Origin of the sequence: Rhodanobacter geophilus, from assembly GCF_040812275.1 — a bacterium.
In the GTDB taxonomy this organism is placed as follows: domain Bacteria; phylum Pseudomonadota; class Gammaproteobacteria; order Xanthomonadales; family Rhodanobacteraceae; genus Rhodanobacter_A; species Rhodanobacter_A geophilus.
This window is the reverse complement of sequence record NZ_JBFOHL010000005.1, coordinates 57,672-112,648: the sequence shown is the minus strand read 5'-3', so window position 1 is coordinate 112,648 and position 54,977 is coordinate 57,672. Positions and strand designations below refer to the sequence as shown.

Below are 54,977 nucleotides of genomic sequence, written 5' to 3'. Positions count from 1 at the left end.
CGATTCTCGCACAGCCGCCAGGGGCGGTCGTGAATCGGCATCTCACCCGCGTGGATGGTGCTGCGCATGCAGCCGCTTCAGGCCTTCCTTCGCCACCAGGGTATAGATCTGGGTGGTGCTCAGCGCGCTGTGGCCCAGCAGCATCTGCAGCGCGCGCAGGTCGGCGCCGTGGTTGAGCAGGTGGGTGGCGAAAGAGTGCCGCAGCACGTGCGGCGAGATGCGCGTGGCCTGGATGCCGACCTTGAGCGCATAACGCTTCACCAGGGTCCAGAACATCTGCCGCGTCATGCCCTCGCCGCGCTTGCTGAGGAACAGCGCCGCGGGCTGGCGGCCTTTCGCCAGCGCAGGACGCGCAGCGGCGAGATAGCTCTCGATGCAGCCCAGCGCCAGCTCGCCCACCGGCACCAGCCGGTCCTTGCCGCCCTTGCCGGTGACGCGCAGCACGCCCTGGCGCGGGTTGAGCGCGGCGAGCGGCAGCCCCACCAGCTCGGACACGCGCAGGCCCGACGCATACATCAGTTCCAGCATCGCGCGGTCGCGCAGGCCCAGCGTGCTGTCCGTGTCCGGCGCATTCAGCAGCGCCTCGATCTCGCGCTCGGCCAGCGCCTTGGGCAGGCTGCGCGGCATGCGCGGCCGCTCGATCAGCAGGGTGGGATCCTCGAAACCCGCCTGCTCGCGGGCGCGGAAGCCGTAGTAGCGCCGGAACGCCGACTGCCGCCGCGCCATCGAGCGCACTGCCGCGTGCTGCATGCCGTGGTAGGCGGAGATGTCCTCGCGCCGCGCGTCGCGCAGCGAGCGGCCACGCCCGGCCAGCCAGCGCGCCAGCGCTTCCAGATCGCGGCGATAGGCTTCCAGCGTGCGGTCGGCGAGGCCGTCCTCCGACCACACGCGCTCCAGGAAGGCGTCGATGCTCGCGGCATCCGCTTCGGCGATACTGGCGGGAGTCTCTTCCTTCTTCATGCGCACGATGCTGGACATCGCGCGCCGCGAGTGCAAGCGATGACCGTCACCGCCAACCTGCCCTGCCCGCTGTGGCGCCGCCTGGTCGCGCTGGTCTACGACCTGCTGATCGTGGTGGCGATCGTGATGGTGGTGGGCCTGCTGTGCCAGCTCGCCACCGGCGGACACCTGATCGAGACTGGCACGCACGCCGTGATCCCGCCGTGGTACCAGGTGCTGCAGGGCGTGGTGGTGGCCGCCTACTTCGTGGCCTCGTGGCGGCGTGGCGGGCAGACCGTGGGCATGCGGCCCTGGCGCATCCGGGTGAGCCGCGACGATGGCGGCACGATCAGCCTGCAGCAGGCCGTGATCCGCGTGCTGGTCGCCGCCGCGCCGCTCCTGCTGCTCGCGCTGGAGCCGGCGATCGGCCTGCGCGCCACGCTGTGGACGGTGCCCGGCGCATGGGCGCTGTGGTTTGCCGTGGCGCTGTTCGATCCGCGCCGCCGCGCCTTGCACGACCTCGCCGCGGATACCGAGTTGCGCCGGATGGACTGAGCGCACGAGTCGCGCTCAGCGCGCCTTCCAGTCGGCGACGGCCCAGGTGGTGGAATCGCCCGCCTCGGCGTAGCTGACCGGCGCCAGCCGCGCGGCGCGCCCGACCGATCCCGTGGCCGACGCAGCGGCGCGGCGCGGCCACCGTTCGAGCACCGACAGCACGCCGCCGAGTGCCGTCAGGTACGCCCGCTTGGCGTGGCGCTTGGCTTCCGGCAGGCCGCTTTTGCGCGAACACAACTCGTCGACGTAGCCGCCCCAGTTCGAGCCATCGAGCACGTTCTGGCAGATCGAGACCGACGGCGACAGCGTCCGCGCGCCGTGCCACCAGCGCGAGGGCACGAACACCATGTCGCCCGGGTGCAGCACGGTGTGGTACTGGGTGGCGCGCTCATACAGCGGGAAGCGCGCCAGATCGACCTGTCGCACGTCCGGGATCGCCGACTGGTTCGGCATGTCCGGCCTGGGGTACAGGAAGGCGGCGTCTGCCGGCGGGTACAGGATGAACTCCTTGTCGCCGTGGATCTCGGTGATCGTCGCGTGGGCGTTCTCCAGGTCGTAGTGCAGGAACGGAAAGCGGCCGCCGACGCCGCCGATCAGCAGCTTGAGATAGCCGTCCGGCCGTCGCCACTGCCGCGGCATCAGCGGACTGGCCAGCCGCCGCGGGAACGCATAGGGATTCAGCGGCTCCAGCTCCGGCAGCAGCTCCGGCATGTGCGGACCGATGAACAGGCGGTACATGTAGGGGCCGGGGGCATCCTCGCGCGAGGCCAGCACCGCGTCGATGAAATCGGCGAACGTCATCTGCTCGCTGGGACTGACCTGGATGCGCTTCGCGCCGAAGCGTTCGCGGAAATACTCCGGCGTCCACTGCTGCCGCGCCGGGCAGGCCGGCAATGCGTTCTCCACCACCACCGGACGATTGCGCGCGATGTAGTCGCGCACGAAGTCCGGATACGGCAGGTCCGCGGCAGTCCGGCGTTCCAGGGCGACCCGGCGCTGCGCCCGGACTTCCGGACGTGCCTGCGCATCGATACCCGTTGCGCCCATGCCGACTCGCCCCCTGTGCGAAGCAGCCGCGGGCCACCTGCCGGTGCGCCACGCAGCGAAATCCCGACGCCGGAGCGCGACGCTACGCGCGCCGCAGGGCGGCGTCAACGCGGGCGTGCACGGGACGCTGCGCCAGGGCGCAAGGGCGGCCGACGCCGCACGGCGCAAGCCAAGCCCTTGATCGCCCTGGCGATCGCGCCTGCGGCGTTGCAACACAAGAAACCGCGAACGGCGCTAAGATGGCGCGTTTTCGCCAACGCCGGTCGATCCCATGCTCTACCAGATCCACGAATGGCAACGCGCCTTCCTCGGTCCGCTCAGCCACTTCGCCGACGCCAGCGCGCAGATGCTCAACGATGCGAACAACCCATTCGCCGCGTGGCCCGGCACGCAGCGGCTGGCCGCCGGTTACGAGCTGATACACCGCCTCGGCAAGGACTACGAGAAGCCCGCCTTTGGCATCCATCAGGTCGAGGCGCACGGCCACGAGATCGCGGTGATCGAGCGGGTGGCGCTGGACACGCCGTTCTGCCAGCTCAAGCGCTTCAAGCGTTTCAGCGACGACCAGGCCACCGTCGAGACGATGAAGAACGACCCGGTGGTGCTGGTGGTGGCGCCGCTGTCCGGCCACCACGCCACCCTGCTGCGCGACACCGTGCGCACCCTGCTGCGCGAGCACAAGGTCTACGTCACCGACTGGGTGGACGCGCGCATGGTGCCGGCCGAGGCCGGACCGTTCGGGCTGGACGACTACGTGGCGCTGATCGAGCGCTTCATCCGCCACATCGGCGCGGAATCCTTGCACGTGATCTCGGTATGCCAGCCCACCGTGCCGGTGCTGGCGGCGGTGTCGCTGATGGCCGCGCGCGGCGAGGCCACGCCGCGCAGCCTCACCATGATGGGCGGACCGATCGACCCGCGACGCAGCCCCACCAGCGTCAACAACCTCGCCACCACCCAGCCGCTGGCCTGGTTCAAGGGCAACGTGATCCACACCGTGCCGCCGAACTATCCCGGCCGCGGCCGCGAGGTGTACCCCGGCTTCCTGCAGCACGCCGGCTTCATCGCGATGAACCCCGGCCGCCACCTGCAGTCGCACTGGGACTTCTACGAGAACCTGCTGCGCGGCGACCTCGACGACGCCGAGTCGCACCGCAAGTTCTACGACGAATACAACGCCGTGCTGGACCTGCCGGCGGAGTTCTACCTCGACACCATCGCCACCGTGTTCCAGCAGTTCCTGCTGCCGCGCGGGCTGTGGGACGTGCGCGGCGAGCGGGTGAATCCGTCGGCGATCAGGACCAGCGCCCTGTTCACCGTGGAAGGCGAGCTGGACGACATCTCCGGCCTCGGCCAGACCCAGGCCGCCCACGACCTGTGCAGCAGCATCCCGGCGAAACGCCGTGCGCACAAGGTGATCGACGGCGCCGGCCACTACGGCATCTTCAGCGGCCGGCGCTGGCGCGAGATTGTCTATCCGCAGGTGCGCGACTTCATCCGGCGCTTCGACCGCGCGGAGAAGTGAGCGGCGCGGTCGCGCCCAATAGCGCTGGAGCAAGCGATCCATGCGATTCCGCCCATCCGTAGATGGGTGACCACGCCTTTGATTTGATCATTTGCGCTTGCGCAAGTAAAAATTGGACAAGCGAAATGTCTTCGGCGAGAAGCGCCAAGCGACCCGGGGCGCCCCTCACTCCCCCTACATCCCCCACAACGCCCGATCAAGGTTCGCATCCAGCCCGAACGCAGACAGCGCCACCCGTCCGTTCTTCACCTCCACTCCCTCGGCACGCAGCCGCCGCACCTGTTCGCGGAAGTCGCGACTCCCCCTGGGCAGGGCGATCTCGCCCGAGGCGCGCAGCACGCGGAACCAGGGCAGTTCCATGCCGTCGGGCACTTCGCCCAGCAGCCTGCCGACCAGCCGCGCCCGTCCCGGCAAGCCCGCGCGGGCGGCAATGGCACCGTAGCTCGCCACGCGACCGGGCGGGATCGCGGCGATCGCGGCGTAGACGCGGGCGTGGCTGTCTTGCATCGCGATAACGAGGTATTGACCAAGGCCGATGATGGACGTGTCAGAGTAGCAGTGCCATCGGCCAGTCACGGGGACGTCCCATGCACCACTTCGAAGCCGTGCGTTCCCATCTGGGCAGCCTGCACGGGCTGCGCCAGAACGATCCCTACCTGATCAGCTTCGACCTGAGCTTGCCGCATGGCCGCCACCAGGGCATCTACCTGGCCGAGCTGGAGACGGAGTCCGGCCGCCGCTACCTGCGCATCTCCACCCCGATCGGCCCGCTCGCCGGCACCGATCCGCAGCGTTGCCTGCGCTTCAACTGGGCGCAGCGCTGCGGCTTCCTCGCCGTGGCCGACCTGGACGGCGCGCCCTACCTGCACCTGTGCGAGAACCGGCCCTACGAGCTGCTCGACGAGGGTGAACTCCATCGGGTGATCGTCGAACTTGGCACCCTCGGCGACCAGCTCGAACAGCTGGTCGCCAATGGCAGCGACGCGTTCTAGCCAGCAGGCAACGCGGAAAAGGCATCGCGCCCGCGCAAGCGGTGACATCGCCGGTTTGCTGCGGTCTGGCTCAGCCCCACAGCCGCGCCACCTCGACGAAGCACCAGGCGATCAACGCGGTGACCGGCAGGGTAAGGATCCACGCCCACACCATGCGTTCCACCACCGACCACTTGATGGCATTGGAGCGCTTGGCCGAGCCCACGCCCATGATCGCCGAGGACACCACGTGGGTGGTGGACACCGGCAGGCCGAACGCCGAGGCGACGAGGATCACGATGGCCGAGCTGCCCTCGGCGGCGAAGCCGTTGATCGGATGCAGCTTCACCATCTTGTGGCCCAGCGTCTTGATGATGCGCCAGCCGCCGCCGGCGGTGCCGCCGGCCATGGTCAGCGCGCACACCACCGCCACCCAGGCCGGCACCACGAAGCCGCCGTGCTCCGAACCGTTGATGCGCAGGAAGTGCAGCCATGCCGGCAGGTGGTCGAACTGCCCCGCCGCGGTGGCGCTGGCCAGCGCCAGCGCGATGATGCCCATGCTCTTCTGCGCGTCGTTCATGCCGTGCGCCAGGCCCATCGCGCTGGCCGAGGCGATCTGCGCCTTGCCGAAGAAGCTGTTGACGAAGGGCGTGCGGCCGAGCAGGCGCAGCCAGTTCCGGCGGCGCGAAAACCACGCCAGCAGCGCATACAGCCCGCCCATCAGCAGGAAGCCGAGCACCAGGCCCGCGAACGGCGACAGCACCATCGGCACCACCACCTTGGGGATCACGCCCTTGCCCAGCCACCAGTGCATACCGCCCTGCGCCCAGATCACCGCGTCGAAGTGGCCACCCGCGGCGGCGATCGCCGCGCCCACCAGTGCGCCCACCAGGGCATGGCTGGAACTGGATGGCAGGCCCAGCCACCAGGTGATGAGGTTCCACACGATCGCCGCCAGCAGCGCGCAGATCAGCAGCTGCGGTCCGGCCTCGACCACGCCGGTGTTGACGATGCCGGCGGCGATGGTGGCCGCCACCGCGGTGCCCCACAGCGCGCCGATCAGGTTGGTCACCGCGGCCAGCAACACCGCCTGGCCAGGCGTCAGCACCTTGGTCGCCACCACGGTGGCGATCGAGTTGGCGGTGTCGTGAAATCCGTTGATGTAGGTGAAGGCGAGCGCGATCGCCACCACCACCACGACCAGTCCGAGGCTCATGAGTTCTTCAGCACGATCGAGTAGACGATGTTGCCGACGTCGCGGCACTTGTCGATCGCCTTCTCGATCAGCTCGAACAGATCCTTCGCCAGCATCGCCTTCATCGCGTCGTTGCCTTCCACATAGAGCGTGCGGTACGGCGCCAGCAGCATGCGGTCGCCCTCCGACTCCAGCGCCTGCAGGCGATCCTGCAGCTTCTTCACCGGGTCGATGCGCAGGCCGCGGCGCAGCTCGCCGATCATCTCGGCCACCACTTCGGTGGAGCGCTCCAGCACCAGCGCGCGCTGGCCGAAGTCCACGCCCGCCAGGCGCACCGCCACGATCTCGTAGCGCTCGGCGAACTTCTCCACCGATTTCGGAATCTTGTACAGCGCCGAGTTCAGCGCCTCGATGTCCTCACGGTCCAGCGCGGTGACGAAGGTGTTGACCAGCTCCTCGCTGATCTGCGCAGCCAGCGACTTCTCGCGCGCACGGGTGGCGGCGAACGCGGCCATCACCGGCGCGTGGTCGGCCTGGGTGACCAGCGCGTGCAGCGCCTTGGCGCTCTCGTGCGCCGCCTCGGCGCTCTGCTCCAGCAGGCCGTAGAACTTGTCGCCTTTGCCGAAGATCGTCTGCAATGAAAACATGCGGGTCGCGCCTGAGGGTCGAATGGCGTGGATGTTACAGGACAGTTACACCGCATCGCAGCACGGGGATGGCTTCGCCCGCGCCATGCGCCAGCCGGAGACGCGCGCATCCTCCAGCGCGATCAGGCACTTGCGTCGCCCGGGCCTCCGCCGGCGTGGAGCGCCGCACGGCGCTGCCGCTACACTCCAGCCATGCGTCCCTCCCCGCAATCCCCGCGATGCTGACCGAAATCGCGCTCGTCCTCGTGCTTGCCCTGTGCAACGGCTTCTTCGCGCTGTCCGAGATGGCCCTGGTCGCCTCGCGCAAGAGCCGCCTGAAGCAGATGGCGCGCAGCAGCCGGCGCGCCGCGGTGGCGCTGCGGCATGCCGAGAAGCCGGAATATTTCCTCTCCACCATCCAGGTCGGCATCACCCTGCTGATGCTGGTCACCGGCGCGGTGGCCGGCGATGCGCTGGGCGCGCACATCGCCGCGCTGCTGCACGGCGGCCACGCCGCGTGGCTGGAGCCCTATGCGCGCATCATCGGCGTGGTGCTGGGCTTCGTGCTGATCTCCTTCATCCAGATCGTGGTGGGCGAACTGGTGCCCAAGCGCCTCGCGTTGTCGGCACCCGAGAAGGTGTCCGCCATCGTCGCCATTCCCATGCTGCTGCTGTCGCGCGCCACCGCGCCGTTCGTGTGGCTGCTCAATGCCGCCAGCAACCTGCTGCTGCGCGCACTCGGCGTGCGCGGCCACAGCCACGCTGCCGCCACCGAAGAGGAAATCCGCCTGCTGGTGGCCGAAAGCGCCGAGCAGGGCGTGCTGGACGCGGACGAGCACAACATGGTCAACCGCGTGCTGCGCCTGGGCGACCGCAGCGTGGACAGCGTGATGACGCCGCGCGTGCGCATCGCCTGGCTGGACATGGCCGCGCCGCGCGAGGAGAACGTGGAAGTGCTGCGGCAGACGCCGTACTCGCGCTATCCGGTATACCGCGGCGACGAGAGCGAGGTGGTGGGCGTGGTCGAGGTGAAGCGCCTGCTGCAATCCTTCGCCGAGGGCCGCCCGCAACTGTTCGACCACCTCGCCAAGCCGCTGTACGTGCCCGCGACCGCGCGTGCGCTGGACCTGCTGGAGGAATTCCGCGACGCGGAAACCCCGCTGGCCCTGGTGGTGGACGAGTACGGCGACATCGAGGGCCTGGTCACCGTCAACGACCTGCTCGCCGCCGTGGTCGGCGCCAGCCAGCTCGGCCACGGCGACGCCGCCGCGGACGCCCCCATCGTGCAGCGCGCCGACGGCAGCTGGCTGGTCGACGGCAGCCTGGCCAACGACGATCTGCGCGAGCTGCTGCAGCTCGACCGCCTGCCCGGCGAGAACGAGCACGACTTCCGCACCGCCGCCGGCATGGTGATGGCCGCGCTCGGCCACATCCCGCAGGTCGGCGAGGTGTTCGCCTGGCAGGGCATCCGCTTCGAGGTGGTGGACCTGGACGGCGCGCGCATCGACAAGCTGCTGGTCACCCGCACGCCGCCGCAGGAAAACGGGGACGAGGCGGAGGGGTAGCGCCTCCGCACCAAAGACCGTAAATCAACAGCCCGTGCTGATGCTCTGGAAAGGGCATCCTGCCCTTTCCAGAGCTCGCCCCATCCGGCCAAGGCCGGATGGGACTCCGTCAATCAGGCCCAGCCTGATTGACGGGCGATCCCGCCGTGGATCGCGGCGATGCTGGCGCGGACCGCGCCAGCATCGCCATCCGCTGCGCGTCGGCGAGGATGCCGTGCAGCACGCGCAGTTCGCGCTGGTCGGGCTGGGCGCGCTGGAACAGCTTGCGCAGGCGCAACATGATCGTCTCGGGCGAGCGGCCCTTGTGGAAGTCGATGTCGTCCAGCGTCTCGGCCAGGTGTGCGTAGAAGCGCTCCATCTGCGCCGCGTCCGCGGGTGGTTCGTCGTGCTCGGGCGGCGCCGCGGGCAACTCGTCGCCCAGCAGCGCCAGGCGCAGTTCGTAGGCCATCACCTGCACCGCCTGCGCCAGGTTCAGCGAGCTGAAATCGTCCACGCTGGGGATGCGCACCATCGCGTGGCAGGTCGCCAGCTCCTCGTTCTCCAGCCCGGTGCGCTCGTTGCCGAACACCAGCGCCACCTGCCCGCCGCGCGCGGCGGCGGCCAGCGCCTGCCGCGCACCCTCGCGCGGCGACAGCTCCGGCAGGTTCACCCCGCGCCGTCGCGCGGACAGGCCCAGCGCGAAGCTCGCCCCGGCCAGGCCATCGACCAGCGTCTCATGCACGCCGGCCTCGGCCAGCACCTGTACCGCGTTCGCCGCCAGCGCATCCGCCTCGCGGTCGGGAAAGCGCTGCGGCGCCACCAGTTCCAGCCGGGTGAAGCCCATGGTGCGGATCGCCCGCGCCGCGCCGCCGATGTTGCCCGGATGCGAGGTGCGCACCAGCACGAAGCGGAACAGGGAGGCAAGGTCGGCGGCAGGGTTCATGGATACGAGGGTGCGAAACAGGGTTGCCAAGGATAGTCGAACCCCCGCTGTCATTCCGGCGAAGGCCGGAGCTGCCTTGCAACAGCGAAGCCGGTCATCCCGCGCAGCACGCAAAGCCTAGAGTGGAGCGCTACGCGCCACTTTTCAGTACTGGATTCCGGCCTTCGCCGGAATGACGGGCCACCAACCCGCCCTGCCGCCGCACCTCTGCTAGAATCGCCGGCCGCAACCCGTTCTTTCGACAGCCGAAGCCATGACCCGACCCGCCATCACCATCGCGGTGCGCGCCGCGCGCGCCGCCGGCAACGTGATCCTGCGCTACATGAACCGCATCGACGGCCTCGCCGTCGTCGAGAAGCAGCGCATGGACTTCGCCTCCGAGGTCGACAAGCTGGCCGAGGCCGAGATCGTCAAGGAACTGCGCCGCGCCTACCCCGACCACGGCATCCTCGCCGAGGAAGGTGGCGCCAGCGGCAAGAAGAGCCCGCTCACCTGGGTGATCGACCCGCTCGACGGCACCCACAACTACCTGCGCGGCATCCCGCATTTCAGCGTGTCCATCGCCCTGCTGGACAAGGGCGTGCCGGTCTACGGCGTGGTGTTCGACCCGCTGCGCGGCGAGCTGTTCACCGCCAGCAAGGGCGACGGCGCGTATCTCGACAAGGGCACCGGCCCCACCCGCATCCGCGTCGGCAAGCGCGAGAACCTCGGCGGCGCGATGATCGCCACCGGATTCCCCTACCGCCAGCGCGCCCACCTCGACGCCCAGCTCGCGATGACCCGCGCCCTGCTCGGCCAGGCCGAGGACATCCGCCGCTCCGGCTCCGCCGCGCTCGACCTCGCCTACACCGCCGCCGGCCGCTACGACGGCTACTTCGAGATCGGCCTCAAGCCCTGGGACATGGCCGCCGGCGTCCTGCTGGTGCACGAGGCAGGCGGCCGCTACGGCGACTTCGCCGGCCGCGACGGCATCCCCGCAAGCGGCAATATCATCGCCGGCAACCTCAACGTGGCGAAGGCGATGACCGATGCGATCGGCGCATGTGCGACGCCGGAGTTGCTGAAGGCTTGACCGCCTGACTGGAACCGCCCGTCAGGGCGACGAGGCGCAGGCGGCGATATCGGGCTCACCCACACGCTCAGCAACCAATTGATCTTGAGCCGCGTGCCCCGCGCCTGCCGTGCCTGGATCAACCCAGGCCGCAGCTTCACCGCGCAGACCTTTCGGCGTCAGTTGCATGCGTACTCCATAGCCACCATCTGGCGAACGCACAAGCTCAAGATCGGCAGCACCATCAAGCAACGCCCACGAGAAGAAACCGCGCCGGTCGTTGCCAAACGGGCCCCCCGTTGCATTCGACCAGACGAAGCAGCCGTTGGCATATTGCGTGTCGAGTTCGGCGCGGAAAAGCCGCCCCTGCGCATTCCGTATCGGGTGCTCGAACAACACCAGCGTTCCCTTGAAATCAGGCGTCGCCGCGGTGCATGGGCCATGGCACACATGGATGACGTAGATTCCCGCATAGGCCGCCGGGTGCGCGGCCGCATAGGGCGGATGGGCAACGCCTGCAGGCAGGAGAAACGCAAAGGCAAGCTGGCTGGCTTGAATCCATGACACGGGAGAGTCTCCGTCGCGGTTCGCGCGATCCATCTTCCCGCTCGCACGGCGAACTCAGCAAGAAAATCCTTGCCGCAAACGTGGCCCCGCCGCCGGCATTCGGTCGGCTGCTCCAACTGGCAGATCGCCTCGCCCAGCTCGTCCATCTTGCTGGAGAGGATGGCCTGAGCGTCATACAGCCGCGGTTGTAGAAGTAACCGCCGATCTCGCCGGCGAAGAAATCCAGCAGGAACTCGGCGTCGAAGCGGCCGATGTCCTGCTTCAGCTCTTCCGTGAAGCAGAGCTTGATCTTGCGCACGAGAATTTCCTTCTCGTCGCTGCCGAACCGGATGTCGGGCAGGGGAAATCCACCATCGTCTTCGCTTGACCTTTCCGGCTATTTCAGCAGCCCGCGCAGAAACGGAATCGTCACCCGCCGCTGCGCCGCGAGCGAGGCCTGATCCAGCTTGTCGAGCAGGTCGAGCAGCGCGCCAAGGTCACGGGTGTGGCGGGCAAACAGCCAGTCCAGCACGCCCTCATCCAGCTCGATGCCGCGCAGACCGGCCTGGGCCTTGAGCACTTCGCGGCGCTCGGCGTCGTCCAGCGGCTTCAGCGCGAATTGCGTGCAGGCGCCCAGGCGAGAGCGCAGGTCGGGCAAGCTGAGAGCCAGTTGCGCAGGCGCCGCCTCGGCGGCGAACAGCAGGGCCGCGCCTTCCGCTTTTGCGCGGTTGTAGAGGTCGAACAGCGCGTGCTCGGCCTCGCGCTCGCCGGCGATGGCGCCCAGGTCGTCGAGTGCCAGCAGCGCGCCGCCGGCCACGCCGCGGATCGCGGTGGCACGGTCGGCGATACTCGCCAGTGGCAGGTATTGCACGCCGCGGCCCGCTTCGCCGGCGGCCTGGCAGGCGGCCATCAGCAGATGGCTCTTGCCGCTGCCGGCAGGACCATGCAGGTACAGCCACGGCGCGCCGGGTTCGCATGCCAGCGCCTCGACCGCGGCCAGCGCGGCGGCATTGGCGCCGGCATGGAAATGTCCGAAGCGCTGGCGGCGCGGCCAGCGCAGGGCGAGCGGCAGTTGCGGGATCATGGCTTAGCGGGCGGCTCGTGCGGCGGCGTTTCGATCACCGTCTCGGTTTCCACCGTGCCGGCGGCGGTGCTCACCGTGACGTCCACCTCGGTCGCCTCGTCGGGGATGGCGGGATCGGCCTCGCCCTCCTCGGTATACAGATCGCTACGCCGGTAGCGCTCCATCAGGTAGCGCAGCAGCACCACCACCACCGAGGCGGCCGGCAGCGCGAGCAGCACGCCGAGGAAGCCGAACAGCTCGCCGCCGGCCAGCACCGCGAAAATCACCGCCACCGGGTGCAGGCCGATCTTCTCGCCCACCAGCTTGGGCACCAGCACGTAGCCTTCCAGCAGCTGGCCGACCACGAACACGCCGCAGACGATCAGCACGTGGCTCCAGTCGCCGTACTGCACCAGCGCGGCGATCAGCGCGGCGCCGAAGCCGGTGATGAAGCCGAGATAGGGCACGAAGCTGAGCAGGCCCGCGATCATGCCGATCAGCGCGCCTACCGACAGTCCCGCCACCAGCGACAACGCGCCGCCGTAGTACACGCCCAGCGCCAGCATCACCAGCAACTGGCCACGCACGAAGGCGCCGAGCACCGCGTCCGACTCGCGCGCGAGGTGGGCGATGGTGGGTTCGATCGAACGCGGCAGCAGGCGGTCGATCGCCGCCACCAGCCGATCCCAGTCGCGCAGCAGGTAGAACGCCACCACCGGGATCAACACCAGGTTGGTAAGCCACAGCACCACGCCCAGGCCCGAGCGCGAGACCTTGCCCAGCACCTGGCCGGCGATGCCGCCGACCGAGCCGATGTGCTCCTTGAGCGTGGCGATCAGCCGGTCGCTGTCGAAGGTGCGCGGATCGAGGTGCAGCTTCGCCTGCAGCCACGGCCAGGCGGTGTGTTCGGCCCAGTCCACGTAGCGCGGCACGTTCTGGATCAGGTTCTCGATCTGGTGCGAGATCAGCGGGATCAGCAGCAGCAGCGCGCCGCCCAGCAGCAGCACCAGCACCAGGAACACGATGCTCACCGCCAGCGTGCGCCCCAGGCCGTAGCGCTCCAGCCGGTCGGCCAGCGGATCGCCGAGATACGCCAGCATCGCCGCCACCACGAACGGCATCAGCATCGGCGACAACCGCCACAGCAGGAAGCCGATGACCGCAAGGATCGCCAGCAGCTGCCAGCGGCGGTGGGTGTCGTGGTTCAAGGCAGGCCCCCGTGGCACACGGCGCTTTCGCTCGTCATCCCCGCGAAAGCGGGAGGCCAGTGTCTCCCGGCCGCTGGACAGGCAGGCCGCCGCGTTCCCGCTCCCGCGGGAATGACGGCGTTGTCGCGTGCGGCGTCGCGCACAGCCATGCCTCAGTGCAGCCAGCGCAGGCTGGCATCCGTGCCCGGGTGCGCGGGCGCGCGGATCAACCGCCCGCTGGCGGCAAGGTTCGCGGCCAGCGCGTCGGCCGGCATCGCCGCCTTCACCTCGAACAGCATGCCGTCGTTCTCCGCGCCCAGGGTGGCGACGCTGCGCACCGAGGGATCGGCGCCCAGCACGTTGAGCAGGCCGGCGTAGTCCATCGCGCTGCCCAGCCCGCTCACCCACAGCTTCTCGTTGCTGACCGTGGCGCCGATCACGTTGAGCTGCCTGCCGATGCGGTCGACCACGCCGTTGCCGGCATGGGTCAGCAGCGCGTCCTCGGCGGCGGCCTTGTCGGTCCAGCGCTGCGCCTTGCCGCCGGACACCAGGGTCCAGTCGGCGCTGCCGTCGTGCAGGCTGCCGAGCAGCACCAGGCCGGTGTGGTACTGCTGGTTGATCGCCACCAGCGTGGCGGGATCGGCGGCATCCACCTTGGCCGGATCAGGCGCGTTCGCGGGATCGACATAGGCTACGCCATACCCGCGCGCGGCGGCCGCGGCGGCAAGGCCAGCCAGCGCCGTCTTGTCCAGCAGCTGGCCATCGCTGCCGCGCACCATCAGCAACACCGGCGGCCTGGCGCCCACGTTGCCTGTCACGCCGAGCGAGCCGACCAGGTGGCGCACCGCGCCCGGCGCGAAGTCCACCTGCAGGCTCATGCCGGTGGCGGCACGCGCGTACTGGAAGTGGAGCACCAGGGCGGCGGCATTCTTCAGCGCGTCGTCGTAACCCGCCTTGTCGCGCAGGTCCTGGCCGCCGGCCACCCGCACCAGCACCTGGCCGAGCGCGGTGGCGAAGGCGTCGTTGCGCTGGGTATCGCTGGTGTCGGGTACCGGCACCGTCACCGAATACGGCGAGGCGCTCTGCGCGTGCAGCGGCGGCAGCGCGGCGAAACCCAGCAGCAGGACGACGGAGAACAGGCGGACCAGACGCATCGGGGACAGGCGCATCGGCGTGACACTTCGCGGGGAATACCGTAGAAGTCTGCCCAATCGCCCTTCCGGCGTCCATGCCGGCGGCCACGGAACCGGGACGCCACCCGGTCCCGGCGACCACCGGGGGCACCCCGCATGCGCTAGAATTGCGCGTTTCCCACCGCCGGTTCCCGCCATGTCCGACGCCCTCACCTACCGCGCCGCCGGCGTCGACATCGACGCCGGCAATGCCCTGGTCGAACGCATCAAGCCGCTGGTCAAGCGCACCAGCCGCCCCGAGGTGATGGGCGGGCTGGGCGGCTTCGGCGGCCTGTTCAACCTCGGCGGCAAGTACAAGGAGCCGGTACTGGTCTCCGGCACCGACGGCGTGGGCACCAAGCTCAAGCTCGCCCAGCAGCTGAATCGCCACGACACCATCGGCATCGACCTGGTGGGCATGTGCGTGAACGACGTGCTGGTGCAGGGCGCCGAGCCGCTGTTCTTCCTCGACTACTTCGCCACCGGCAAGCTGGACGTGGACACCGCCGCCGCCGTGGTGGGCGGCATCGCCAGGGGCTGCGAACTGGCCGGCTGCGCCCTGATCGGCGGCGAGACCGCCGAGATGCCCGACATGTACCCGCCGGGCGAATACGACCTCGCCGGCTTCACCGTGGGCGTGGTGGAGAAGGCCGCGCTGCTCGGCGGCGACGGCATCGTGGCCGGCGACGTGGTGCTGGGCGTGGCTTCCAGCGGTCCGCATTCCAACGGCTATTCGCTGATCCGCAAGATCCTCGAACGCGCCGGCAGCCCGCTGGATCTCGACGTGGGCGGCGTGCGGCTGGTCGACGCGCTGATGGCGCCCACCACGATCTACGTGAAGCCGATGCTGGAGCTGCTCGCCGTGCAGGGTTCGTCTGCGGGTTCCTCGCAAAACCCCGCGCATCCCTGTGCGGACTCCTCAAAAATTCCCGTCCACGGCATGGCCCACATCACCGGCGGCGGCCTCAGGGAAAACATCATCCGCGTGGTGCCCGACGGCCTCGGCCTCGCACTGGACGCCGCCAGCATCGCGCTGCCGCCGGTGTTCGACTGGCTGCAGCGCGAAGGCAAGGTGGCGCGCGAGGAAATGTGGCGCACCTTCAACTGCGGCGTGGGCTTCACCGTGATCCTGCCGCAGGCTGCGGTGGCTGCGGCTTCGGCCCTGCTGGCGAAGCACGGGTTGGCCAGCCGCATGATCGGCGAAGTGGTGAAGGCGGTGGGCGACGAGCGCGTCCATATCGGCTGATGCCTGCCCACTCGGCCACTTCCACCCAACTTGCCACAACGTCATTCCGGCGAAGGCCGGAATCCAGTGAAATACATCGTGCGAAACACACGAAACAGATTTTGTGTGCTTCGCACGCATCCCTTGACTGGATTCCGGCCTTCACCGGAATGACGAGCAAAATCCTTTGCCCATGACCCCTCCCTTGCGCATCGCCGTACTCGCCTCCGGCCGCGGCAGCAATCTCGCCGCGCTGATCGCCGCCCGCGATGCCGGCAAGCTTCCGGTGGAGTTCGTGCTGGTAGGCAGCGACAAGGCTTCCGCCGGCGCGCTGAGGCTGGCTGAGGACGCCGGCATTCCCACCTTGGCGCTGAACCCCAAAAGCTTTCCCGATCGCCCGGCCTTCGACCGCGAACTGTTTGCCCGCCTCGCGGCCAGCGGTGCCGAACTGCTGGTGCTGGCCGGCTTCATGCGCGTGATCGATGCCGCCGTGGTGGCCGAGTGGGAAGGCCGCGCCATCAACATCCACCCCTCGCTGCTGCCGAAGTACCCCGGCCTGCACACGCACCGCCGCTGCCTCGAAGCCGGCGACGCCGAACACGGCGCCAGCGTCCACTACGTCACCGCCGAACTGGACGGCGGCCCGGTGGTGGCGCAGGCACGCATCCCGGTCGGCGCCAGCGATACCGAAGCCACGCTTGCGGAACGCCTGCTGGCGGAAGAACACAGGTTGCTGCCCGCCGTGGTCGGCGCGATCGCCAGCGGTCGCCTGCGCTGGAACGGCAAGGCGGTATTCGACGGCCAGCCGGTCGAATCCCCCCTTTCGCTGGAACAGCTGTCGTAGAAACGCAGGGTCGCGCAGCATTCAGGCGCACACCTTATAGTCGGCGGCATGAAGACCGCCCTTCTCCGCACCGGCCTTGCCATGGCCCTCGCCCTGCCCGCCGCCGCGGCTCTCGCCGCCAGCGTGCCGCAGTCCTTCACCGCCACCTACCGCGTGCTGCAGGGTGGCGAGCCGCTGGGGAATGCCACGCTCACGCTGAAGCCGGCCGGCAACGGCCAGTACGAATACACCGACAAGATCGTCGGCACCTCCGGCCTCGCCGCGGCGCTGGGCGCGAGCACGTCGGAAGTGTCGCGCTTCGCATGGGTCGGCAGGGTGCCGCAGGCCATTTCGTACAAGTACGCGATGGCCTCCGCGTTCAAGCCGAAGAACCGCGAACTCGCCGTGCAGGGCAACACCGTGCAGGTGGACGACAACGGCAGGCACCACAGCTATCCCGCGCAGGCAGGCATGGTGGAGCGCAACACCTTGCCGCTGGCACTGGGTGTGGCGCTGCGCGACGGCGCGAAGGGCGCCACTTTCCCGGTCGGCGGCAGGCAGAACATCGAAACGCAGACTTTCCAGGTCGGCGCCAACGAAAAGGTCAGCGTCCCCGCCGGCTCGTTCGATGCCGTGCGCGTGGATCGCACCGACCAGGACCGCGACTTCAACGCGTGGTACGTGCCGGCGAAATATCCGGTGCCGGTGAAGATCGCCCAGAAGGACGGCGGCAACCTGACGCTGGAGCTGGTGCGCTATTCGCAGCCGTAACCGGCCGGTGAACAGGCATCAGACCGCAGCCAGTTTCTTTTCCCGAGCCATCTGCCTGACGAGGTTCACCCGCAGCCAGCGACGGGCCCGTGGCTGCTCAAGCACGACCTCCAGTACCCAAGAGGTCAATGCAACTGCACAACCGATGGAAGCCCAATGGACCGGGCCGCTGCTATAGCCGTACCAGTCGGCGACCGTGCTCGCGCCGAAAATGACACAAAAGAACACGCCCAGCCTGATCGCCATGTCGCGACCACTGCGGCTCTCCGCAATCGCCTCTCGCCACCATTTGCGCCTGTCTCCCGGCACCAGGTCACACAGCTCCGGGATACTCTCTATCCGCCAGTAGTACGCCATGCCCTGCCCTCCGTTGCACAACGGAGGGCAGTCTGCGGCGAACCGCTCAGTTGGGCAAGCGGCGGATCCGCGCGCCCAGCGTGCCGAGCTTTTCCTCGATGTTCTCGTAGCCGCGGTCGATGTGGTACACGCGGTCCACCGTGGTGTCGCCCTGCGCGACCAGGCCGGCCAGCACCAGGCAGGCCGAGGCGCGCAGGTCGGTGGCCATGATCGGCGCGCCGCTCATCTGCTGCACGCCCTGGATCACCGCGGTATTGCCTTCCAGGTGGATGTCGGCGCCGAGGCGCTGCAGTTCGTGGGCGTGCATGAAGCGGTTCTCGAACACCGTTTCGGTGATGACGCCGGTGCCCTCGGCCACGCAGTTGAGCGCGGTGAACTGGGCCTGCATGTCGGTGGGGAACGCGGGGTACGGCGCGGTGGTGATGTTGACCGCCTTCGGCCGGCGCCCACCCATATCCAGCTCGATCCAGTCGTCGCCGCTGGAGATGTGCGCGCCGGACTCCTCCAGCTTGGCCAGCACCGCATCCATCGTGCTGGCACGGGCGCCGCGGGCGCGCACCTTGCCGCCGGTCATCGCGGCGCCGACCAGGAAGGTGCCGGTCTCGATGCGGTCGGGCAGCACCTGGTAGTCGGTGCCGTGCAGGCGGCCCACGCCGTGGATCACCAGCGTGGAGGTGCCCACGCCCTCGATCTGCGCGCCCATCGCCATCAGGCAATGCGCGAGATCCACCACCTCGGGCTCCTGCGCCGCGTTCTCGATCACCGTGGTGCCCTCGGCCAGCGTGGCGGCCATCATGATGTTCTCGGTGCCGGTGACGGTGACCATGTCCATCACGATGCGCGCACCCTTGAGCCGCTTCGCGCGCGCCTTGATGTAGCCGTTCTCCACGCTGATCTCGGCGCCCAGCGCCTGCAGGCCGCGGATGTGCTGGTCCACCGGGCGCGAACCGATCGCGCAGCCGCCGGGCAGCGACACCTCGGCCTGGCCGAAGCGCGCCACCAGCGGGCCCAGCACCAGGATCGAGGCGCGCATGGTGCGCACCAGGTCGTAAGGCGCGATGCAGGTACTGGTGGTGCGCGGATCGACGTGGATCTTCATGCGGTCGTCCAGCACCAGCTGCACGCCCATCTGGCCGAGCAGTTCGATGAAGGTGGTGACGTCGTGCAGGTGCGGCACGTTGCCGATGCTCACCGGTGCGTCGGCCAGCAGGCAGGCGGCGAGGATCGGCAGCACGGCGTTCTTCGCGCCGGAAATGCCCACCTCGCCCTGGAGCGGCACGCCGCCATTGATCAGGATCTTGGCCATCTTGTGGTCCTAACTGGTGCGCTCCGCCATTGAGCGCAAGTAAAGAGCCGGCATGGGTGCCGGGATGTCATGACATCACCCTTGGCGCGCCGCGGCTTCCTCGGGGGTCAGCGTCTTCAATGCCAGCGCGTGGATCGCGCCGCCCATCAGTTCGCCCAGCGTGGCGTAGACCAGCCGGTGCCGCGCCAGCGGCAGCTTGCCGGCGAACTGGCTGGCGACCACGGTGGCCTCGAAATGCACGCCATCGTCGCCGCTGACCTCGGCCTGCGCTCCGGGCAGTCCGGTTTCGATCAGGGTCTGGATGCGTGCTGGGTCCATCGGGCTTCCACGGAAAGGGGCAGCTGACACGGCCGGAATCGGCACTGCGTCGGCTTGTGACGTTAAAATGCGAATGTGCCATGGTAATGGAAATCCCCTGTCCCAGAAACGACAGCGATCCCGTCACGGCACCCCGACACCCCGCACCGAGCCGACATGAACCCTCGCCCCGCCCCGCACGCCGCCATCGAACCGCAGCCTGACGCCATCGTGCGCAGCGCCCGCGCGGTGATCGCCACCGAGGCGGCGGCGATCGCCGAACTGGAGCCGCGCATCGGCGCCGCGTTCGTCGAGGCGTGCCGGCTGCTCCTGGCCTGCCGCGGCCGCGTGGTGGTCACCGGCATGGGCAAGTCCGGCCACGTGGCGCGCAAGATCGCCGCCACCCTCGCCTCCACCGGCACCCCGGCGTTCTTCGTGCACCCGGGCGAGGCCAGCCACGGCGACCTCGGCATGATCCAGCCCGACGACGTGGTGCTGGCGCTGTCCTATTCCGGCGAGACCGACGAGCTGCTGTTCATCCTGCCGATGATCAAGCGCCAGGGCATCCCGCTGATCGCGCTCACCGGCAAACCCGGCTCCTCGCTGGCCGGCCAGGCCGACGTGCACCTGGACGGCAGCATCAGCAACGAGGCCTGCCCGCTGGGCCTGGCCCCCACCACCAGCACCACCGCGGCACTGGTGCTGGGCGACGCGCTGGCGATCGCCCTGCTGGAGGCGCGCGGCTTCACCTCGGACGACTTCGCCCGCTCGCATCCGGCCGGCAGCCTGGGCCGCCGCCTGCTGCTGCGGATCAGCGACGTGATGCACGCCGGCGACAACGTGCCGCGCGTGCCGCCCGAGGCCAGCCTCACCGCCGCGCTGGTGGAGATGACCCGCAAGCACCTGGGCATGACCGCCGTGGTGGACGCCGAAGACCGCCTGCTCGGCGTGTTCACCGACGGCGACCTGCGCCGCGCGCTGGACGACGAGGACGTGAACCTGCGCGGCGCCACCGTGGCCGAGCTGATGACCCGCGGTCCCAAGACCATCGGCCCGGACAAGCTGGCGGCCGAGGCGGCGCAACTGATGGAAAAACACCAGATCCACGCCCTGCTGGTGGTGGACGAGGAGCGGCGCGTGGTCGGCGCGCTGAACATTCACGATCTGCTCCGTGCGCGTGTCGTCTGATACGGCTTGCCGCATCAGACAAATCAGGCAAGCCGCTCTTGACCTTGGCTCCACCAAAACCACAGCCCGTGCCCACTAACTACCTCTCCAACATCCCCGCCGACCTCCTCGCCCGCGCCGCGAAGATCCGCGTGGCCGCGTTCGACGTGGACGGCACGCTCACCGACGGCCGCCTGTGGTACAGCGAGGCCGGCCACGAGACCAAGGTGTTCCACGTGCACGACGGCCTGGGCCTGAAGCGGCTGCAGGCGAACGGCGTGCAGGTGGCGCTGATCACCGCGCGGATCAGCCATCCGGTGGCGCTGCGCGCCGAGGAGCTGGAGATCGCCCACGTCTACCAGGGCCAGGGCGACAAGCGCGCCTGCCTCGAGGACCTGCTGGAAGCGCTCAACCTCACGCCCGAGCAGGCCGCCTTCGTCGGCGACGACCTGCCCGACCTGCCGGCCATGCGCATCGCCGGCCTCGTCGTGGCGGTGGCCAACGCCCACCCGTGGGTGGCGGAGGCCGCGCACTGGCAGACCCGCCTGCCCGGCGGCATGGGCGCGGCGCGCGAGGCCTGCGACCTGATCCTGCACGCGCAGGGCCGGGATGCGGCGGAACGGGAGCGCTGGAAGTGATCACGCGCCTGCGCCGCTGGCTGCGCGACCGCAAACTGGCCAGCGCGATCGTGCTGGTCGCGCTGGCGGGCGGCTTCGCCCAGCTGCTGCTGTGGTGGATGGGGCCGCCGACGAAACCGAACGACTTCGTGGGTCCGCCGCGCTCGGGCTACGTCCTCTACAACGCCAGGATGTGGTCCTACAACCCCGAAGGCCGGCTGGCCTTCCGCATGCAGGCGCCGCACCTGGACCGCCGCGACGAAGACGAGACGCTGTACATCAATTCGCCGGTATTCGACATCTCCGCCAGGAAGCCCGGCGTACCGGACTGGCATGGCCATTCGCTGTACGGCTGGGTCGACAAGAGCGGCACCCTCATCAAGCTGCAGGGGCCGGTGACCATGCACCGCCCCGGCTACGCCGACAATGCGCCAGTCGACCTGGTCACCTCAGACACCACTGTGTGGCCTAAGGAAAACCGCATGATGACCGACGCGCCGGCGCAGATGACGCAGGGCGACAGTAGAATGAACGGGACCGGCATGCGTGCCAGCCTCAACGACAATCACCTGGAGTTGCTCCATGACGTCCACGGCGTTCTCATCCCGCACAAGCGGAATGCTCCGGCTCAGCCTAGTTCTGCTCGGCCTTCTCGTCTTGCAGCCAGCCTTGGCAAAGAAGGATGACCGCAACCAGCCGATGAATGTCGAACACGCCGACTCATTCAGCGGCTTCAATGCACCCAACAGCATCACCACGTTGAACGGTCACGTGGTGATTACCCAGGGCACCATGAAGGTGACCGGCAACCTGGCCAAGATCCATTTCGATGCCGACCAGCAGGTCAGCCGCGTGGTGGTGACCGGTAATCCGGCGCACATCCAGGAACTCGACGACAGCGGCAACCTGATGACCGGTGACGCGGCCCAGCTCGACTACGACAACATCAACGGCATCGCCGTACTGACCGGCAACGCCGTAGTGCATCAACAAGGCCGCGGCGAGGCGCATGGCGACAAGCTCACCTACAACACGCAGACCGCCTACATAACTGGTGACAGCAACGGCGATGGACGAGTGCACATGACTTTCCTGCCCAAGCCGAAGCCGGAAACCACCAAGTCTGCGCCGGCGAAGGCGCCGGCCGCGGCCGTCAGCGCCCCGTCTCCCGCCCAGAAGCAGCCGTAACCGATGCTCTCGGCCGAAGGTCTGCAGAAGAGTTTCAAGGCGCGGCAGGTGGTGCGCGATTTCGGCTTCTCCATCCGCGAGGGAGAAGTGGTGGGCCTGCTCGGCCCCAACGGCGCCGGCAAGACCACCTGCTTCTACATGGTGGTGGGCCTGATCGAGGCCGACGCCGGCACGATCAAGCTGGACAAGCAGGACATCACCGGCCTGCCGATGCACCTGCGCGCCCGCCTGGGCATCGGCTACCTGCCGCAGGAGGCCTCGGTGTTCCGCCGGCTCAGCGTGGCGGACAACATCATGGCCGTGCTGGAGCTGCGCGAGGGACTCGGCGCGCAGCAACGCGACGCCGAGCTGGAAAGCCTGCTGGACGAGCTGAAGATCGCCCACATCGCCGGCCAGAAGGGCATCAGCCTGTCCGGCGGCGAACGCCGCCGCGTGGAAATCGCCCGCGCGCTGGCCGCCAACCCGCGCTACATGCTGCTGGACGAGCCGTTCGCCGGCGTCGACCCGATCTCGGTGGGCGAGATCCAGCGCATCGTGCGCCACCTCAAGGAACGCGGCATCGGCGTGCTGATCACCGACCACAACGTGCGCGAGACGCTGGGCATCTGCGACCGTGCCTACATCCTCAACGACGGCGAGGTGCTGTCGCGCGGCACGCCCGCCCACATCCTCGCCGACGAGAAGGTGCGCGAGGTCTATCTGGGCCGCGAATTCAGGCTGTGACGGCGGCTGCGCGGGGGGTGCACGGCTATGGCCGCCCCCGCCGGCTGCGGGTAGGATGGGCCCCAGTCCAAGCAGCCGGCCGGCATGAAACCCGCACTCCAGTTCCGCCTCCATCAACAGCTCACCCTGACGCCGCAGCTGCAGCTGGCCATCCGCCTGCTGCAGCTGTCGCAACTGGAGCTGGAGGCCGAACTGCGGCAGCTCGCCGAAGGCAACCCGCTGCTGGAGTTCGCCGACGAGAGCGAGGACGAAACCGCCGCCGACGAAGCCGCGCCGGAAACCGACTACCTGCAGGTGCCCGGCCCCGCCGAGGCCGCCGCCGACCGCAGTGTCGACGGCGACGATGTCGCCGAATGGGCCGACGACGGCGGCGGCAGCGTCGAGACCCCGATCGATTTTTCCAACGGCAGCGGCAACAGCGGCGCCACGCGCGGCGACGAGGACTTCGAGCCGCAGAACGTCGCGCCCGAAACCCTGCAGCAGCACCTGCTGTGGCAGCTCAACCTGGCCGGCTTCAATCCGCGCCAGACCGCGATCGCCACCGTGCTGATCGACGCGCTGAACGCCGACGGCTATCTCGCCGACGGCATCGAGGCGGTGCGTACGGCGTTGCCGGCCAACCTGGCTGCCGACCTGGACGAGATCGAGGCGGTGCGACGCCAGCTGCAGGGCTTCGACCCGCTGGGCGTGGCCAGCCTGGACCTGCGCGACTGCCTGCACAGCCAGCTGGAGCAGTTCGACGCCGCCACCCCGCAGCGCGGGCTGGCGCTCGCCATCGTCGACGGCGAACTGGAACTGCTGGCGCGCAACGACATCGCGAAGCTGGCGCGCAAGCTGCGCGCAAGCGAGGACGAGGTGGCCGCCGCCGCCGCGCTGATCCGCAGCCTCGACCCGCGCCCCGGCGCGGCGCTGGACAGCACCCCGGTGGAATACGTGGCGCCGGACGTCTACGCGGTGCGCGACGGTGGCCGCTGGCAGGTGCGCCTGAATCCGGACGCCCAGCCGCGGCTGGGCCTGAACCAGCACTACTGCAACCTGATCGCCCGCGCCCGTGGCGACGACGCCAGCTGGATGAAGGGCCAGCTGCAGGAGGCACGCTGGCTGCTGAAGAGCCTGGAATCGCGCGCCGAGACCCTGCTCAAGGTGGCCGGCGCCATCGTGCGGCGGCAGAGCGCCTTCCTCGACTACGGCCCCGAGGCGATGCACCCGCTGGTGCTGCGCGAGGTGGCCGAGGAGGTGGGCATGCACGAATCCACCATCTCGCGCGTCACCACGCGCAAGTACCTGCACACGCCGCGCGGCACTTTCGAGCTGAAATATTTCTTCTCCAGCGGCGTCTCCACCGAGGACGGCGGCAGCGCCTCGGCCACCGCGATCCAGGCCATGCTGCGCAAGCTGATCGAGGCGGAAGACCCGCGCAAGCCGCTGTCCGACCAGGCGCTGGCGGAGGAGCTGAAGGGCAGGGGCATCCAGGTCGCCCGCCGCACCGTGGCCAAGTACCGCGAAGGCTTGCGCATCCCCAGTTCCAGCGAACGCCAGCGCATAGTCTGAACGGGGAACTTGCCTGCCGGGAAAACGCTCCCATTACCTGTAGCGAAGGATGATCGACGACGCGCCGCGGGCCTCGGCCCGCAGCGTGTCCATCCCGCCGCGAAACGCGGCACTGCACCACCAGAGGAGGCGTACCATGCAATTCCAACTCAGCGGCCAGCAGATCGAAGTCACCCCCGCGCTGCGCGCGCACGTCGAATCCAGGCTCGACCGCCTCCATCGCCTCGATGACAAGTTGATCAGCCTTGCCGTGGTGCTCTCGGTGGACAAGCTGCAGCATCGTGCGGAAGCCACGCTCGGCGTCACCGGTGCCACCCTGCACGCCGAAGCCGCCGAGGCCGACATGTACGCCTCCATCGACATGCTGTTCGACAAGCTGGTCAACCAGCTGCGCCGCCATCGCGAGAAGATCGCCGACAAGCACCAGCGCGCCGTGCGCGAGGAACGCCAGTACGGCTGACACCTTCGCTGCGGGCCGCCCGGCGCCGGGCGGCCCGCAAGCCCCTCGAAACACGCCCTGCGCCCAAGCGGGCACAATGCTCCCACGCCGCCGCGAGACCCGCGGGCGGCGCACGCAAGGGATCGAAGGCTTGGACCGGCTCACCGCACGACAACTCTACGACGGCGTCAACGAACGCATGGCGCTGCGCTGGCTGGCCGGCATGCGCGGCGAGTCGCGCGCGCTGGAACCCGGTGCGGCCCAGGCGCGCCGGCCTTCGCTGATCGGCTACCTCAACGTCATCTATCCGAACAAGATCCAGATCATCGGCACGGAAGAGCTGAACTTCCTCGATGGACTCGATTCGCGCCAGCGCTGGGAGGCGATCCACAAGATCGCCGCCAGCAAGCCGGTGGCCCTGATCGTCACCAAGGACCAGCCGGTGCCCCCGGACCTGCGCGAGGTGGCCGAGGAAACCGACACCCCGCTGTGGGTAAGCTCCAAGCGCGGCCACGAGCTGCTGACCTTCCTGCAATACCACCTGGCGCGCCAGCTGGCCGCGAAGACCACCCTGCACGGCGTGTTCCTGGAAGTGTTCTCGATCGGCGTGCTGATCACCGGCGAGGCCGGCGCCGGCAAGAGCGAGCTGGCGCTGGAACTGATCAGCCGCGGCCACCGCCTGGTCGCCGACGACGCCACCGAGTTCACCCTGATCGCACCGGACGTGATCGACGGCAGTTGCCCCGAACTGCTGCAGGACCTGCTGGAGGTGCGCGGCCTGGGCGTGCTCAACGTGCGCGAGATGTTCGGCCACATGTCGGTGAAGCCGTCCAAGTACCTGCGCCTGGTGATCCACCTGAAACCGCTGCGCGAGGGCGAGGACATCGACGCGCTGACCCGCCTCACCGGCGACATCGGCCACCGCGAGGTGTTCGACGTCAGGGTGCCGATGATCACGATACCGGTGGCTCCCGGCCGCAACATCGCCGTGCTGGTCGAGGCGGCGGTACGCAGCCACGCGCTGAAGAGCAAGGGCATCGACCCCGCGCAGACCTTCATCGACCGCCAGGCGCACCAGTTGCGCCGACTGCCGCCATGGTGACCCCATGAACGACGAAATCCCGCAGACCAGCCCGTTCACCAACCCGCACGAGACCCATCTGATCGTGCTCACCGGCGTGTCCGGCGGTGGCAAGACGGTGGCGCTGCGCGCGCTGGAAGACCTGGACTTCTATTGCGTCGACAACCTGCCGCCCTCGCTGCTGCCGCAGCTGGTGGACGCGGTGAGCCATGGCGCCGGCCGGCGCCGGCGCATCGCGGTGGGCGTGGACGTGCGCAACCGCGGCGCCGACTTCGAGCACCTGCCCGAGGTGCTCTCCGCGCTGGCCGCCACCGGCGTGCAACTGCACCTGATCTTCCTCGACTGCCGCGACGAGGTGCTGGTCAAGCGCTATTCGGAAACCCGCCGCCGCCACCCGCTGGCCACGCGCGGCATGTCGCTGGCCGACGCGATCGCCGAGGAACGCCACCTGCTGCGCCCGCTGATGGCGATCGCCGAGAAGGTGATCGACTCCAGCGAGCTCAACGTGCACCAGCTGCGCCGGCTGGTCGCCACCGGCTACGCGCAGGCCACCGAAGGCATGACGCTGATGTTCCAGTCCTTCGCGTTCAAGCGCGGCCTGCCGCTGGACTCGGATTTCGTGTTCGACGCGCGCTGCCTGCCCAACCCGCACTGGCAACCGCGGCTGCGCCCGCTCTCCGGCAAAGACGCGCCGGTGCGCGAATACCTGGACAGCGAGCCGCTGGTCGCCGAATACCTGGCCGACACCACGCGCTGGCTCGACGCCTGGCTGCCGCGCTTCGAACAGGACGACCGCAGCTACGTCACCGTCGCGATCGGCTGCACCGGCGGCCGGCATCGCTCGGTCTACCTGGTCGAGCAGCTCGCCGCGCACTACCGCGAAACGCGCGAGAGCGTGCTTACCTTCCACCGCGAGCTGGACTGACGCCATGGCCATTGCATGCAGGCGGGCGGGGACACGGCCATGAGCGTGGGCGTGATGCTGATGACCCACGAGGCGGTCGGCCAGGCGCTGATCTCCGCCGCGCACCACGTGATGCCGAAGCTGCCGCTGCGGGTGGAGGCGGTGGAAGTGCCGCCGCAGGCCGACCCCGACGTGATGCGCACGCTCACCGCCCGCCATGCGCGCGCGCTCGACCAGGGCGAAGGCGTGCTGGTGCTGGCCGACCTCTACGGCGCCACGCCGTGCAACATCGGGCTGTCGCTGGGCTCGCTGGGCGTGCGCCTGCGCTGCGTCTCCGGCCTCAACCTGCCGATGCTGCTGCGCGTGCTCAACTACGCGGAAAAACCGCTGGACGAACTGGCCGAGATCGCGGCAAGCGGCGGCCGCGGGGGAATTTTCATTGATGGGGCGCACTGACCTGTTCAGCATGGGCGTCACCGACTCTGCCTGCCCGCAGATTTGCGCCGAACCGACGAAGGTAGGCTGGCTGCCTATCGAGGAGGTGCGACGCAAAGCTGCGGGCAGGCAGAATCGGCCCTCGCATTCAATGCCAAATGTCAGGGTGAAACCTGGAAGGCCCGCAGGGTGCGGGGCGTGTCGCGGCCAAGGCTGGCCGCCTTGGCAAGGCGCGCATCGCGGCCTGCGGGCCTTCCAGGTTTCATGCCGCCCATGCTGAACAGGTCAGTGCGCCCCAATGCTTGAACAAGAAATCGTCGTTTCCAACAAGTTGGGCCTGCACGCCCGCGCCTCGGCGAAACTGGTGCAGCTGGTGCAGGGTTTCAAATCCACCGTGTGGCTGATCAGCAAGGGTCGCGAGGTGAATGCGCAAAGCATCATGGGCGTGATGATGCTCGCCGCCGGCATCGGCACGCCGCTGACCGTGCGCACCGATGGCCCGGACGAACAGGCGGCGCTGGATGCGGTGGTGGCGCTGTTCGAGCGCAAGTTCGACGAGGGGGCTTGAGATGAAGGCGGGGAACGGGGAACGGGGAACGGGGAACCTGTGCGCATCGGGCATGGCCCGGGTTCGCGCCTGCCCCGCTGGTCCGACCCCGACGCGGCGCCCGGCGTCAGCCGCACATTTCCCGCTCCCGGTTCGCCGCTCCCCGTTCCGGGGCGCCGCCGCATGAGACACCTCCTGCCCGGCACCCAGGCGTCGCGCGGCATGGCATTGGGTCGTGCGCGGCTGGTGCAGCCCAGCCGCTACGCGGTGGATACCCGGCCGCTGGCCGAGGACGAAGTCGAGGGCGAACTCGAACACCTGCACCGGGCGCTGGACACCGCGCGGCAGGAGCTGCGCGAGCTGCGCGGCAAGCTGCACGGCGCGCTGGCGCGCGAGGTCAACGAGTTCATCGACGCGCACAGCCTGCTGCTGGACGACGCCGAGCTGCTGCGCGGCCTCGACGACCTCGTGAAGATCGGCCACTACCGCGCCGGCGCCGCGCTGAAGAAACAGCGCGACAGGCTGGCCGCGGTGTTCGAGGCGATGGACGATCCCTACCTGCGCAGCCGCAGGGAAGACATCGACCAGGTGATCGCCCGCGTGGTCTCCGCGCTGCAGCGCCAGACCAGCGTCGAGGAACGCAAGCTGGCCGCGCGCGTGGGCGAGATCCTGGTCGCCGACACCATCGCACCCGCCGACATGGCCCAGCTCGCCGGCAACGGCCTGCTCGGCGTGGTCACCAGCTCCGGCAGCGCGTACTCGCACAGCGCGATCCTCGCCCGCAGCCTAGGCCTGCCGATGCTGGTCGGTGCGCGCGACGCGCTGTCGCTGCTGCACGACGACGACCTGATCCTGCTCGACGCCGAGCGCGGCGAGGCGATCGTGCATCCCACCGCGCAGGACCTCGCCCGCTACCGCGCGTGGCAGCGCGAGGCAGCCGCCGAGGGACGCCGCCTCGCCACGCTGGCGAACGCCGCCACGCGCACCCGCGACGGCGTGGATATCCGCCTGCTGGCGAACGCGGAGACCCCCGCCGACGTGGCGCTGGCGCGTGCCCGCGGCGCCGACGGCGTGGGCCTGTACCGCACCGAGTTCCTGTTCCTGCGGCACAAGGGCCTGCCGTCCGAAGACGAACAGTTCATCGCCTACCGCGACCTGGTGCTGGGCATGGGCGGCCTGCCCGTCACCATCCGCACGCTCGACCTCGGCGCCGACAAGGCCGACGCCGCCGGCCTGGTGCTGCGCGGCGAGGACAACCCCGCGCTGGGCGTGCGCGGCGTGCGCCTGTCGCTGCGCTATCCGGCGGTGTTCACCACGCAGATCCGCGCGATCCTGCGCGCCGCCTGCTACGGCCCGGTGCGCGTGCTGGTGCCGATGGTGACCCAGCCGGACGAGCTGATCGCGGTGCGCACGCTGTTCAAGCTGGCGCGGCAGGACCTGAAGCGCGAGAGCATCGACCTGCCCGAGAAACTGCCGCTGGGCGCGATGATCGAGGTCCCCGCCGCCGCGATCAATGTGCGCGCCCTGCTCGAACACGCCGACTTCCTCGCGATCGGCACCAACGACCTCGCCCAGTACGTGCTCGCCGCCGACCGCGGCAACGATGCGCTGGACAACATCTACACCCCGCTGCAACCGGCCATGCTGCGCCTGCTCTCGCACGTGATCAGTTCGGGCCGCCGCGCGAAGAAACCGGTGAGCCTGTGCGGCGAGATCGGCGGCGACGTCAACTTCACCGCGATGCTGCTCGCGCTCGGCCTCAATGAATTCAGCATGCACCCCGGCCAGCTGCTGCAGGTGCGCGACCGCCTCGCCACGCTCGACCACGCCGCGTTGCGCGGCCACGCCACCCGCCTGCTGCGCGCGGTCACCCACGAGCAGGTCGCGGCGCTGCTGGCGCAGCTCGGCGAGTGATCGCGATGCGCCGGCGTCCCGCCGGCACGGGCCCCGGGAAGCGACCCGCTCACGCCGCCGCGATCATGTTCCGGTAGTCGCGCGGCGACATGCCCACCGTGGCCTTGAACTGGCGCGCGAACGAGCTCTGGTCGCCGAAGCCGCAGGCCAGCCCGATCGCCGCCACGCTGTCGCCGCCCTGCAGCAGCCGCATCGCCGCCTCGATGCGCAGCTTGGTCAGCACCTGCTGCGGCGTGAGCTGGAATACCCGGCGGAAGTGCCGTTCGAGCTGCGCCACCGAGAGCTCGGCCAGCTGTGCCAGCGTCGCCACGCGGATGCTTTCCGCGTAGTGCTCCTGCAGGTGGGCCAGCACGCGGCGCAGGCGCAGGTAGGTCGGATGGCGGCCGTCCGGCTGCCCCAGGTCGCGCGAGATGCCGACCACCCCGCAGACCTCGTCGCCGTGGCGCAGGGGGCGCTTGCAGGTCAGGCACCAGCCCGGCGCACGGTTCGCGAAGATGTGCACCTCGAGCTGGTTCTCGATCACCTCGCCGTCCAACACGCGCCGGTCCTGCGACGCATACGAGCCGCCCATGGTCGCGGGGAACAGCTCGGTCACGCTGCGGCCGATCACGTCCTTCCGGCGCTTGAGGCCGAGCCTGCGCACCAGGGTGAGGTTGGCGTGCGTGTAGCGACCCGTGGTGTCCTTCACGAAGAACACCACGTCGGGCAGCGCATCGAACAGCGCCTCCAGTTCGTTCGCCGAGATTTTCATTTCCATCGCGCAGCTCCGGCGGATGCCCGGGACGGGTGCGTCGCCGGCTCCGGCGCGCGGTCGGAGTATGCAGATTTCCGCATCCGCGAACCACAAGTGTCCATAGACGTCCGGTGGCGGCGGGGCGAGCATAGGGCATGACTACGATAGATGTGATCGACTCGCATACCGGCGGCGAACCCACCCGTGTCGTCATCGGCGGTTTCCCCGGCCTGGGCAACGGCTCGCTGCTGGAACAGCGCGAACGCTTCCGCCGCGACTTCGACCGCTGGCGCAGCGCGATCGCCTGCGAGCCGCGCGGTTCCAGCACCGTGGTCGGCGCCCTGCTGGTGCCGCCGCAAAGTACGGACGCCTGCACCGGGGTGATCTTCTTCAACAACGTCGGCTACCTCGGCATGTGCGGCCACGGCACCATCGGCGTGGTGCGCACGCTGCAGCACCTGGGCCGCATCGGCCCCGGCCGGCACCGCATCGACACGCCGGTGGGCACCGTGGGCGCGGAGCTGCACGAGGACGGCCGCGTCACCATCGACAACGTGGAAAGCTACCGCCACGCCGCGGGCGTCGGCGTCGACGTGCCGGATTACGGCCGCGTCACCGGCGACGTCGCCTGGGGCGGCAACTGGTTCTTCATCACCCGCGACACGCCGCTGCCGCTGGAGATCCGCCACCAGCGCGCGCTCACCACCTACACCGAGGCGGTGCGCCACGCGCTGGAGGCGAACGGCATCACCGGCGCGGAAGGCGGCGAGATCGACCACATCGAGGTCAACACCGGATCGCCGGTCGAAGGCCTGCACGGCCGGAACTTCGTGCTGTGCCCCGGCCTGGCCTACGACCGCTCGCCCTGCGGCACCGGCACCAGCGCCAAGCTGGCCTGCCTCGCCGCCGACGGCAAGCTGGCGCCGGGCGAGACCTGGAGGCAGGAAGGCATCCTGGGCAGCGTGTTCGAAGGCCGCTACACGCACGGCGGGCACGGCGTGCGTCCGCAGATCACCGGCACCGCCTTCGTGGTGGCGCGCAGCACGCTGCTGTTCGACGAGGCGGACGCCTTCGCCTGGGGCAGCGGCGCGGAATGAATGGCGGCGCCGCCACGTTCGACCTGATCGTCGTCGGTGCCGGCATCGTCGGCGCCAGCTGCGCCGATGCCGCCAGCGCGGAGGGCATGCGCGTGGCCATCGTGGAGCCCGGCCCGATCGGCGGCGGCGCCACGGCGGCGGCCATGGGCCATCTCGTGGCGATGGACGACGATCCGGCCGAACTCGCGCTGGCGCACTACTCGCTGCGCCTGTGGGAAGCGTTCGCCGACCTGAAGGAAGCCGAATTCAGCCGCTGCGGCACGCTGTGGGTGGCGCGCAACGACAACGAGCTTGCCGCCGCCGGCCGGCGCATCGCCCGCCTTGGCGTCGCAGGCATCGACGCCCGGCTGATCGACGCGGCCACGCTGTACGAACTGGAGCCCGCCCTGGTGCCGGGACTGGCGGGCGGCATGCTGGTGCCGCGCGAGGCGGTGGTGTATCCGCCGCGCGTCGCCGGCCACCTGGTGCGGCGCGCGCAATCGCGCGGCGCCCGGCTTCATGCCGGCCGCCGGGCCCAATCGCTGCAACGGGGCGGCGTGCTGCTCGACGACGGCACGCGCCTGCACGGCCCCGTGCTGGTCGCCACGGGCTGCGCGTTGCCCGACCTGCTGCCGATGCTGCCGATGCGCGCGCGCAAGGGGCACCTCGTCATCACCGACCGCTATCCCGGCCTCATCCGCCACCAGTTGCTGGAACTGGGCTATGCCGACAGCGCCCACGGCGACGCGGACAGCAGCGTGGCGTTCAACGTGCAGCCGCGGCCGACCGGCCAGATCCTGATCGGCTCCTCGCGCGAGTTCCACGCCAGCGACGCCGGCGTCTCGCCATCGATGGTGCAGCGCATGCTCGAACGCAGCTTCGCCTTCGTGCCGCGCCTGCGCGAATTGCAGGCGCTGCGCATCTGGACCGGCTTCCGCCCCACCACGCCGGATGGACGCCCCTACCTCGGCGCCGTGCCCGACGCCGTCGACCAGTGGGTGGCCGCCGGCCACGAAGGCCTGGGCGTCACCACCGCGCTGGGCAGCGCGGGGCTGATGATCGACCTGATCCAGGGCCGCCGGCCCGCCATCGATCCCGCGCCCTACTCGCCGCAGAGGATGGCCGCATGAACGCCGTGGTGCGACTGACCGTGAACGGCCATCCGGTGGAAGTGCCCGCCGGCGCCAGCGTCGCCGCCGCGGTGGCGCGCGTCACGCTGCATTTCCGCCGCGCGGTGGACGGTGCGCCGCGCGCGCCGCTGTGCGGCATGGGCGTGTGTTTCGAGTGCCGCGTGCAGGTGGATGGCGCGGCCCACGTGCGCGCCTGCATGACACCGGCCGGCGAAGGCATGCAGGTGGTCACCGATGCGTGAGCATTACGACGTACTCGTGGCGGGCGCGGGTCCGGCCGGCCTTGCGGCGGCGCAGGCCGCCGCGTCGCACGGCGCGCACGTGGGCCTGCTCGACGCGCAACCGCGGGCCGGGGGACAGGTCTGGCGGCACGACGTGCGCCTTCCGGCGTCGCGCGTGGCGCGCCAGGCCATCGACACGCTGCAAGGCGTCGAACTGCTGGCGCGGCACAGCGTGGTCGCGGTGGAGTCGCCGGCGCTGCGCGCGGAAACGCCGCGCGGTTCCCGCCTGCTGTCGTTCGGCGCGCTGGTGCTGGCCACCGGCGCGCGCGAACTGCTGCTGCCTTTCTCCGGCTGGACGCTGCCCGGCGTGACCGGTGCCGGCGGCCTGCAGGCCCTCGCCAAGCAAGGCTGGCCCGTGGCCGGCAAGCGCGTCGTGATCGCCGGCAGCGGACCGCTGTTGCTGGCGGCGGCGGATACCTTGCGCAAGCACGGTGCGCAGGTGCTGGGCATTTTCGAGCAGGCCCCCGCCGCCGCGGTCCGCGCCTTCGCGCGGCAACTGCACCGGTGGCCGGCCCGTGCCTGGCAGGCCGCCGGCTTGCGCCTGCGCCTTGCAAGCGTGCCGTACCGCTGCGGCTCCTTCGTGCGCGAAGCCGTCGGCGACGGCGCCGTGCGCGGCGTGGCGATCGAGACACCCCGCGGCGTGCAGCGCGTCGAGTGCGACTTGCTCGCCGCAGGCTACGGGCTGGTGCCGGATACCGAGCTGGCGGCGCTGCTCGGCTGCGTCCTCGACGAGGCGGATACCCATCCGCGCGTGCAGGTCGATGCCCTGCTGCGCACCAGCGTGCCGAATGTGTACGCGGCCGGCGAATCCTGCGGCATCGGCGGCCTGGCGGTCGCCCGCATCGAAGGCGCGATGGCGGGCCACATGGCGGGCGGCGATACCGCGGCCGCCGACACCCTGAGGCCGCAACGCGATCGCGAACGACGCTTCGGCGCGCTGCTGGCCCGGCACTTCGCGCTCGACCCGCGCCTGCGCACGCTGGCCGACGATGCGACCCTGGTCTGCCGCTGCGAAGATGTGCGCCTCGGCGCGCTCGCCGGCTTCGACGACGCCCGCGCCGCCAGGCTCGCCACGCGCTGCGGCATGGGCGCCTGCCAGGGCCGCATCTGCGGCACGGCGCTCGCCGAACTGGGCCGCTTTCCCCGCGGCGGCACGCGCCCGCCCGTCTTCCCCGCCCGGCTGGCCACGCTGGCCGGGCATGCCACCCTTTCTACTGACGACGCATAACGAGGTAGCTGACCATGAGCAACGCATCCATCTGGCATGGCGTGATTCCCGCCATCACCACGCCGTTCGGCGCCGACGGCCAGGTCGATCACGACTTCCTCGCCAGGCATGCGCGCACGCTGATCGACAGCGGCTGCAAGGGCATCGTGCCGCTGGGCTCGCTGGGCGAGGCGGCCACGCTGACGTTCGACGAAAAGCTGGCGATCATCCGCACCCTGGTGCAGGCGCTGGACGGCCGCGCGCCGGTGATCCCCGGCATCGCCGCGCTGTCCACCGACGAGGCTCGGCGCCTCGCCCGCGAGGCCAGGGCGCTGGGCGCGTCCGGCCTGATGGTGCTGCCGCCCTACGTGTATTCCACCGACTGGCGCGAGATGGGCGCGCACCTGCGCGCGGTGATCGCGGCGACCGACCTGCCGTGCATGCTCTACAACAACCCGATCGCCTACAAGACCGACTTCACGCCCGAGCAGATCGCCGAGCTCGCGCACGAGTTCCCGAACGTGCAGGCGGTGAAGGAATCCTCCGGCGACGTGCGCCGCTTCGCCGCGCTGCGCGCGTTGCTGGGCGACCGCCTCGAACTGCTGGTGGGCATGGACGACGCGATCGTCGAAGGCGTGGCGATGGGCGCGCGCGGCTGGATCGCCGGCCTGGTCAATGCCTATCCGAAGGAATCCGTGAAGCTGTTCGAGCTGGCGCGCGACGGCGGCGCGGACGCGGCGGCCGAGCTGTATGCCTGGTTCCTGCCGCTGCTGCGGCTGGACACCGTGCCGAAGTTCGTGCAGCTGATCAAGCTGGTGCAGGCGAAGGTCGGCCTGGGCAGCGAACGCGTGCGCGCGCCGCGGCTGGTGATGCATGGCGCCGAACGCGATGCCGCCCTGCGCGTGATCGACCACGCCATCGCCCATGCGCCGGTGCTCTGAGATGGCCGCGCAACCCCTGCTGATCGCGGGCAGCTGGCGACCGGCCAGCGAACTGCTCGCCACCTTCCGCGCCGAGGACCCGGCCACCGGCAACCCCATCGGCGCGGAGTTCCCGGTCAATGGCGCGGCCGACGTGGAAGCCGCCATCGCCGCCGCCGTCGCGGTGGCGGACGAGCTCGCGCGGACGCCGCCGGAACGCATCGCCGCCTTCCTCGACGCCTACGCCGACGGCATCGAGCGCGACGCGGAAGCGCTGGTCGCGCTGGCCCACGCGGAGACCGCGTTGCCGGCGGAAACCCGGCTGGCCAAGGTGGAGCTGCCGCGCACCAGCAACCAGCTGCGCCAGGCCGCGCGCGCCGTGCGCGACTTCAGCTGGACGCAGCCGGTGATCGACACCGCGGCGGGCCTGCGCACGCACCGCGCACCGCTGCACAAGCCGGTGCTGGTGTTCGGGCCGAACAACTTCCCGTTCGCCTTCAACGCGATCGCCGGCAGCGATTTCGCCTCGGCGATCGCGGCGCGCAATCCGGTGATCGCGAAGGCGCATCCCTCGCACCCGGCGACCAGCGAGCGGCTGGCGCAGCTGGCCCATGCCGCGCTGCGCGAGGCCGGCCTGCCCGCAGCCGCGGTGCAGATGCTCCACCAGTTCGATCCGGCGCTGGGCCTGAAACTGGCCGGCGATCCGCGGCTGGGCGCGATCGGCTTCACCGGCAGCCGCGCCGGCGGCCTGGCGCTGAAAGCCGCCGCCGACGCGGCCGGCGTGCCGGCCTACCTGGAGCTGTCCAGCGTCAACCCGGTGTTCCTGCTGCCCGGCGCCCTGGCCGAACGCGGCGACGCGTTGGCGCAGGAATTCTTCAACTCGTGCACGATGGGCAGCGGCCAGTTCTGCACCAATCCCGGCGTGGTGGTGGTGCCGCGCAATGCCGACGGCGATGCCTTCGTCGCCGCCGCCACGGCGCATTTCAGCACCGCCGCCGCGGGCGTGCTGTTCTCGCGCGGCGTGCTGGAGCACCTGCAGCGCAACGTGGACATCCTGCGCGAGGCCGGTGCCGAACTGCTGACCGGCGGCAACGCGGCGGGTCCGGGCCATCGCTACCAGCCCGCCCTGCTGCAGGCGGATGCCGCGCGCTTCCTGCGCGCGCCGCAGGTGTTGCAGACCGAGGCGTTCGGCCCGGTCGGCCTGCTGCTGCGCGCCGACGATGTCGCGCAGATGGCAGCGGTGGCGGCCGCGCTCGAAGGCAACCTCACCGGCACCCTGTACAGCGCCACCGACGGCAGCGATGCGGCCGCCTGGGCCCAGGTCTCCGCCGCGCTGCGCCCGCGCGTGGGCCGGCTGATCGGCAACCGCATGCCCACCGGCGTGGCGGTGAGTCCGGCGATGAACCACGGCGGCCCCTACCCCAGCACCGGCCACCCCGGCTTCACCGCGGTCGGCATGCCGGCGGCGATCCAGCGCTTCACCGCACTGCACTGCTACGACCACGTGGCGGACCCGCAACTGCCGCCGGAACTGCGCGACCGCAACCCCGGCGGCGTGGCGCGGCAGATCGACGGCCGCTGGTGCGTCGACGATGTCGATGCCCGGACGCCGGCCGCATGATGCCGGCCCGGCAGATCGGCGGCCTCGACCCCGCGCAGGTGCAGGCGCCGTCTCCCGCGACGCCACGCCATCGCCACCGGGGCCTCCCGCTCATGAACAAGCTGTTCGCCAGCCTGGGATGCGCCGTCTGCCTGGCCGCCACGACGGCGCAGGCGCGTGCCGACGATGCCGCCTCCCGCTTCCGCGCGATCTACACGCAGGAATGGACGTGGCGCCAGGACCAGTTCCGGGGCCTGGACGACGAGGACAGCCAGGGCGCGCCTTCCGACCACCTGCCCAGGGTCGATGCCGCCACCCAGGCGATGCGCGAGCACTACTGGGCCGGCGTGCTGAAGAAGCTCGACGCGATCAAGCCGGCCGAGCTGCACGGCGAAGGCGCGGTCGACTACGCGGTCTACCGCTTCCAGATCGAAACCCTGCTCGCCGACCAGCATTTCCGCACCTGGGAAATGCCGTTCAACAGCGACTCGGGCTTCTGGAGCGACCTGGGCTTCACCGCCCGCGCGACCTACGCCACGCCGCAGGAATACCGGGACTACATCGGCAAGCTGCGCGACATCCCGCGCTATTTCGGCGAGGAAACCGACAATATGCGGCTGGGCCTGGCGCGCGGTTTCAGCCAGCCGAAAGTGGTGCTGCAGGGGCGCACGCAGTCGATCAGCGAAGTGATCGACGCGCCCGGCGAGAGCAATCTCTTCTACACCCCGTTCAAGCACATGCCGGCGAGCATCCCGGCCGCCGGGCAGGCCAGGCTGCGCGCCGAGGCACTCGCGGCGATCAGGGATGCGGTGATCCCCGCCTACGCGAAGCTGCTCCGCTTCATGCAGGACGAATACATCCCCGAGGCACGCACCGGCATCGCCGCCGAGGACCTGCCCGACGGCAAGGCCTTCTACCAGGCGCAGATCCGCGAATACACCACGCTGGACATGAGCCCGGACGCCATCCACCGGCTCGGCCTCGCGCAGATGGCGATCATCCACCGGCAGATGCTGGACACGATCAGGCAGACCGGCTTCAAGGGCAGCTTCGCCGAGTTCCTGCATTTCCTGCGCACCGACCCGCGCTTCTATGCGAAAACTCCCGACGAGCTGCTGAAGGATGCCGCCTGGATCGCCAAGGAAGTGGACGGCAAGGTCGGCGACTACATCGGCCGCCTGCCGCGCCGCCGCTTCGCGATCGAACCGGTGCCGGCCGACCTGGCGCCGATCTATACCGGCGGCCGCGGCGGCCCGGGCATCTACCTGGTCAACACCTACAACCTGCCCGCGCGCCCCCTGTATTCGCTGCCCGCGCTGACCCTGCACGAATCCTCGCCCGGCCACGCGCTGCAGATGCCGCTGGCGGCGGAGATGCAGGGCCTGCCGGACTTCCGCCGCTATGCGTACATCTCCGCCTACGGCGAGGGCTGGGCGCTGTACTGCGAATACCTGGGCCAGGAAATGGGCATCTACCACACGCCCTACGAGCAGTTCGGCTACCTGAGCTACCAGGCCTGGCGCGCGGCGCGGCTGGTGGTGGACACCGGCATCCACCACCTGCACTGGACGCGCAAGCAGGCGCAGGACTACCTGCGCGAGAACACCGCGCTGGCCGACCACGAGATCGAGACCGAGGTGGACCGCTATATCGCGTGGCCGGCGCAGGCGCTGTCCTACTACCTGGGCGAGATGGCCATCCGCCAGGACCGCGCGCGTGCCAAGCAGGCGCTGGGCGCGAAGTTCGACATCCGCGCCTTCCATGACGCGGTGCTGTCCACCGGGTCGGTGCCGCTGCCGGTACTCGACGCGCGCATCGACCGCTTCATCGCCGGCGGCGGCAAGTCCCCCTACGCCGACGAGAAGCACTGCGACTGCAAGTCGCCCTGACGAAGCCCGCATCATCCTTCCCAAGCCGCCTGAGCACACCGCATGCCATCGACGGGAAAATTCCATCGCCAGCTCAGCCTCACCGACCTGACCTTCATCGGCCTGGGCGCGATCTTCGGTTCCGGCTGGCTGTTCTCGGCCAGCCATGTCGCGGCCATCGCCGGGCCCGCCGGCATGCTGTCCTGGCTGATCGGCGGCGCGGCCGTGCTGCTGCTCGGCATCGTCTACTGCGAGCTGGGCGCCGCGCTGCCCCGCGCCGGCGGCGTGGTGCGCTATCCGGAGTATTCGCACGGGCTGCTGCTGGGCTCGCTGATGGGTTTCATCACCCTGATCGCGTTTTCCAGCCTGATCGCGATCGAGACGGTGGCCTGCCGCCAATACGCCGCGGCCTGGTTCCCCGCGCTGAGCCGCGACGCGGCGGGCGACCCCACCGTGCCGGGCTGGCTGGTGCAGCTCGCGCTGCTGACGCTGTTCTTCGCGCTGAACTACTTCAGCGTGAAGACCTTCGCCAAGGCCAACAACCTCATCAGCATCTTCAAGTTCGTGGTGCCGCTGCTGGTGGTCATCGTGCTGCTGGCGCACTTCCAGCCGCGGAACATGAGCGTGCACGGCTTCGCCCCGAACGGCTTCAGCGGCGTGGAAGGGGCGGTTTCCGCCGGCGGCATCATCTTCGCCTACCTCGGGCTGACGCCGATCATCTCGGTCGCCAGCGAGGTCCGCCATCCGCAACGCACGATCCCGATCGCGCTGATCCTCTCGGTGCTGCTGTCCACCGTGATCTACCTGCTGCTGCAGGCCGCCTTCCTGGGCGGCATCCCCACCCGCCTGCTGGCGCAGGGCTGGGGCGGCATTGGCACGATGTTTTCGCTGCCCTACCACGACATCGCGCTGACCCTGGGCATCGGCTGGCTGGCCGCGCTGGTGGTCTGCGACGCGGTGATCTCGCCCAGCGGCACCGGCAACATCTACATGAACGCCACGCCCCGGGTGGTCTACGGCTGGGCGCGCAGCGGTTCGTTCTTCAAGGTGTTCACCCGCATCGACGGCAAGTCCGGCATTCCGCGCCCCGCGCTCTGGCTGAGCTTCGCGTTGTCGATCTTCTGGACCTTGCCGTTCCCTTCGTGGGAGGCGCTGATCAGCGTGGTCTCGGCGGCCCTGGTGCTGAGCTACGCCGTGGCGCCGATCACCGTGGCGGCACTGCGCCGCAGCGCGCCGCAGTTGCCGCGGCCGTTCCGCGTACGCGGCTTCGGCGTACTCGGCCCGGCCTCGTTCGTGATCGCCACGCTGATCGTGTACTGGTCGGGCTGGCAGACGGTGTCGTGGCTGCTGGGACTGCAGATCGTGCTGTTCGCGGTCTACGTGCTGTGCAGGCTGCCCTCGGCCGCCGGTCGCGCCAGGCTGCGCCAGGAGGTGTATTCGTCGTCGTGGCTGATCGCCTACTACGCGCTGCTCATCGCACTGTCCTGGCTGGGCACCTTCGGTGGCCGCGGCATCATCGGCCATCCCTGGGATACCGCGGCCGTCGCCCTGGCTGGCCTCGTCATCTACTACTGGGGCGCCCGCACCGGCCTGCCCGCGCACCTGCTCGACCTGGGCAGCGACGACGACTGACGCGGACGCGCGGCGGCGCTGCTCAGCGGCCGAGGCCGGCCTGGGCGATGAACGCATCCAGCAGCGCGCCGCGGTATTTCTGGCGGTGGATCAGCATGGACAGCTTGCGGCGCAGGTCGAGGAACGGCGTCCTCAATGCCTTGAGGCGGCCGGTGGCCAGCGCGTCGGTGACCGCCACCTGCGGCAGGCAGGCGATGCCCAGGCCGGCGACCACCGCCTGCTTGATCGCCTCGATCTGGTCCAGCTCCAGCACGGTCTCGCCGGGCGGCAGCTGCGACAGCACGCGCTCGCTGGTGGCGCGGGTGGCCGAGCCCGGCTCGCGCATCACCCAGCGTGCACCGGCGAAATCGGCGGGCTTGAGGCCGCGCTTGCGCGCCAGCGGGTGGTCGGGCGGCGCGCACACCACCAGCAGGTCGTCGCGCCACGGGCGCACCTCCAGCTGCGGGTGCGTCACCGGTCCTTCCACGCAACCGAGGTCGAGGCTGTGGTCGAGCATCGCCGCGGCGATCGCGTCGGTGTTCGCCACGCGCAGGCGGATCGCCACCTGCGGCTGCGCGCGCACGAACGCGCCCAGCAATTCGCCCACGCGATAGTTGCCCACCGTGTTGCTGGCGCCGATGCGCAATTCGCCGCTGAGCGCCGCGCCGTCCTCGCGGCCGCGCCGGCCGAACTCGGCGTGGCGCTCCAGCAGCTCCTGCGCCAGCGGCAGCAGCTCGCGGCCGCGCGGGTTGAGCCGCAGCCGGCCGCGCTCGCGGGCGAACAGCGGCGCATCGAGCTGCCGCTCCAGCTCGGCCAGCGCCATGCTGGCGGCCGGCTGGGTCAGGTACAGCCGCTCGGCCGCGGCGCGCACGCTGCCCAGCAGCGCGATCTGCACGAACACCTCGAGCTGGCGCGGGCTGATGTTGTTCATCATTCGATCTTATACGAACGATCAGATTTTCCAAGTTTTGCTGATCGACGGCGGCGAGGACAATGGCGCATCCCCCGCCATGCGTCGCCCCATGAATACCCCGCTCGCCACCGCCCTCGCCCGCCCCACCCTGCGCAGCCGCGCACCCGGGTTGCTGCTCGCCGTCGCGATCGCGCTGCTCGCGTGGTGGCTGGGCCGGCTGCTGCCGCTGATCGGCGGCCCGGTGATCGGCATCCTGCTCGGCATCGCGGTACGCAACACCGTCTCGCCGGATGCGCGCTTCACGCCCGGCATCGCGTTCGGCGGCAAGCAGGTGCTGCAGTGGTCGATCATCGCGCTGGGCTTCGGCCTCAGCCTCACCCAGGTGGCGAAGACCGGGCTGGAATCGCTGTCGGTGACCCTGGTGACGCTGACCGTGGCCTTCCTCAGCGCGTGGGCGCTGGGCCGCTGGCTGGGCGTGCACGACAAGCTGAAGATCCTGATCGGCGTCGGCACCGCGATCTGCGGCGGCTCGGCGATCGCCGCGGTGACGCCGATCATCAAGCCCGACGAGCACGACACCGCGTTCGCGATCTCCACCATCTTCCTGTTCAACGTGGTGGCGGTGCTGCTGTTCCCGCTGCTCGGCCACCTGCTGCACCTCAGCGACCTCGGCTTCGGCCTGTGGGCCGGCACCGCGATCAACGACACCTCCTCGGTGGTGGCCGCCGGCTACAGCTACAGCCACGCGGCGGGCGACTACGCCACCATCGTCAAGCTCACCCGCGCCACGCTCATCATCCCGATCTGCCTGATCCTGGCCTTCGCGGTGGCGGCGCGCGAAAAGAAGAAGGGCAGCACCGACTTCAGCCTGCGCCGCATCTTCCCGTGGTTCATCCTGTGGTTCCTGGTGGCCTCGGCGGCGCGCACCACGGGCCTGATCCCCGCCGCGATCCTGCCCGCGCTGCATGCCGCGGCCGAATTCCTCATCATCGTGGCGCTCACCGCGATCGGCCTTTCCGCCAACCTGCGCAAGATGGTCGCCAGCGGCGCACGGCCGATCCTGCTGGGGCTGGGGGTGTGGGCGGCGGTGTCGGTGAGCAGTTTGGCGGTGCAGTTGCTGATCGGGCGGCTTTGAGGTCGCGCTGCCCATGATTGGATCAAGGATGATTTGAACAGGGCCACTATTCAAAGCGGCTGCTTTCGGCCAGGAGCGGACATCGCGCCATATCCCAGGCCTGTACTAGCCGTATCATTTCCTGAATCTTTCTCTCTCTACGGAGGCACTGAAAGTGGAATGCTTCCGAATCGACGAAAGCGGCTACACAGGCTTCGATTTGCTAAACCCGGAGCAGCGGTTCCAAGGTGCGACAGCCATCGCCATCGACGATGACGAAGCTAGGCGCCTGATCCGGGAACACTTTCCCACGCAGCAGGCGGACGAGCTCAAGTACCGGGCCCTGGCGCGGCGGCCGGCCAACCACCCCCGCCTGATGGCGTTGCAACGCGATTTGCTGAGCCACTACAAGTGCGTGACTTACGTCTGCGACAAGCGCTTCCTGCTGCTGCTGATGTTCCTAGACTATGGCGTAGAGCCGTTCTATTACGACCGTGGAATGGACTTCTATCAGGACGGGCAGAATTACTCGCTGGCGTCCCTGCTATACACGGTGGGGCCGACGCTCCTCGGTCAAGGTGCTCTCGACCGCTTGCTGGCGAGCTTCCAGCGAGCGGTGAAGGAGAAGAGTCCGGCGGCGCTCGCCGATCTGGTCGAGGCCGCGCGCGCCTCGCGCTGGCAGGAATTACCGGAAGCGCTGGGACCCTTGGCGCAGTTCGCTGCCCCCGAGTGCCTGCGAGCGATCGCCACGCCCGGCGTCAGTACGGATGCTGCCTTGGTGGTGCTGCAATCCCTGGTTAGCCGGATGGAGACCATGGCCGAAGGTCCCTATTGGGTCGAGCACGACCAGTCGAAGAATCTGCTCGCCTATCACGACTTGCTGCAGCGCTACATCCGCCACAAGGACGTGGTCACGTTCCGCCAGTCGGAAATCGCCAGCATCACTTTTCCGCTCAAGCTCCAGTCGGTGACGCAGGTCGACTCTAGGAACAGTCCCGCCGTACAGCTGGCAGACGTGATGATCGGCGCGGCCATCGAAGCAGCGAACACGCTCACGGGACAACGTACTGGGACGCTGGATGCCCGGGAGGTAATGGCGCTGTACGCCGATCATCAGCTTATCCACATGCTGCCCTCGATTGATTTCGATAAGCAAAAGCGCTTCCGCCAGGGGACGCAGGCGGTTCAGGTCATCGACTATTTTGCAGAGAACTTCCACAAGCCATAACCGAGAATGGAAGCACGACCCGCCTGCGGCCGTGGTGCAGGCGGCCGATCAATACCGTCAAGGACGCCGCTCGGAGCGTCTTACTATGTAGAGGGGACTGCATGGCAAGCATCGTTTCGGAGTACCACCGCTTCCTGGCGCACTTGACGCAGCGACACGTGCATGATGACGTTCGCCGGCTTGCGCACCTGGTGCTCGATCACCTGCAACCATTGGCCGAGGTTGGTGCTGCGCGCCGCGGGCGATCCACGCGCTTGGCGCCGCTGGCCATCGCGCATCTGGCGCAGATGCCTGTCGCCTACGACGGAGACGCTCGCGGCCCCGAGCCTGGGCCGGCGCTCGGGAGACTGCACCAGCTCGAAGTTGGACCGTTTCGCGGATTCATGCGGCAGGAGACGTTCGACCTCAGCCATGACATCACCCTGGTCTACGGTGCCAACGGCACCGGCAAGAGCAGCTTCTGCGAGGCTTTGGAAGTGGCGATGCTCGGTTCGATCAGCGAAGCGCAGGCCAAGCGGGTGGACCAGCGGACCTACTGCAACAATGTTCGCCTGCGCCGCCACATAGCGCCCGTCCTGTCGTCCAAGGCGGCAGACGATGTGCAGACCGTCCAACCCGACGAAGTCGAATACCGCTTCTGCTTCATCGAGAAGAACCGCCTCGACGACTTCGCCCGCATCGCCGCGCGGACCCCGGGCGATCAGCGTCAGCTCATCGCAACCCTATTTGGCGTGGACCAGTTCAGTGAGTTCGTGCGCGGCTTCAACCCCTCGCTCGATCAGGACCTGATGCTTGCCGGCGTCCAGGCGGCGCAGTTGGCACAGAGTCGCCTGCAGTTGGCGAACTCCGAGCAGACGATCGCCGCCTACCCGCAAAAGATCGCGGCGGTCGAGGGCCAGGAGCAAGCCTTGGCGCAGCGCATGTCGCCTGGCGCGACATACCAGGCCTGTGTGGACTGGCTGCTAGGGACACCGAAGCAGCAGGGGCGGCTACCGTATGTCCAGGCACAGTTGGACGCCAACCCACCTACCATTCACGAGGTGACCCGAGCCCGCCTGCAGACTTTGCTGGCAGAGGCCTACCGCGTCCAGGGACTGTGGCAGGCGTCTTCCGCGCAACTCGCGGCCCGCGCCGGCGAAGTGTCGTACGCGAAGCTCTACGAAGCCGTGCTAGCCCTGGCCGACGGTGCGATCGCTTGCCCCGCATGTGGAACCGGACTGGCCGTGGTGGCGCAGGATCCATTCGCCAGAGCACGAACGGGCTTGGAGCAGCTCGCGCAACTGGCCGCCCTCCAACAGCAGGAGGCCGAGCTTCGGACACAGTTGAACGAGGCGGTCCGAGCGCTTTGGGACGAGATGCGCCGCGTGTTGGCGGCGGCTGCGGTCGCCTGTCCTGCCGAATCGCAGGCCGCGGGCCTGCCGCTGCTGCCTCCCACGGCTGCGGGCAACTGGCTCGGCGCGTGGGCCGATGAGGACCAGCGCGCCTGGCAAGCCCTGCTGAGGGTCGCCGAGATTATCGAAGGCTTCGACGCGAAGGCTCGTGACGTGCATGCCCAGCGCGGCACGCTGGCCCAGGAGCGGGATCGCCTGCAGCAGTATCAGCTGGAGATCGAACGGCTGCGGACCATGCGCACGGCGGCCGGTCAGGACCTGGCTGCCGCCCGCCAGACCGTAGCCCAGTTCGACGAGGCGAACCGCGATCTGATCCAGGCCGTCGCAGCCGAAGTACCGGTGGTGGCGCACCATCAGCGGGTCAAGGCCGCCTACGACGGCTTCCTACCCGAGATCCAAGCCTACCTAACCGCTCTGCCGGGTGTGCTACTGCAGGGGCTTGGAGAACAGGCCCGCCATCTGTACAACGCATTCAACAGGGCCGATCCGCCCGGCGATCTGCTGCACGCGCTGTGGTTGTCGGTGGCGGAGAACGGCAAGATCGAGGTGGAGTTCGCCGGTGAGCCGGGCGTGCGCTACGACGCGCTGGTCGTCTTCAGCGAAGGGCACATCAAATGCCTGGGCCTGGCGATTCTGCTCGCCAAGAACATTGCGCAGGGCTGCCCTGTGGTCATCTTCGATGACGTCGTCAACGCGATCGACGACGACCACCGCGATGGTATCTGGCGCACCTTCTTTGAGGACGGTTTGCTCGACGGCAAGCAGGTCATCCTCACCTCGCACGCCGAGGAATTTCTGCATCGCATCCAGCAGGAGTTGGGCGCCCGGCGTGCTGCTGCCGTCAAACGCTACAAGTTCCTCCCGCATCAGGGGGAGCATGAATTGCGGGTCGATAGCAATCCGCCGACGAAGAATTACGTTCTGCTGGCTCAGCAGGCATTGGCGGCCGACGAAAAGCGCGAGGCCCTCCGTCAGGCCCGGCCAGCGCTGGAGAGCCTGACGGATCGCCTCTGGACTTGGTTGGGCCGGCGGGCGGACGGTCGGATCGACATCAAGCTGGGTGGGCCCCGCTCGCCTTGGGAATTGAACAACAAATGCACCAAGTTGCGATTAGCGGTCGATCGGGTGGCGGCACAGCACGTTGGTGCGCCAGAGGCGGTCGCCGCTCTCACTACACTGCTCAATGTCAACGGCGCCAGCATCGAGTGGGGCTACCTCAATAGCGGCGTACACGACGCCCAGCGGGACCATGAATTTGACCGCGCAACTGTGCGCACGATAGTCGAATCAATCACCGCATTGGACGGAGCAATAGAAGCGCTGCAGAACCGCTGAGCGCGCGAACTAAGTCAATCCAACATGTAATGAACGTCTCAAGCATTGTCCGCTTCGGGTCGCAAGCAGACAAACGATCAAGCCTTCCCCTGCTCCACCAGCGTCAATGCCACCTTGTCGCGCAGATAGACTGGCAACGCGAGTTCCGGCGCCTGCGCACGGCCAGCCTTGAATTCGCGTGCTGCAAGTTCGGCCACGTGCAGGGCCTGCGGATAGCGGGCACCGTCGGCGTAACGCGGCTCCCCGCCGAGGCATTCGCGCAACGCGGCTTCGTAGGTGGCCCAGCCGCTGCCCACCACCTGCCAGGCGTTCGCTTCGGGCAGACGCAGCGCCTCGGCGGTGCAGACGCGTTCGTCGTCGAGCGCGACCAGGCCACCTTCGCCATCGCGGCGATAGCAGGCCGCGTAGATCTCGCCCATGCGCGCGTCGATCACGGCGAGGATGGCGGTGTCGGTCTCGCCGTCGTCCGGTGCCTCCAGCGCCAGCGCCGCGAGCGAGGAGACGGTGACCACGGGCAGGTCCAGCGCCAGCGCCATGCCCTGCGCCAGCGACACCGCGAGGCGCACGCCGGTGAACGCGCCGGGGCCGCGGCCCACGGCGATGGCATCCAGCGCGTGCTTGCCCAGCCCCGCCTCGGCCAGCAGTTCGTCGGCCATCGGCAGCACGCGTTCGGCGTGGCGGCGCGGCGCGAGTTCGCTGCGGGCGATCACTTCGTCGCCGTGGACCAGGGCGACGGAGCAGGCTTCGGTGGCGGTTTCGAGGGCGAGCAGGTTCATGGCCGGCCCATGATAGCCGCAGGCCATGCGTGTCATGCCGCCGCGCTGTGCCGGGCCTTCGCATGTCACGACGGACAAGCGCTTTCTCCAATCGCCGACCATGGCCATTTCCCCTCGTTGCCGGAGCAGGGATCACAGCAGCACGAGGAGCACGCCCGCAGGCGGATGCAGGCCCTGCGCGGGACGGAACGTGGCTTTTACGCGGCGGCCAGGCTGTCGCGCGAAATGCCGGCCAGCGACTTCGCGCCCGTCAGCGTCATCGCCACGCGCATCTCGCTGGCGACCAGGTCCAGCAGGTGGGCGACGCCCTGCTCGCCCTGCGCCGCCAGCGCATAGACGAAGGCGCGGCCGAGCAGCACGCCGTCGGCGCCCAGCGCCAGCATGCGCACCACGTCGAGGCCGCTGCGCACGCCGGAATCGGCGAGGATCTTCAGCTCGCCCTGCACCGCGTCGGCGATCGCCGGCAGGGCGCGCGCGGACGACAGCACGCCATCCAGCTGGCGCCCGCCGTGGTTCGACACCACGATGCCGTCGGCGCCGAAGCGCACCGCCTCCCTCGCGTCCTGCGGATCGAGGATGCCCTTGATCAGCATCGCGCCCTTCCAGGATTCGCGTATCCATTCCAGGTCGCGCCAGCCGATGGACGGGTCGAAGTTCTTGCCCAGCCAGCCGATGTAGTCCTGCAGCCCGATGCGGTGGCCGAGGTAGGCCGACACGTTGCCGAGGTCGTGCGGCCGGCCCAGCAGGCCCACGTCCCACGACCAGCGTGGATGGCACATCGCCTGCCACACGCGGCGCAACGCGGCATGCGGGCCGGACATGCCCGAATGCGCATCGCGGTAGCGCGCGCCAGGCACCGGCATGTCCACGGTGAACACCAGGGTGCGCACGCCGGCGGCCCAGGCGCGCTCCAGCGCGTTCTTCATGAAGGCGCGGTCGCGCAGCACGTAGAGCTGGAACCAGATCGGCCGCGGCACCTGCGCCTGCACTTCCTCGATCGGGCACACCGACACCGTGGACAGGGTGAACGGCACGCCCTTCGTCGCCGCCGCCCGCGCCGCCTGCACCTCGCCGCGCCGCGCATACATGCCGGTGAGGCCCACCGGGGCCAGCGCCACGGGCAGGCTCAGCGGCTCGCCGAACAGTTCGGTGGAAAGATCGACTTCGCCGACTTCCCCGAGCACGCGCTGGCGCAGCGCGAGGCCGCGCAGGTCGTCGACATTGCGGCGCAGGGTCTGCTCGTCATACGCGCCGCCGTCGATGTAGTGGAACAGGAACGGCGGCAGCCGGCGTTGCGCGGCCGCGCGGTAATCGAGGGCGGAGGAAATGATCATGGCGAGGCAGCCGGTGGCGCGTCAGCCACCATCGTGCCTTGATGGAACACGATCTTCCAGCCGTCCGCATCGCGCCGCCAGATCGTGGCACGGCGCGTCACGCGCGCACCCTGGCGCAGGGTGTAGGTGAGCAGGTAGACCGCGTCGGCGAGCCGGCGGCAATAGAAATCGCCGGTTTCCCACGGATCGGGTTGCGGATTGCGGCGGCGGTCGTCGAGTGCGTCGAGCACGTATTCACGGCTGTAGCGGTTGCCGGAAGCGCCCACTTCCCGGAAATCCTCCGCCGTCATCGCGAGGTGATCGGCGCGGGTCATGCCGAATTCCGGGCGATGGAAGATCGGCTCGCGCCGGCGCAGCTCGTCCAGCACGGGCAGCAGCGCGGGGTCGGTGCGCAGGTCGGGTTCGCGGTTCATGCGGCTGGCTTCTCGAATCCGGGCACGGATCTACTCCCCTCTCCCGCAAGCGGGAGAGGGGCTCTCAGGCGAAGAACGCCTGCACATCGCCAAGATCCCGCGTGCGCGGCATCGGCGGCAGGCTGGCGAGGAACAGCTTGCCGTAGTTCTTCGTGGCTAGGCGCGGATCGCACAGCACCAGCACGCCGCGGTCGGTGACGCTGCGGATCAGGCGGCCCGCGCCCTGCTTCAGCGCGATCGCCGCGGCGGGCACCTGCCAGCCCATGAACGGATTGATGCCCTGCCGTTCCAGCGCCTCCAGCCGCGCCACCAGCACCGGATCGTCGGGCGCGGCGAACGGCAGCTTGTCGATCACCACCACGCCGAGCGCGTCGCCCACCACGTCCACGCCTTCCCAGAAACTGGCCGCGCCGAGCAGCACGCCGTGGCCGGAATGGCGGAATTCCTCCAGCAGCTGGTGGCGCGGCGCCGTGCCCTGCACGAACAGCGGCCACGGCACGCGCGCGGCCAGCAGTTCGGCGGCGCGGCGCAGCGCGCGGTGCGAGGTGAACAGCAGGAAGGCGCGGCCGTTCGAGGCCTCCAGCACCGGCAGCACGGCGTCGAGCACGCGCTCGGTGTAGTCGCGCGCGGCCGGGTCGGGCAGGCCGTCGGGCAGGTAACACAGCGCCTGCTTCGCGTAGTCGAACGGGCTTTCCAGCAGCAGCGCCTGCGGCTCGTCCAGGCCGAGCTGGCGCGCGAAGTGCTCGAACCTGCCCGCCACCGACAGCGTGGCCGAGGTGAACACCCACGCGGCCTCGCTGCGCTCGCGCATCGCGCGCAGCGGCGCGGCGAGGTCGAGCGGCGTGGCGTACAGCGCGAAACCGCGCGGGAAAAGCTCGTACCAGCGCACGTCGCGCTCGGACGCCTGTTCGACGATGCGCTCCAGCCGCTCGGCCAGCAGCGCCGCGCGCTCGTGCGCATTGGCCAGCCCGCGCGAACGCTCGGCCTGCGAGGCGAGCAGGTCGGCGAGCGCGGCCAGCAGTTCGCCGACCTCGTGCAGACCTTCGCGCACCGCGGCCACGGCCTCAAGCGGCCCGAACGCGCCTCGCGCTGGCAGCGGCTCCATCGCGAGACGCAGGCGCTTCAGCGCATCCTGCAACGCTTCCACCGGTTCCAGCAGCAGGCCGATCGCACCGGTGACGCCGCTGCATTCGCGCAGGGCATCCTGCGCCAGCTCGCCGAGCTGGCGCGCGCTCACGCTCTGCGAGAAGAACTGCCCGGCCAGCTCGGGAACCTGGTGCGCCTCGTCGAGGATGAAGGCCGCCGCACCGGGCAGGATCTCGCCGAAGCCCTCCTGCTTCAGCGCGAGGTCGGCGAACAGCAGGTGATGGTTGACCACCACCAGTTGCGCCTCCTGCGCCTCGCGGCGCGCCTTCACCACGTGGCAGTCGTCGTAGAACGGGCACTCCACGCCCAGGCAGTTCTCCGGCGTGGAGGTGACGCGCGGCCACAGCGGCGACTCCTCCGGCACCTCGGCCAGCTCCATGCGGTCGCCGCGGCGCGTGCGCGCGGACCAGGCGCGGATCGTCGCCAGCTGCGCCGCCTGCGCCTGGTCGAACGTCGCGCCCTCGCGCACGGTCTGGTCGAGGCGGTACAGGCACAGGTAATTCGCGCGCCCCTTCAGCAGCGCCGTCTTCAGCCGCGCGCCGAGCACGGAAACCACTTTCGGCAGGTCGCGGAAATACAGCTGGTCCTGCAGCGCCTTGGTGCCGGTGGAGACGATCACCCGCTCGCCCGAGCGCAGCGCCGGCACCAGGTAGGCATAGGTCTTGCCGGTGCCGGTGCCGGCCTCGGCGATCAGCGTCTCGCGACTGGCGATGGCCTGCGCCACCGCCGCCGCCATCGCCTGCTGCGCGGCGCGCGGCGCGAAGTTCGGCAGCTCGCGCGCGAACGGGCCGTCGGGGCCCAGCAGCGCATCGACGCGGTCGGGCCGCGTGTCGTCGGAATCGATCATCGCCGTGGGAGCGGCTTCACCAGCCGCGACCGGGCGGACGAATCGCGGCTGAAGCCGCTCCTGCAGCCGCTCCTGCGACGGTCGAAGCCATCACGCGCTCGGTGCGTGCCTGCGCCGGGATCATGCCCATCATGTCCAGGCTCATGGGGTGCTCAGTACCGGTTCACGCCCTGCACGTGGCACTTCGCCACCCACTTCTGCGCGGTGGCGGCGCCGGCGGCGTCGCCGGCTTCCCGGCGCAGCTGGGCAAGGGTTTCCCAGTTGCGTGCGCACAGCGGACCGAGCTTGGGGCCCAGCGTCCACGACTGCTGGGCCAGCTTCTGCGCCAGCGCGTAGTCGTGCTGGTACACCGCCACCTCGGCGCGATCCTGCAGCAGGTCGGGCGACTCGGGGCTGCGCTTGAGCGCCTGGTCGAGCTTGCTCGCGGCGGCATCGTAATGGCCGGCCTGCACGTCGGCCTCGGCGGCCGACTGCCATGCGCTGATGCCGGGATCGGCCAGCGGCTGCACCGCGATCACGGATTGCTCGCGCTCGCCCGCGGCGCGGATCGCCGCAACCATGCTGGCAGGCGCCAGCGCGGGGCGTTTCGGCGCCTCGACCGGCGCCGGCGTGGTGCAGGCCGCCAACAAGGCCGCCGCCAACAACGGCAGCGGCCACGCACGCAGGAATCGACGAACGAGGGACATGCTCAGTTTCCGCTGGGAGGGGGCTGGACGACGGCGGGCGCCACACCCGGGCTGGCCGCACCGGCGCTGCTGGACGAGGCCGCCGGGTTGCCGCCGAACAGGCTCTGCCAGAAACCGCAGCCTTCGACGTCTCCGGACAGCGAGCCGGTCACCACCGGCACCTGCATCGCGCCCGAACATTGCGGCTCGGTGGGCTTGCCGTCGGCGGGATTGATCCAGGCCATCTGCAGGCCGTCGCCCGGCATGGCGGACAGCGGCTGGCTGGGCAGCTTGGTGAACAGGTTGCGCCACACGCGCAGCGCGCCGGTGGCGCCGAACAGGTGGGCGGGCTTGTTGTCGTCGCGGCCCACCCAGAACACGCCGAGGCGATCGCCGGTGAAGCCGGCGAACCAGCTGTCGCGCAGGTCGTTGCTGGTGCCGGTCTTGCCGGCGACGTGCAGCGAGGCAAGGCTGGAACTGCCGAGGGAGCTCGCCGTGCCGTAGGTGGCGACCTGCTGCATCGCCCAGGTCACCAGGCGCACCGCCTCCTGGTATTCGCCCTTGCCGCTCTGCACCTCGTAGCGCTTGACGGTGCGGCCGTTGCCGTCCACCACGCCGCGCACCGCCAGCAGCGGCAGCGCGTGGCCGTCGGAGGCGATGTACTCGTACAGCTGCGCCACCTGCAGCGGCGACAGGTCCAGCGCGCCGATCAGCAGCGAGGGGCTGGGGTTGACGTCGGTGAGCCCGAAGGATTCCAGGAACGCGCGGATCCGCGGCAGGCCCACCGCGAGGCCGAGGCGGATGCTGGCGAGGTTCCACGACTTGGCCAGCGCATCGACCATCGGCACCATGCCGTGGCTCTGGTTGTCGTCGTTGTGCGGCGTCCACAGCGTGCCGTTCGGTTGCGGCATGCTGATCGGGCCGTCGTCCAGCGCGGTGGCGAGGTTCCAGCGCGAGGGGTTGGTCAGCGCCACCAGGTAGACGAAGGGCTTGATGGTGGAGCCGATCGGCCGCTGCGAATCCAGCGCGCGGTTGAAGCCCTGGTCGCCGGGGATCCTGCTGCCCACCACGGCCAGCACGCTGCCGTCGTGCGTGTCGGTGACCACGCCGGCCGCCTGCAGCGGATCGGCGCGCTTGCCCAGCTCCTTCATCGTGGTGTCGATGGCCTGCTCGCTGTAGAGCTGGGCGGCCGGGTCCAGCGTGGTGAAGATCGACAGGTTGCCCGCGCGCAGCGTGTCCTCGTCGAAATCGCTGGTGATCTGCTGGCGCACCAGCTGCATGAAGGCGGGGAAGCGGTTGTGCGGCAACTGGCCGTTCTTGATCACGTCCAGCGAGGTGGCCTGCGCGGCCTTGGCCTGCGCCGCCGAGAGCAGGCCGGTGTCGGCGAACTCCTGCAGCACCAGGTTGCGGCGCGCCAGCGCGCGATCCGGGTAGCGGCGCGGGTCGTAATAGCTCGGCCCCTTCACCAGGCCCACCAGCATCGCGACCTCCTGCGGACGCAGGTCGCGCAGCGGACGGCCGAAGTAGAACTCCGAGGCCGCCGCGAAGCCGTGCACCGCCTGCCCGCCCTGCTGGCCGAGGAACACCTCGTTGACGTAGGCCTCCAGGATGCGGTCCTTGCTGTAGTGCAGCTCCAGCAGCAGCGACATCAGCGCTTCGTTGATCTTGCGCGTGAAGGTCTGCTGGCGGCTGAGGAACAGGTTGCGCACCAGCTGCTGGGTCAGCGTGGAGGCGCCCTGCACGGTGTGGCCGGCGCGCAGGTTGGCGAACGCGGCGCGCAGGATCGCGCTGAAATCGATGCCGATGTTGTGCTTGAAGTCGCGGTCTTCCACCGCCTGCAGGCCGCCCACCAGCAGCGGCGGCAGGTCGGCCAGGCGCACGATGCGCCGATCCACCTGGTCGGCGCCGTACACGGTGGCGATGCGCGCGGGGTCGAGGTGGGCGAGGTCGATGGCCTTGCCGCTGGCCAGGTCGTGCACCGAGACAACCTCGCCCTTACCCAGCCTCACCTCGATGCGCTTGGGCAGCTCGCCGCCTTCCGGCCCGGCATAGCCGCGCGAGGAGATCACGTAGCGGCTGCCCTGCCTCGCCCAGCTGCCCGCCACCTGGCCATGGCCATCCTCGCTGTAGCCGGCGAAGGTGAGCTCCAGCTGCAGCGACGCCGGCGTCATCGGCTCGCCCGCGGCCAGCGGCAACGGCCGCGCGAACACCCGCGTGGGCACCGCGAACACCAGGTCGTTGAAGCGCTCCTGCACGCGCTTGTTCAGCACCAGCGTGTAGGGCAGCACGAAGCCGACCAGCAGTCCCAGGCCGATCCAGAACGGGATGCGCAGCCATGGCCAGCAGGCACGCATGAACGAGCGGGTGCGGGTCAACACGGCCGAGGCGGGGTCAGGACGGTCATAGGCACGTGATGATAGGGCGTGCTACCCGGCGCGGATATGAACGAATGGGGCGTTATCCGGGGCGGCAGGCCGCTGGCCGCCCATGAACCCGGCCAAGCCGGCGTGATGGGTGCACGGGAAATGTCGGGCTGGAGCCCGACCCACGCTTGGCGAAGAGCGGAAAAGCACCGTGCCTGATTTGCCCACGTCGCCAAGGCGACGTGGGCGGCGGCGGTGTCAGCCCGCCTTGTCCCCTGCCCTGTGCGCGATCCAGGCACCGACCACGGCCGACACGTAGGGGATGGACTGCGCGGCGAGGATGAACATCCACAAGGTGCCTTCGATGTAGCGCGTGCCGTAACCCAGCGCCATGCCCGCAATGCACAGCACCAGGGCGATCGCCATCAGCAGCTCCTCGCGCACCGGGGCGAACGCGGCGAAGCTGCTGCCGCCCATGCGCCGGCTCTTCGCGGTCACCACGAACGAGGTCTTCTGGCGGGTGAGGCCGTGCAGGATGCCGCGCGCGATCGCGTGCGACAGGCCCATGCTGGCCAGCGAGGCCATCAGGGTGTCGTACCAGCCGCAGGGCACGCGGGCGCGGTACAGCACGATGCCGAAGATCGCCTTGGCGAAGAAGAAGCCGATCACCGGGATCAGGAACAGCTGCATCGGCAGGCTGAAGTACTGCGGGAAGGCCACCATGCCCGCGGTCCAGAACAGCGCCATCAGGGTGAAGATCAGGTGCAGCGCGTCGGCGAACCAGCTGAACCAGCCGGTGAGGAAGTGGAAGCGCTGGCCGGCCGAGAGCGGCCCCTTCTGCGTCATCCAGCTCCAGCGGCCCTTGAGGATCTGCATCGCGCCGAACGCCCAGCGGTAGCGCTGGCTCTTGTACGCCTTGAAGTCGGCCGGGGTGAGGCCCTTGCCCATCAGCTCGTCGACGTAGACCAGCTCGTATCCGGCGTGCATCAGGCGCAGGCCGAGCTCGGCGTCCTCGCAGATCGTCCACTCCGACCAGCCGCCGGTGCCTTCCAGCGCCGAGCGCCGCACCATGGTCATGGTGCCGTGCTGGATGATCGCGTTGCGCTCGTTGCGGTGGTGCATGCCGATGCGGAAGAAGCCGTCGTACTCCCAGGCGGTCATGCGGCGGAAACGGTTGTGCTCGAAGTCGCGGTGCGCCTGCGGGCACTGCACCACGGCCACCTTCGGGTCGTGGAAGTGGCCGGTCAGCGTGGCCAGCCAGTCCGGCCGCACCACGTAGTCGGCGTCGATCACCGCCACCACGTCGGCCTCGGGCGC

General features: G+C 69.5%; 54 protein-coding genes and 1 pseudogene (1 of these 55 only partly in view). 31 read left to right on the top strand and 24 right to left on the bottom strand.

What is annotated here, in order from left to right; all coding sequences use genetic code 11:
- Positions 1-42: 42 nt before the first annotated feature.
- Positions 43-960 (bottom strand): site-specific tyrosine recombinase XerD, encoded by a 918-nt coding sequence (xerD, locus tag ABQJ56_RS07150; RefSeq protein WP_367844311.1) that lies wholly within the window; start codon positions 958-960, stop codon positions 43-45.
- 39 nt (positions 961-999) lie between these two features.
- On the opposite strand from xerD, the gene ABQJ56_RS07145 reads away from it, so the two are divergent.
- A complete protein-coding gene (locus tag ABQJ56_RS07145) occupies positions 1,000-1,494 on the top strand; it encodes an RDD family protein (protein ID WP_367844310.1) in 495 nt (164 codons plus the stop codon).
- 15 nt (positions 1,495-1,509) lie between these two features.
- On the opposite strand, the gene ABQJ56_RS07140 is transcribed toward ABQJ56_RS07145, so the two are convergent.
- Positions 1,510-2,541 carry a cupin-like domain-containing protein gene (locus ABQJ56_RS07140; protein ID WP_367844309.1) on the bottom strand — a complete coding sequence of 344 codons (1,032 nt, stop codon included), beginning with the start codon at positions 2,539-2,541 and terminating at the stop codon, positions 1,510-1,512.
- Between the two features lie 271 nt (positions 2,542-2,812).
- On the opposite strand from ABQJ56_RS07140, the gene ABQJ56_RS07135 reads away from it, so the two are divergent.
- The gene (locus ABQJ56_RS07135; protein WP_367844308.1) at positions 2,813-4,066 is read left to right on the top strand and encodes a polyhydroxyalkanoate depolymerase; all 1,254 of its coding nucleotides are present in this window, start codon (positions 2,813-2,815) and stop codon (positions 4,064-4,066) included.
- A gap of 174 nt (positions 4,067-4,240) precedes the next feature.
- Here the strand turns inward: ABQJ56_RS07135 and ABQJ56_RS07130 are convergent, their stop codons facing one another.
- Positions 4,241-4,573 carry an MGMT family protein gene (locus ABQJ56_RS07130; protein WP_367844307.1) on the bottom strand — a complete coding sequence of 111 codons (333 nt, stop codon included), beginning with the start codon at positions 4,571-4,573 and terminating at the stop codon, positions 4,241-4,243.
- Between the two features lie 80 nt (positions 4,574-4,653).
- Here ABQJ56_RS07130 and ABQJ56_RS07125 point away from each other — a divergent pair, with 80 nt between their 5' ends.
- Entirely contained in the window at positions 4,654-5,058 is a 405-nt protein-coding gene (locus tag ABQJ56_RS07125; RefSeq protein WP_367844306.1) for a hypothetical protein, read from the top strand.
- A gap of 70 nt (positions 5,059-5,128) precedes the next feature.
- On the opposite strand, the gene ABQJ56_RS07120 is transcribed toward ABQJ56_RS07125, so the two are convergent.
- Together ABQJ56_RS07120 and ABQJ56_RS07115 are read right to left on the bottom strand one after the other, a co-directional pair.
- Positions 5,129-6,253, bottom strand: coding sequence for an inorganic phosphate transporter (locus tag ABQJ56_RS07120; protein ID WP_367844305.1), 1,125 nt, complete (start codon positions 6,251-6,253; stop codon positions 5,129-5,131).
- Positions 6,250-6,879: a DUF47 domain-containing protein gene (locus ABQJ56_RS07115; RefSeq protein WP_367844304.1), complete on the bottom strand. Its 630-nt coding sequence runs from the start codon at positions 6,877-6,879 to the stop codon at positions 6,250-6,252. The genes ABQJ56_RS07120 and ABQJ56_RS07115 overlap by 4 nt, the downstream gene beginning before the upstream one ends.
- Before the next feature lie 218 nt (positions 6,880-7,097).
- Here ABQJ56_RS07115 and ABQJ56_RS07110 point away from each other — a divergent pair, with 218 nt between their 5' ends.
- Positions 7,098-8,423 carry a hemolysin family protein gene (locus ABQJ56_RS07110; RefSeq protein WP_367844303.1) on the top strand — a complete coding sequence of 442 codons (1,326 nt, stop codon included), beginning with the start codon at positions 7,098-7,100 and terminating at the stop codon, positions 8,421-8,423.
- Positions 8,424-8,532: 109 nt separating this feature from the next.
- Here ABQJ56_RS07110 and ABQJ56_RS07105 read toward each other — a convergent pair whose 3' ends face one another.
- Positions 8,533-9,345, bottom strand: coding sequence for an RNA methyltransferase (locus tag ABQJ56_RS07105; RefSeq protein ID WP_367844302.1), 813 nt, complete (start codon positions 9,343-9,345; stop codon positions 8,533-8,535).
- Between the two features lie 253 nt (positions 9,346-9,598).
- Between ABQJ56_RS07105 and ABQJ56_RS07100 the strand changes: the two genes are divergently transcribed.
- A complete protein-coding gene (locus ABQJ56_RS07100) occupies positions 9,599-10,417 on the top strand; it encodes an inositol monophosphatase family protein (RefSeq protein ID WP_367844301.1) in 819 nt (272 codons plus the stop codon).
- Between the two features lie 21 nt (positions 10,418-10,438).
- Here ABQJ56_RS07100 and ABQJ56_RS07095 read toward each other — a convergent pair whose 3' ends face one another.
- The 5 genes and pseudogenes from ABQJ56_RS07095 to ABQJ56_RS07075 form a co-directional block, all read right to left on the bottom strand.
- Positions 10,439-10,996: a hypothetical protein gene (locus ABQJ56_RS07095; RefSeq protein WP_367844429.1), complete on the bottom strand. Its 558-nt coding sequence runs from the start codon at positions 10,994-10,996 to the stop codon at positions 10,439-10,441.
- 205 nt (positions 10,997-11,201) lie between these two features.
- Positions 11,202-11,261: pseudogene (locus ABQJ56_RS07090) on the bottom strand (DUF2164 domain-containing protein); the annotation flags it as partial.
- Between the two features lie 78 nt (positions 11,262-11,339).
- On the bottom strand, positions 11,340-12,026 hold the full coding sequence (gene hda, locus ABQJ56_RS07085; protein WP_367844300.1) for a DnaA regulatory inactivator Hda: 687 nt from the start codon (positions 12,024-12,026) through the stop codon (positions 11,340-11,342).
- Positions 12,023-13,213 carry an AI-2E family transporter gene (locus tag ABQJ56_RS07080; protein ID WP_367844299.1) on the bottom strand — a complete coding sequence of 397 codons (1,191 nt, stop codon included), beginning with the start codon at positions 13,211-13,213 and terminating at the stop codon, positions 12,023-12,025. The genes hda and ABQJ56_RS07080 overlap by 4 nt, the downstream gene beginning before the upstream one ends.
- Positions 13,214-13,365: 152 nt before the next feature.
- Positions 13,366-14,346: a DUF8605 domain-containing protein gene (locus ABQJ56_RS07075; RefSeq protein WP_367844298.1), complete on the bottom strand. Its 981-nt coding sequence runs from the start codon at positions 14,344-14,346 to the stop codon at positions 13,366-13,368.
- Positions 14,347-14,521: 175 nt separating this feature from the next.
- Here ABQJ56_RS07075 and purM point away from each other — a divergent pair, with 175 nt between their 5' ends.
- The 3 genes from purM (at position 14,522) to ABQJ56_RS07060 (ending at position 17,183) form a co-directional block, all read left to right on the top strand.
- Positions 14,522-15,610, top strand: coding sequence for a phosphoribosylformylglycinamidine cyclo-ligase (gene purM / locus ABQJ56_RS07070; RefSeq protein WP_367844297.1), 1,089 nt, complete (start codon positions 14,522-14,524; stop codon positions 15,608-15,610).
- A 172-nt stretch (positions 15,611-15,782) separates the two neighbouring features.
- Positions 15,783-16,433 carry a phosphoribosylglycinamide formyltransferase gene (gene purN, locus ABQJ56_RS07065; RefSeq protein ID WP_367844296.1) on the top strand — a complete coding sequence of 217 codons (651 nt, stop codon included), beginning with the start codon at positions 15,783-15,785 and terminating at the stop codon, positions 16,431-16,433.
- 81 nt (positions 16,434-16,514) lie between these two features.
- Positions 16,515-17,183 (top strand): DUF3108 domain-containing protein, encoded by a 669-nt coding sequence (locus tag ABQJ56_RS07060; RefSeq protein ID WP_367844295.1) that lies wholly within the window; start codon positions 16,515-16,517, stop codon positions 17,181-17,183.
- A gap of 18 nt (positions 17,184-17,201) precedes the next feature.
- On the opposite strand, the gene ABQJ56_RS07055 is transcribed toward ABQJ56_RS07060, so the two are convergent.
- The 3 genes from ABQJ56_RS07055 to ABQJ56_RS07045 form a co-directional block, all read right to left on the bottom strand.
- The gene (locus ABQJ56_RS07055; protein ID WP_367844294.1) at positions 17,202-17,540 is read right to left on the bottom strand and encodes a hypothetical protein; all 339 of its coding nucleotides are present in this window, start codon (positions 17,538-17,540) and stop codon (positions 17,202-17,204) included.
- A gap of 46 nt (positions 17,541-17,586) precedes the next feature.
- Positions 17,587-18,846: a UDP-N-acetylglucosamine 1-carboxyvinyltransferase gene (murA, locus tag ABQJ56_RS07050; RefSeq protein ID WP_367844293.1), complete on the bottom strand. Its 1,260-nt coding sequence runs from the start codon at positions 18,844-18,846 to the stop codon at positions 17,587-17,589.
- A gap of 75 nt (positions 18,847-18,921) precedes the next feature.
- Positions 18,922-19,164: a BolA family protein gene (locus ABQJ56_RS07045; protein ID WP_367844292.1), complete on the bottom strand. Its 243-nt coding sequence runs from the start codon at positions 19,162-19,164 to the stop codon at positions 18,922-18,924.
- Between the two features lie 156 nt (positions 19,165-19,320).
- Here ABQJ56_RS07045 and ABQJ56_RS07040 point away from each other — a divergent pair, with 156 nt between their 5' ends.
- The 12 genes from ABQJ56_RS07040 to ptsP all read left to right on the top strand — a co-directional run bounded on the left by ABQJ56_RS07040 (position 19,321) and on the right by ptsP (position 29,709).
- Positions 19,321-20,331 carry a KpsF/GutQ family sugar-phosphate isomerase gene (locus ABQJ56_RS07040; protein ID WP_367844291.1) on the top strand — a complete coding sequence of 337 codons (1,011 nt, stop codon included), beginning with the start codon at positions 19,321-19,323 and terminating at the stop codon, positions 20,329-20,331.
- Between the two features lie 68 nt (positions 20,332-20,399).
- Complete coding sequence (locus tag ABQJ56_RS07035; protein WP_367844290.1) at positions 20,400-20,948, top strand: KdsC family phosphatase; 549 nt, start codon at positions 20,400-20,402, stop codon at positions 20,946-20,948.
- Positions 20,945-21,613: an LPS export ABC transporter periplasmic protein LptC gene (gene lptC / locus ABQJ56_RS07030; RefSeq protein WP_367844289.1), complete on the top strand. Its 669-nt coding sequence runs from the start codon at positions 20,945-20,947 to the stop codon at positions 21,611-21,613. The genes ABQJ56_RS07035 and lptC overlap by 4 nt, the downstream gene beginning before the upstream one ends.
- Positions 21,597-22,115 carry a lipopolysaccharide transport periplasmic protein LptA gene (lptA, locus tag ABQJ56_RS07025; protein WP_437343402.1) on the top strand — a complete coding sequence of 173 codons (519 nt, stop codon included), beginning with the start codon at positions 21,597-21,599 and terminating at the stop codon, positions 22,113-22,115. The genes lptC and lptA overlap by 17 nt, the downstream gene beginning before the upstream one ends.
- 3 nt (positions 22,116-22,118) lie before the next feature.
- On the top strand, positions 22,119-22,838 hold the full coding sequence (gene lptB, locus ABQJ56_RS07020; RefSeq protein ID WP_367844287.1) for an LPS export ABC transporter ATP-binding protein: 720 nt from the start codon (positions 22,119-22,121) through the stop codon (positions 22,836-22,838).
- 84 nt (positions 22,839-22,922) lie between these two features.
- Positions 22,923-24,389: an RNA polymerase factor sigma-54 gene (locus tag ABQJ56_RS07015; RefSeq protein WP_367844286.1), complete on the top strand. Its 1,467-nt coding sequence runs from the start codon at positions 22,923-22,925 to the stop codon at positions 24,387-24,389.
- Between the two features lie 136 nt (positions 24,390-24,525).
- Positions 24,526-24,849, top strand: a complete 324-nt coding sequence (hpf, locus tag ABQJ56_RS07010) for a ribosome hibernation-promoting factor, HPF/YfiA family (RefSeq protein ID WP_367844285.1) — start codon at positions 24,526-24,528, stop codon at positions 24,847-24,849.
- A 130-nt stretch (positions 24,850-24,979) separates the two neighbouring features.
- Positions 24,980-25,930: an HPr(Ser) kinase/phosphatase gene (gene hprK, locus ABQJ56_RS07005; RefSeq protein ID WP_367844284.1), complete on the top strand. Its 951-nt coding sequence runs from the start codon at positions 24,980-24,982 to the stop codon at positions 25,928-25,930.
- A gap of 4 nt (positions 25,931-25,934) precedes the next feature.
- On the top strand, positions 25,935-26,834 hold the full coding sequence (rapZ, locus tag ABQJ56_RS07000) for an RNase adapter RapZ (protein ID WP_367844283.1): 900 nt from the start codon (positions 25,935-25,937) through the stop codon (positions 26,832-26,834).
- 39 nt (positions 26,835-26,873) lie between these two features.
- Complete coding sequence (locus tag ABQJ56_RS06995) at positions 26,874-27,269, top strand: PTS sugar transporter subunit IIA (RefSeq protein ID WP_367844282.1); 396 nt, start codon at positions 26,874-26,876, stop codon at positions 27,267-27,269.
- A gap of 277 nt (positions 27,270-27,546) precedes the next feature.
- Entirely contained in the window at positions 27,547-27,816 is a 270-nt protein-coding gene (locus ABQJ56_RS06990; RefSeq protein ID WP_367844281.1) for an HPr family phosphocarrier protein, read from the top strand.
- Positions 27,817-27,978: 162 nt separating this feature from the next.
- Positions 27,979-29,709, top strand: a complete 1,731-nt coding sequence (gene ptsP, locus ABQJ56_RS06985) for a phosphoenolpyruvate--protein phosphotransferase (protein WP_367844280.1) — start codon at positions 27,979-27,981, stop codon at positions 29,707-29,709.
- Between the two features lie 49 nt (positions 29,710-29,758).
- Here the strand turns inward: ptsP and ABQJ56_RS06980 are convergent, their stop codons facing one another.
- Positions 29,759-30,466 carry an AraC family transcriptional regulator gene (locus tag ABQJ56_RS06980; RefSeq protein WP_367844279.1) on the bottom strand — a complete coding sequence of 236 codons (708 nt, stop codon included), beginning with the start codon at positions 30,464-30,466 and terminating at the stop codon, positions 29,759-29,761.
- Between the two features lie 131 nt (positions 30,467-30,597).
- Here ABQJ56_RS06980 and ABQJ56_RS06975 point away from each other — a divergent pair, with 131 nt between their 5' ends.
- The 8 genes from ABQJ56_RS06975 to ABQJ56_RS06940 all read left to right on the top strand — a co-directional run bounded on the left by ABQJ56_RS06975 (position 30,598) and on the right by ABQJ56_RS06940 (position 40,156).
- A complete protein-coding gene (locus ABQJ56_RS06975) occupies positions 30,598-31,539 on the top strand; it encodes a proline racemase family protein (protein WP_367844277.1) in 942 nt (313 codons plus the stop codon).
- Positions 31,536-32,648, top strand: coding sequence for an NAD(P)/FAD-dependent oxidoreductase (locus ABQJ56_RS06970; RefSeq protein WP_367844276.1), 1,113 nt, complete (start codon positions 31,536-31,538; stop codon positions 32,646-32,648). The genes ABQJ56_RS06975 and ABQJ56_RS06970 overlap by 4 nt, the downstream gene beginning before the upstream one ends.
- Positions 32,645-32,890 carry a 2Fe-2S iron-sulfur cluster-binding protein gene (locus ABQJ56_RS06965; protein WP_367844275.1) on the top strand — a complete coding sequence of 82 codons (246 nt, stop codon included), beginning with the start codon at positions 32,645-32,647 and terminating at the stop codon, positions 32,888-32,890. The genes ABQJ56_RS06970 and ABQJ56_RS06965 overlap by 4 nt, the downstream gene beginning before the upstream one ends.
- On the top strand, positions 32,883-34,157 hold the full coding sequence (locus tag ABQJ56_RS06960; protein ID WP_367844274.1) for an FAD-dependent oxidoreductase: 1,275 nt from the start codon (positions 32,883-32,885) through the stop codon (positions 34,155-34,157). Before ABQJ56_RS06965 ends, ABQJ56_RS06960 begins: the two co-directional genes overlap by 8 nt.
- Positions 34,158-34,171: 14 nt before the next feature.
- Positions 34,172-35,077: a dihydrodipicolinate synthase family protein gene (locus tag ABQJ56_RS06955; RefSeq protein ID WP_367844273.1), complete on the top strand. Its 906-nt coding sequence runs from the start codon at positions 34,172-34,174 to the stop codon at positions 35,075-35,077.
- Between the two features lies 1 nt (position 35,078).
- Positions 35,079-36,677, top strand: a complete 1,599-nt coding sequence (locus ABQJ56_RS06950) for an aldehyde dehydrogenase family protein (protein ID WP_367844272.1) — start codon at positions 35,079-35,081, stop codon at positions 36,675-36,677.
- A gap of 92 nt (positions 36,678-36,769) precedes the next feature.
- Positions 36,770-38,545 (top strand): DUF885 domain-containing protein, encoded by a 1,776-nt coding sequence (locus ABQJ56_RS06945; protein WP_367844271.1) that lies wholly within the window; start codon positions 36,770-36,772, stop codon positions 38,543-38,545.
- A gap of 42 nt (positions 38,546-38,587) precedes the next feature.
- The gene (locus tag ABQJ56_RS06940; protein WP_367844270.1) at positions 38,588-40,156 is read left to right on the top strand and encodes an APC family permease; all 1,569 of its coding nucleotides are present in this window, start codon (positions 38,588-38,590) and stop codon (positions 40,154-40,156) included.
- Between the two features lie 22 nt (positions 40,157-40,178).
- Here the strand turns inward: ABQJ56_RS06940 and ABQJ56_RS06935 are convergent, their stop codons facing one another.
- The gene (locus ABQJ56_RS06935) at positions 40,179-41,066 is read right to left on the bottom strand and encodes a LysR family transcriptional regulator (protein ID WP_367844269.1); all 888 of its coding nucleotides are present in this window, start codon (positions 41,064-41,066) and stop codon (positions 40,179-40,181) included.
- A gap of 91 nt (positions 41,067-41,157) precedes the next feature.
- Between ABQJ56_RS06935 and ABQJ56_RS06930 the strand changes: the two genes are divergently transcribed.
- From ABQJ56_RS06930 to ABQJ56_RS06920, 3 genes are all read left to right on the top strand, one after another.
- A complete protein-coding gene (locus tag ABQJ56_RS06930) occupies positions 41,158-42,183 on the top strand; it encodes a YeiH family protein (protein WP_367844268.1) in 1,026 nt (341 codons plus the stop codon).
- A gap of 154 nt (positions 42,184-42,337) precedes the next feature.
- Positions 42,338-43,390, top strand: a complete 1,053-nt coding sequence (locus ABQJ56_RS06925; protein WP_367844267.1) for a DUF3800 domain-containing protein — start codon at positions 42,338-42,340, stop codon at positions 43,388-43,390.
- 101 nt (positions 43,391-43,491) lie between these two features.
- Positions 43,492-46,116 carry an AAA family ATPase gene (locus tag ABQJ56_RS06920; RefSeq protein WP_367844266.1) on the top strand — a complete coding sequence of 875 codons (2,625 nt, stop codon included), beginning with the start codon at positions 43,492-43,494 and terminating at the stop codon, positions 46,114-46,116.
- 77 nt (positions 46,117-46,193) lie between these two features.
- Here ABQJ56_RS06920 and tsaB read toward each other — a convergent pair whose 3' ends face one another.
- The 8 genes from tsaB to ABQJ56_RS06880 form a co-directional block, all read right to left on the bottom strand.
- Positions 46,194-46,892, bottom strand: a complete 699-nt coding sequence (gene tsaB / locus ABQJ56_RS06915; protein ID WP_367844265.1) for a tRNA (adenosine(37)-N6)-threonylcarbamoyltransferase complex dimerization subunit type 1 TsaB — start codon at positions 46,890-46,892, stop codon at positions 46,194-46,196.
- A 197-nt stretch (positions 46,893-47,089) separates the two neighbouring features.
- Positions 47,090-48,226 carry an FMN-dependent L-lactate dehydrogenase LldD gene (gene lldD / locus ABQJ56_RS06910; RefSeq protein ID WP_367844264.1) on the bottom strand — a complete coding sequence of 379 codons (1,137 nt, stop codon included), beginning with the start codon at positions 48,224-48,226 and terminating at the stop codon, positions 47,090-47,092.
- Complete coding sequence (locus ABQJ56_RS06905) at positions 48,223-48,639, bottom strand: nuclear transport factor 2 family protein (protein ID WP_367844263.1); 417 nt, start codon at positions 48,637-48,639, stop codon at positions 48,223-48,225. Before ABQJ56_RS06905 ends, lldD begins: the two co-directional genes overlap by 4 nt.
- Positions 48,640-48,703: 64 nt before the next feature.
- Entirely contained in the window at positions 48,704-50,632 is a 1,929-nt protein-coding gene (gene yoaA, locus ABQJ56_RS06900; RefSeq protein WP_367844262.1) for a DNA repair helicase YoaA, read from the bottom strand.
- Positions 50,633-50,648: 16 nt separating this feature from the next.
- A complete protein-coding gene (locus tag ABQJ56_RS06895) occupies positions 50,649-50,777 on the bottom strand; it encodes a hypothetical protein (RefSeq protein WP_367844261.1) in 129 nt (42 codons plus the stop codon).
- A gap of 7 nt (positions 50,778-50,784) precedes the next feature.
- Positions 50,785-51,318 carry a tetratricopeptide repeat protein gene (locus ABQJ56_RS06890; protein WP_367844260.1) on the bottom strand — a complete coding sequence of 178 codons (534 nt, stop codon included), beginning with the start codon at positions 51,316-51,318 and terminating at the stop codon, positions 50,785-50,787.
- 2 nt (positions 51,319-51,320) lie between these two features.
- Positions 51,321-53,651, bottom strand: coding sequence for a penicillin-binding protein 1B (gene mrcB, locus ABQJ56_RS06885; protein ID WP_367844422.1), 2,331 nt, complete (start codon positions 53,649-53,651; stop codon positions 51,321-51,323).
- A gap of 267 nt (positions 53,652-53,918) precedes the next feature.
- Positions 53,919-54,977 carry the 3' end of a glycosyltransferase family 2 protein gene (locus ABQJ56_RS06880; protein WP_367844259.1) on the bottom strand. It continues 1,539 nt past the right edge of the window, so only the last 1,059 of its 2,598 coding nucleotides appear in the window; its start codon lies off the right edge, out of view; the stop codon is at positions 53,919-53,921.

Excerpts from the sequence above, each read along its gene's own strand:
- xerD (WP_367844311.1), bottom strand. The coding sequence starts at position 960 with ATGAAGAAGGAAGAGACTCCCGCCAGTATCGCCGAAGCGGATGCCGCG.
- ABQJ56_RS07145 (WP_367844310.1), top strand. The coding sequence starts at position 1,000 with ATGACCGTCACCGCCAACCTGCCCTGCCCGCTGTGGCGCCGCCTGGTC.
- ABQJ56_RS07140 (WP_367844309.1), bottom strand. The coding sequence starts at position 2,541 with ATGGGCGCAACGGGTATCGATGCGCAGGCACGTCCGGAAGTCCGGGCG.
- ABQJ56_RS07135 (WP_367844308.1), top strand. The coding sequence starts at position 2,813 with ATGCTCTACCAGATCCACGAATGGCAACGCGCCTTCCTCGGTCCGCTC.
- ABQJ56_RS07130 (WP_367844307.1), bottom strand. The coding sequence starts at position 4,573 with ATGCAAGACAGCCACGCCCGCGTCTACGCCGCGATCGCCGCGATCCCG.
- ABQJ56_RS07125 (WP_367844306.1), top strand. The coding sequence starts at position 4,654 with ATGCACCACTTCGAAGCCGTGCGTTCCCATCTGGGCAGCCTGCACGGG.
- ABQJ56_RS07120 (WP_367844305.1), bottom strand. The coding sequence starts at position 6,253 with ATGAGCCTCGGACTGGTCGTGGTGGTGGTGGCGATCGCGCTCGCCTTC.
- ABQJ56_RS07115 (WP_367844304.1), bottom strand. The coding sequence starts at position 6,879 with ATGTTTTCATTGCAGACGATCTTCGGCAAAGGCGACAAGTTCTACGGC.
- ABQJ56_RS07110 (WP_367844303.1), top strand. The coding sequence starts at position 7,098 with ATGCTGACCGAAATCGCGCTCGTCCTCGTGCTTGCCCTGTGCAACGGC.
- ABQJ56_RS07105 (WP_367844302.1), bottom strand. The coding sequence starts at position 9,345 with ATGAACCCTGCCGCCGACCTTGCCTCCCTGTTCCGCTTCGTGCTGGTG.
- ABQJ56_RS07100 (WP_367844301.1), top strand. The coding sequence starts at position 9,599 with ATGACCCGACCCGCCATCACCATCGCGGTGCGCGCCGCGCGCGCCGCC.
- ABQJ56_RS07095 (WP_367844429.1), bottom strand. The coding sequence starts at position 10,996 with ATGGATCGCGCGAACCGCGACGGAGACTCTCCCGTGTCATGGATTCAA.
- hda (WP_367844300.1), bottom strand. The coding sequence starts at position 12,026 with ATGATCCCGCAACTGCCGCTCGCCCTGCGCTGGCCGCGCCGCCAGCGC.
- ABQJ56_RS07075 (WP_367844298.1), bottom strand. The coding sequence starts at position 14,346 with ATGCGTCTGGTCCGCCTGTTCTCCGTCGTCCTGCTGCTGGGTTTCGCC.
- purM (WP_367844297.1), top strand. The coding sequence starts at position 14,522 with ATGTCCGACGCCCTCACCTACCGCGCCGCCGGCGTCGACATCGACGCC.
- purN (WP_367844296.1), top strand. The coding sequence starts at position 15,783 with ATGACCCCTCCCTTGCGCATCGCCGTACTCGCCTCCGGCCGCGGCAGC.
- ABQJ56_RS07060 (WP_367844295.1), top strand. The coding sequence starts at position 16,515 with ATGGCCCTCGCCCTGCCCGCCGCCGCGGCTCTCGCCGCCAGCGTGCCG.
- ABQJ56_RS07055 (WP_367844294.1), bottom strand. The coding sequence starts at position 17,540 with ATGGCGTACTACTGGCGGATAGAGAGTATCCCGGAGCTGTGTGACCTG.
- murA (WP_367844293.1), bottom strand. The coding sequence starts at position 18,846 with ATGGCCAAGATCCTGATCAATGGCGGCGTGCCGCTCCAGGGCGAGGTG.
- ABQJ56_RS07045 (WP_367844292.1), bottom strand. The coding sequence starts at position 19,164 with ATGGACCCAGCACGCATCCAGACCCTGATCGAAACCGGACTGCCCGGA.
- ABQJ56_RS07040 (WP_367844291.1), top strand. The coding sequence starts at position 19,321 with ATGAACCCTCGCCCCGCCCCGCACGCCGCCATCGAACCGCAGCCTGAC.
- lptB (WP_367844287.1), top strand. The coding sequence starts at position 22,119 with ATGCTCTCGGCCGAAGGTCTGCAGAAGAGTTTCAAGGCGCGGCAGGTG.
- ABQJ56_RS07015 (WP_367844286.1), top strand. The coding sequence starts at position 22,923 with ATGAAACCCGCACTCCAGTTCCGCCTCCATCAACAGCTCACCCTGACG.
- hpf (WP_367844285.1), top strand. The coding sequence starts at position 24,526 with ATGCAATTCCAACTCAGCGGCCAGCAGATCGAAGTCACCCCCGCGCTG.
- rapZ (WP_367844283.1), top strand. The coding sequence starts at position 25,935 with ATGAACGACGAAATCCCGCAGACCAGCCCGTTCACCAACCCGCACGAG.
- ABQJ56_RS06995 (WP_367844282.1), top strand. The coding sequence starts at position 26,874 with ATGAGCGTGGGCGTGATGCTGATGACCCACGAGGCGGTCGGCCAGGCG.
- ABQJ56_RS06990 (WP_367844281.1), top strand. The coding sequence starts at position 27,547 with ATGCTTGAACAAGAAATCGTCGTTTCCAACAAGTTGGGCCTGCACGCC.
- ptsP (WP_367844280.1), top strand. The coding sequence starts at position 27,979 with ATGAGACACCTCCTGCCCGGCACCCAGGCGTCGCGCGGCATGGCATTG.
- ABQJ56_RS06980 (WP_367844279.1), bottom strand. The coding sequence starts at position 30,466 with ATGGAAATGAAAATCTCGGCGAACGAACTGGAGGCGCTGTTCGATGCG.
- ABQJ56_RS06975 (WP_367844277.1), top strand. The coding sequence starts at position 30,598 with ATGACTACGATAGATGTGATCGACTCGCATACCGGCGGCGAACCCACC.
- ABQJ56_RS06970 (WP_367844276.1), top strand. The coding sequence starts at position 31,536 with ATGAATGGCGGCGCCGCCACGTTCGACCTGATCGTCGTCGGTGCCGGC.
- ABQJ56_RS06965 (WP_367844275.1), top strand. The coding sequence starts at position 32,645 with ATGAACGCCGTGGTGCGACTGACCGTGAACGGCCATCCGGTGGAAGTG.
- ABQJ56_RS06960 (WP_367844274.1), top strand. The coding sequence starts at position 32,883 with ATGCGTGAGCATTACGACGTACTCGTGGCGGGCGCGGGTCCGGCCGGC.
- ABQJ56_RS06955 (WP_367844273.1), top strand. The coding sequence starts at position 34,172 with ATGAGCAACGCATCCATCTGGCATGGCGTGATTCCCGCCATCACCACG.
- ABQJ56_RS06950 (WP_367844272.1), top strand. The coding sequence starts at position 35,079 with ATGGCCGCGCAACCCCTGCTGATCGCGGGCAGCTGGCGACCGGCCAGC.
- ABQJ56_RS06945 (WP_367844271.1), top strand. The coding sequence starts at position 36,770 with ATGAACAAGCTGTTCGCCAGCCTGGGATGCGCCGTCTGCCTGGCCGCC.
- ABQJ56_RS06940 (WP_367844270.1), top strand. The coding sequence starts at position 38,588 with ATGCCATCGACGGGAAAATTCCATCGCCAGCTCAGCCTCACCGACCTG.
- ABQJ56_RS06935 (WP_367844269.1), bottom strand. The coding sequence starts at position 41,066 with ATGAACAACATCAGCCCGCGCCAGCTCGAGGTGTTCGTGCAGATCGCG.
- ABQJ56_RS06930 (WP_367844268.1), top strand. The coding sequence starts at position 41,158 with ATGAATACCCCGCTCGCCACCGCCCTCGCCCGCCCCACCCTGCGCAGC.
- ABQJ56_RS06920 (WP_367844266.1), top strand. The coding sequence starts at position 43,492 with ATGGCAAGCATCGTTTCGGAGTACCACCGCTTCCTGGCGCACTTGACG.
- tsaB (WP_367844265.1), bottom strand. The coding sequence starts at position 46,892 with ATGAACCTGCTCGCCCTCGAAACCGCCACCGAAGCCTGCTCCGTCGCC.
- lldD (WP_367844264.1), bottom strand. The coding sequence starts at position 48,226 with ATGATCATTTCCTCCGCCCTCGATTACCGCGCGGCCGCGCAACGCCGG.
- ABQJ56_RS06905 (WP_367844263.1), bottom strand. The coding sequence starts at position 48,639 with ATGAACCGCGAACCCGACCTGCGCACCGACCCCGCGCTGCTGCCCGTG.
- yoaA (WP_367844262.1), bottom strand. The coding sequence starts at position 50,632 with ATGATCGATTCCGACGACACGCGGCCCGACCGCGTCGATGCGCTGCTG.
- ABQJ56_RS06895 (WP_367844261.1), bottom strand. The coding sequence starts at position 50,777 with ATGAGCCTGGACATGATGGGCATGATCCCGGCGCAGGCACGCACCGAG.
- ABQJ56_RS06890 (WP_367844260.1), bottom strand. The coding sequence starts at position 51,318 with ATGTCCCTCGTTCGTCGATTCCTGCGTGCGTGGCCGCTGCCGTTGTTG.
- mrcB (WP_367844422.1), bottom strand. The coding sequence starts at position 53,651 with ATGCGTGCCTGCTGGCCATGGCTGCGCATCCCGTTCTGGATCGGCCTG.